This is a genomic window from Nostoc sp. (assembly GCF_036917635.1).
GTDB lineage: Bacteria > Cyanobacteriota > Cyanobacteriia > Cyanobacteriales > Nostocaceae > Nostoc.
On the sequence record NZ_JBALCW010000006.1, the window covers coordinates 1 to 57,671 of the forward strand.

At 41.9% G+C, this 57,671-nt stretch carries 56 protein-coding genes and 3 pseudogenes (1 of these 59 running past the window's edge); 25 read left to right on the forward strand and 34 right to left on the reverse strand.

Translation table 11 applies throughout. The features are described 5' to 3' along the window. Positions 1-196: 196 nt before the first annotated feature. A pseudogene (locus V7K32_RS00350) lies at positions 197-454 on the reverse strand (hypothetical protein); the annotation flags it as partial. Positions 455-503: 49 nt separating this feature from the next. After that, on the reverse strand, positions 504-617 hold the full coding sequence (locus V7K32_RS00355) for a GNAT family N-acetyltransferase (RefSeq protein WP_334989450.1): 114 nt from the start codon (positions 615-617) through the stop codon (positions 504-506). Positions 618-692: 75 nt separating this feature from the next. Here V7K32_RS00355 and V7K32_RS00360 point away from each other — a divergent pair, with 75 nt between their 5' ends. Then, a complete protein-coding gene (locus tag V7K32_RS00360) occupies positions 693-2,573 on the forward strand; it encodes an ABC transporter ATP-binding protein (RefSeq protein ID WP_334989268.1) in 1,881 nt (626 codons plus the stop codon). A gap of 255 nt (positions 2,574-2,828) precedes the next feature. Here V7K32_RS00360 and V7K32_RS00365 read toward each other — a convergent pair whose 3' ends face one another. From V7K32_RS00365 to V7K32_RS00380, 4 genes are all read right to left on the reverse strand, one after another. After that, positions 2,829-3,464 carry an acetoacetate decarboxylase family protein gene (locus V7K32_RS00365; RefSeq protein WP_334989270.1) on the reverse strand — a complete coding sequence of 212 codons (636 nt, stop codon included), beginning with the start codon at positions 3,462-3,464 and terminating at the stop codon, positions 2,829-2,831. Between the two features lie 411 nt (positions 3,465-3,875). Next, entirely contained in the window at positions 3,876-5,777 is a 1,902-nt protein-coding gene (gene dnaK / locus V7K32_RS00370; RefSeq protein ID WP_334989272.1) for a molecular chaperone DnaK, read from the reverse strand. Between the two features lie 948 nt (positions 5,778-6,725). After that, on the reverse strand, positions 6,726-7,544 hold the full coding sequence (locus tag V7K32_RS00375; RefSeq protein ID WP_334989275.1) for an SDR family oxidoreductase: 819 nt from the start codon (positions 7,542-7,544) through the stop codon (positions 6,726-6,728). A gap of 30 nt (positions 7,545-7,574) precedes the next feature. After that, entirely contained in the window at positions 7,575-7,739 is a 165-nt protein-coding gene (locus V7K32_RS00380; RefSeq protein ID WP_334989277.1) for a hypothetical protein, read from the reverse strand. Positions 7,740-7,758: 19 nt separating this feature from the next. Between V7K32_RS00380 and V7K32_RS00385 the strand changes: the two genes are divergently transcribed. From V7K32_RS00385 to V7K32_RS00400, 4 genes and pseudogenes are all read left to right on the forward strand, one after another. Beyond that, positions 7,759-8,133, forward strand: coding sequence for a hypothetical protein (locus V7K32_RS00385; RefSeq protein ID WP_334989279.1), 375 nt, complete (start codon positions 7,759-7,761; stop codon positions 8,131-8,133). Continuing rightward, positions 8,121-8,567: pseudogene (locus tag V7K32_RS00390) on the forward strand (sensor histidine kinase); the annotation flags it as partial. The gene V7K32_RS00385 and the pseudogene V7K32_RS00390, both read left to right, overlap by 13 nt. Before the next feature lie 202 nt (positions 8,568-8,769). Further along, a complete protein-coding gene (locus V7K32_RS00395) occupies positions 8,770-10,227 on the forward strand; it encodes a sensor histidine kinase (RefSeq protein WP_334989283.1) in 1,458 nt (485 codons plus the stop codon). A 645-nt stretch (positions 10,228-10,872) separates the two neighbouring features. Next, positions 10,873-11,541 carry an AIM24 family protein gene (locus tag V7K32_RS00400; protein ID WP_334989285.1) on the forward strand — a complete coding sequence of 223 codons (669 nt, stop codon included), beginning with the start codon at positions 10,873-10,875 and terminating at the stop codon, positions 11,539-11,541. A 198-nt stretch (positions 11,542-11,739) separates the two neighbouring features. Here V7K32_RS00400 and V7K32_RS00405 read toward each other — a convergent pair whose 3' ends face one another. The 4 genes from V7K32_RS00405 to V7K32_RS00420 all read right to left on the reverse strand — a co-directional run bounded on the left by V7K32_RS00405 (position 11,740) and on the right by V7K32_RS00420 (position 16,104). After that, a complete protein-coding gene (locus tag V7K32_RS00405) occupies positions 11,740-13,218 on the reverse strand; it encodes a DICT sensory domain-containing protein (RefSeq protein WP_334989287.1) in 1,479 nt (492 codons plus the stop codon). 258 nt (positions 13,219-13,476) lie between these two features. Then, complete coding sequence (locus tag V7K32_RS00410; RefSeq protein WP_334989289.1) at positions 13,477-14,976, reverse strand: UDP-N-acetylmuramoyl-L-alanyl-D-glutamate--2,6-diaminopimelate ligase; 1,500 nt, start codon at positions 14,974-14,976, stop codon at positions 13,477-13,479. A 53-nt stretch (positions 14,977-15,029) separates the two neighbouring features. After that, positions 15,030-15,317, reverse strand: a complete 288-nt coding sequence (locus tag V7K32_RS00415; RefSeq protein ID WP_334989291.1) for a glutaredoxin family protein — start codon at positions 15,315-15,317, stop codon at positions 15,030-15,032. A 109-nt stretch (positions 15,318-15,426) separates the two neighbouring features. Continuing rightward, positions 15,427-16,104 (reverse strand): Uma2 family endonuclease, encoded by a 678-nt coding sequence (locus tag V7K32_RS00420; protein ID WP_334989293.1) that lies wholly within the window; start codon positions 16,102-16,104, stop codon positions 15,427-15,429. Between the two features lie 112 nt (positions 16,105-16,216). On the opposite strand from V7K32_RS00420, the gene V7K32_RS00425 reads away from it, so the two are divergent. The 4 genes from V7K32_RS00425 (at position 16,217) to V7K32_RS00440 (ending at position 22,581) form a co-directional block, all read left to right on the forward strand. Continuing rightward, positions 16,217-17,788, forward strand: a complete 1,572-nt coding sequence (locus V7K32_RS00425) for a CPBP family intramembrane glutamic endopeptidase (protein ID WP_334989295.1) — start codon at positions 16,217-16,219, stop codon at positions 17,786-17,788. A gap of 576 nt (positions 17,789-18,364) precedes the next feature. Further along, positions 18,365-18,640 (forward strand): TM2 domain-containing protein, encoded by a 276-nt coding sequence (locus tag V7K32_RS00430; RefSeq protein ID WP_334989297.1) that lies wholly within the window; start codon positions 18,365-18,367, stop codon positions 18,638-18,640. A 682-nt stretch (positions 18,641-19,322) separates the two neighbouring features. Continuing rightward, positions 19,323-21,896 (forward strand): heavy metal translocating P-type ATPase, encoded by a 2,574-nt coding sequence (locus V7K32_RS00435; protein WP_334989299.1) that lies wholly within the window; start codon positions 19,323-19,325, stop codon positions 21,894-21,896. Positions 21,897-22,086: 190 nt separating this feature from the next. Next, positions 22,087-22,581, forward strand: coding sequence for an FHA domain-containing protein (locus tag V7K32_RS00440; RefSeq protein WP_334989301.1), 495 nt, complete (start codon positions 22,087-22,089; stop codon positions 22,579-22,581). A 75-nt stretch (positions 22,582-22,656) separates the two neighbouring features. On the opposite strand, the gene V7K32_RS00445 is transcribed toward V7K32_RS00440, so the two are convergent. Beyond that, positions 22,657-23,004 carry a hypothetical protein gene (locus tag V7K32_RS00445; RefSeq protein WP_334877956.1) on the reverse strand — a complete coding sequence of 116 codons (348 nt, stop codon included), beginning with the start codon at positions 23,002-23,004 and terminating at the stop codon, positions 22,657-22,659. Positions 23,005-23,200: 196 nt separating this feature from the next. On the opposite strand from V7K32_RS00445, the gene thyD reads away from it, so the two are divergent. Continuing rightward, positions 23,201-24,166, forward strand: coding sequence for a thylakoid membrane protein ThyD (gene thyD / locus V7K32_RS00450; protein ID WP_334989303.1), 966 nt, complete (start codon positions 23,201-23,203; stop codon positions 24,164-24,166). A 113-nt stretch (positions 24,167-24,279) separates the two neighbouring features. Here the strand turns inward: thyD and V7K32_RS00455 are convergent, their stop codons facing one another. From V7K32_RS00455 to V7K32_RS00465, 3 genes are all read right to left on the reverse strand, one after another. Then, entirely contained in the window at positions 24,280-24,525 is a 246-nt protein-coding gene (locus tag V7K32_RS00455) for a hypothetical protein (RefSeq protein ID WP_334989305.1), read from the reverse strand. Positions 24,526-24,946: 421 nt separating this feature from the next. Continuing rightward, entirely contained in the window at positions 24,947-25,369 is a 423-nt protein-coding gene (locus tag V7K32_RS00460) for a tetratricopeptide repeat protein (RefSeq protein WP_334989307.1), read from the reverse strand. 79 nt (positions 25,370-25,448) lie between these two features. After that, positions 25,449-25,805: an iron-sulfur cluster assembly accessory protein gene (locus V7K32_RS00465; RefSeq protein ID WP_334989309.1), complete on the reverse strand. Its 357-nt coding sequence runs from the start codon at positions 25,803-25,805 to the stop codon at positions 25,449-25,451. 331 nt (positions 25,806-26,136) lie between these two features. Here V7K32_RS00465 and V7K32_RS00470 point away from each other — a divergent pair, with 331 nt between their 5' ends. The 4 genes from V7K32_RS00470 to V7K32_RS00485 all read left to right on the forward strand — a co-directional run bounded on the left by V7K32_RS00470 (position 26,137) and on the right by V7K32_RS00485 (position 31,885). Beyond that, complete coding sequence (locus V7K32_RS00470) at positions 26,137-27,777, forward strand: DUF6930 domain-containing protein (protein WP_334989311.1); 1,641 nt, start codon at positions 26,137-26,139, stop codon at positions 27,775-27,777. A gap of 1,707 nt (positions 27,778-29,484) precedes the next feature. Then, positions 29,485-29,661: a CopG family transcriptional regulator gene (locus tag V7K32_RS00475; protein WP_334989313.1), complete on the forward strand. Its 177-nt coding sequence runs from the start codon at positions 29,485-29,487 to the stop codon at positions 29,659-29,661. Positions 29,662-29,935: 274 nt separating this feature from the next. Then, on the forward strand, positions 29,936-31,375 hold the full coding sequence (gene zds / locus V7K32_RS00480; protein WP_334989315.1) for a 9,9'-di-cis-zeta-carotene desaturase: 1,440 nt from the start codon (positions 29,936-29,938) through the stop codon (positions 31,373-31,375). 66 nt (positions 31,376-31,441) lie between these two features. Beyond that, positions 31,442-31,885, forward strand: a complete 444-nt coding sequence (locus tag V7K32_RS00485) for an SRPBCC family protein (protein ID WP_334989317.1) — start codon at positions 31,442-31,444, stop codon at positions 31,883-31,885. 103 nt (positions 31,886-31,988) lie between these two features. Here the strand turns inward: V7K32_RS00485 and V7K32_RS00490 are convergent, their stop codons facing one another. From V7K32_RS00490 to V7K32_RS00520, 7 genes and pseudogenes are all read right to left on the reverse strand, one after another. Next, positions 31,989-32,207: a type II toxin-antitoxin system HicB family antitoxin gene (locus V7K32_RS00490; protein WP_334989319.1), complete on the reverse strand. Its 219-nt coding sequence runs from the start codon at positions 32,205-32,207 to the stop codon at positions 31,989-31,991. After that, positions 32,200-32,413: pseudogene (locus tag V7K32_RS00495) on the reverse strand (type II toxin-antitoxin system HicA family toxin). The gene V7K32_RS00490 and the pseudogene V7K32_RS00495 overlap by 8 nt, the downstream one beginning before the upstream one ends. Positions 32,414-32,497: 84 nt before the next feature. Continuing rightward, positions 32,498-32,809, reverse strand: coding sequence for a HigA family addiction module antitoxin (locus V7K32_RS00500; RefSeq protein WP_334989321.1), 312 nt, complete (start codon positions 32,807-32,809; stop codon positions 32,498-32,500). Between the two features lie 11 nt (positions 32,810-32,820). Further along, positions 32,821-33,123, reverse strand: coding sequence for a type II toxin-antitoxin system RelE/ParE family toxin (locus V7K32_RS00505; RefSeq protein ID WP_334989323.1), 303 nt, complete (start codon positions 33,121-33,123; stop codon positions 32,821-32,823). Positions 33,124-33,236: 113 nt separating this feature from the next. Further along, positions 33,237-33,473: a 2Fe-2S iron-sulfur cluster-binding protein gene (locus tag V7K32_RS00510; RefSeq protein ID WP_334989325.1), complete on the reverse strand. Its 237-nt coding sequence runs from the start codon at positions 33,471-33,473 to the stop codon at positions 33,237-33,239. Positions 33,474-33,603: 130 nt separating this feature from the next. Continuing rightward, positions 33,604-35,082 (reverse strand): cobyric acid synthase CobQ, encoded by a 1,479-nt coding sequence (gene cobQ / locus V7K32_RS00515; protein ID WP_334989327.1) that lies wholly within the window; start codon positions 35,080-35,082, stop codon positions 33,604-33,606. 313 nt (positions 35,083-35,395) lie between these two features. Next, positions 35,396-35,800 carry an Npun_F0494 family protein gene (locus V7K32_RS00520; protein WP_334989329.1) on the reverse strand — a complete coding sequence of 135 codons (405 nt, stop codon included), beginning with the start codon at positions 35,798-35,800 and terminating at the stop codon, positions 35,396-35,398. A gap of 195 nt (positions 35,801-35,995) precedes the next feature. On the opposite strand from V7K32_RS00520, the gene V7K32_RS00525 reads away from it, so the two are divergent. After that, positions 35,996-36,433: a peroxiredoxin gene (locus tag V7K32_RS00525; RefSeq protein ID WP_334989331.1), complete on the forward strand. Its 438-nt coding sequence runs from the start codon at positions 35,996-35,998 to the stop codon at positions 36,431-36,433. A 197-nt stretch (positions 36,434-36,630) separates the two neighbouring features. Here the strand turns inward: V7K32_RS00525 and V7K32_RS00530 are convergent, their stop codons facing one another. The 5 genes from V7K32_RS00530 to V7K32_RS00550 all read right to left on the reverse strand — a co-directional run bounded on the left by V7K32_RS00530 (position 36,631) and on the right by V7K32_RS00550 (position 41,496). After that, positions 36,631-37,014: a hypothetical protein gene (locus tag V7K32_RS00530; RefSeq protein ID WP_334989333.1), complete on the reverse strand. Its 384-nt coding sequence runs from the start codon at positions 37,012-37,014 to the stop codon at positions 36,631-36,633. Positions 37,015-37,071: 57 nt separating this feature from the next. Continuing rightward, positions 37,072-37,959 (reverse strand): ABC transporter permease, encoded by an 888-nt coding sequence (locus tag V7K32_RS00535; protein WP_334989335.1) that lies wholly within the window; start codon positions 37,957-37,959, stop codon positions 37,072-37,074. Between the two features lie 190 nt (positions 37,960-38,149). After that, a complete protein-coding gene (locus V7K32_RS00540) occupies positions 38,150-39,169 on the reverse strand; it encodes an ABC transporter ATP-binding protein (RefSeq protein WP_334989337.1) in 1,020 nt (339 codons plus the stop codon). 241 nt (positions 39,170-39,410) lie between these two features. Further along, positions 39,411-39,839 (reverse strand): DUF2059 domain-containing protein, encoded by a 429-nt coding sequence (locus tag V7K32_RS00545; protein WP_334989339.1) that lies wholly within the window; start codon positions 39,837-39,839, stop codon positions 39,411-39,413. A 163-nt stretch (positions 39,840-40,002) separates the two neighbouring features. Then, positions 40,003-41,496 (reverse strand): aminotransferase class I/II-fold pyridoxal phosphate-dependent enzyme, encoded by a 1,494-nt coding sequence (locus V7K32_RS00550; protein WP_334989341.1) that lies wholly within the window; start codon positions 41,494-41,496, stop codon positions 40,003-40,005. 58 nt (positions 41,497-41,554) lie between these two features. Between V7K32_RS00550 and V7K32_RS00555 the strand changes: the two genes are divergently transcribed. The 3 genes from V7K32_RS00555 to V7K32_RS00565 all read left to right on the forward strand — a co-directional run bounded on the left by V7K32_RS00555 (position 41,555) and on the right by V7K32_RS00565 (position 42,955). Beyond that, positions 41,555-41,899, forward strand: coding sequence for a DUF6883 domain-containing protein (locus V7K32_RS00555; protein WP_334989342.1), 345 nt, complete (start codon positions 41,555-41,557; stop codon positions 41,897-41,899). Beyond that, positions 41,886-42,146, forward strand: coding sequence for a DUF4926 domain-containing protein (locus V7K32_RS00560; protein ID WP_334989344.1), 261 nt, complete (start codon positions 41,886-41,888; stop codon positions 42,144-42,146). The genes V7K32_RS00555 and V7K32_RS00560 overlap by 14 nt, the downstream gene beginning before the upstream one ends. A gap of 101 nt (positions 42,147-42,247) precedes the next feature. Then, positions 42,248-42,955, forward strand: a complete 708-nt coding sequence (locus V7K32_RS00565) for a M15 family metallopeptidase (protein WP_334989346.1) — start codon at positions 42,248-42,250, stop codon at positions 42,953-42,955. Between the two features lie 5 nt (positions 42,956-42,960). Here V7K32_RS00565 and V7K32_RS00570 read toward each other — a convergent pair whose 3' ends face one another. Then, positions 42,961-43,434 carry a TspO/MBR family protein gene (locus V7K32_RS00570; protein ID WP_334989452.1) on the reverse strand — a complete coding sequence of 158 codons (474 nt, stop codon included), beginning with the start codon at positions 43,432-43,434 and terminating at the stop codon, positions 42,961-42,963. A gap of 90 nt (positions 43,435-43,524) precedes the next feature. Continuing rightward, positions 43,525-43,998 (reverse strand): TspO/MBR family protein, encoded by a 474-nt coding sequence (locus V7K32_RS00575; protein ID WP_334989348.1) that lies wholly within the window; start codon positions 43,996-43,998, stop codon positions 43,525-43,527. Between the two features lie 266 nt (positions 43,999-44,264). On the opposite strand from V7K32_RS00575, the gene V7K32_RS00580 reads away from it, so the two are divergent. From V7K32_RS00580 to V7K32_RS00590, 3 genes are all read left to right on the forward strand, one after another. Beyond that, positions 44,265-44,987, forward strand: a complete 723-nt coding sequence (locus tag V7K32_RS00580) for a cyanoexosortase B system-associated protein (RefSeq protein WP_334989350.1) — start codon at positions 44,265-44,267, stop codon at positions 44,985-44,987. A gap of 211 nt (positions 44,988-45,198) precedes the next feature. Next, positions 45,199-46,557, forward strand: coding sequence for a polysaccharide biosynthesis/export family protein (locus V7K32_RS00585; RefSeq protein WP_334989352.1), 1,359 nt, complete (start codon positions 45,199-45,201; stop codon positions 46,555-46,557). A 219-nt stretch (positions 46,558-46,776) separates the two neighbouring features. Next, positions 46,777-48,951 (forward strand): GumC family protein, encoded by a 2,175-nt coding sequence (locus V7K32_RS00590; RefSeq protein ID WP_334989354.1) that lies wholly within the window; start codon positions 46,777-46,779, stop codon positions 48,949-48,951. 354 nt (positions 48,952-49,305) lie between these two features. Here the strand turns inward: V7K32_RS00590 and V7K32_RS00595 are convergent, their stop codons facing one another. The 5 genes from V7K32_RS00595 to uvrB form a co-directional block, all read right to left on the reverse strand. Continuing rightward, positions 49,306-49,977 (reverse strand): rhomboid family intramembrane serine protease, encoded by a 672-nt coding sequence (locus V7K32_RS00595; RefSeq protein WP_334989356.1) that lies wholly within the window; start codon positions 49,975-49,977, stop codon positions 49,306-49,308. 127 nt (positions 49,978-50,104) lie between these two features. Beyond that, entirely contained in the window at positions 50,105-50,824 is a 720-nt protein-coding gene (locus V7K32_RS00600; protein ID WP_334989358.1) for a rhomboid family intramembrane serine protease, read from the reverse strand. Between the two features lie 94 nt (positions 50,825-50,918). Then, entirely contained in the window at positions 50,919-51,707 is a 789-nt protein-coding gene (locus V7K32_RS00605; RefSeq protein ID WP_334989360.1) for an SDR family oxidoreductase, read from the reverse strand. 130 nt (positions 51,708-51,837) lie between these two features. Next, complete coding sequence (locus V7K32_RS00610) at positions 51,838-52,047, reverse strand: hypothetical protein (RefSeq protein WP_334989362.1); 210 nt, start codon at positions 52,045-52,047, stop codon at positions 51,838-51,840. Between the two features lie 38 nt (positions 52,048-52,085). Continuing rightward, on the reverse strand, positions 52,086-54,083 hold the full coding sequence (gene uvrB / locus V7K32_RS00615; RefSeq protein WP_334989364.1) for an excinuclease ABC subunit UvrB: 1,998 nt from the start codon (positions 54,081-54,083) through the stop codon (positions 52,086-52,088). A gap of 263 nt (positions 54,084-54,346) precedes the next feature. Between uvrB and V7K32_RS00620 the strand changes: the two genes are divergently transcribed. The 4 genes from V7K32_RS00620 to V7K32_RS00635 all read left to right on the forward strand — a co-directional run bounded on the left by V7K32_RS00620 (position 54,347) and on the right by V7K32_RS00635 (position 57,188). Then, on the forward strand, positions 54,347-54,808 hold the full coding sequence (locus V7K32_RS00620) for a hypothetical protein (RefSeq protein ID WP_334989366.1): 462 nt from the start codon (positions 54,347-54,349) through the stop codon (positions 54,806-54,808). Positions 54,809-55,170: 362 nt separating this feature from the next. Then, entirely contained in the window at positions 55,171-55,353 is a 183-nt protein-coding gene (locus V7K32_RS00625) for a CsbD family protein (protein ID WP_069070399.1), read from the forward strand. 468 nt (positions 55,354-55,821) lie between these two features. Then, a complete protein-coding gene (locus tag V7K32_RS00630) occupies positions 55,822-56,460 on the forward strand; it encodes a histidine phosphatase family protein (RefSeq protein ID WP_334989368.1) in 639 nt (212 codons plus the stop codon). Between the two features lie 14 nt (positions 56,461-56,474). Beyond that, the gene (locus V7K32_RS00635) at positions 56,475-57,188 is read left to right on the forward strand and encodes a gamma-glutamylcyclotransferase (protein WP_334989370.1); all 714 of its coding nucleotides are present in this window, start codon (positions 56,475-56,477) and stop codon (positions 57,186-57,188) included. Between the two features lie 178 nt (positions 57,189-57,366). Here V7K32_RS00635 and V7K32_RS00640 read toward each other — a convergent pair whose 3' ends face one another. Next, on the reverse strand, positions 57,367-57,671 hold the 3' portion of the coding sequence (locus V7K32_RS00640) for a TetR/AcrR family transcriptional regulator (RefSeq protein WP_334989372.1). The gene runs 343 nt beyond the window's last position; 305 of the gene's 648 nt are visible here — the last part of the coding sequence; its start codon lies beyond the right edge, outside the window; the stop codon is at positions 57,367-57,369.

Below are 57,671 nucleotides of genomic sequence, written 5' to 3' on the forward strand. Positions count from 1 at the left end.
TTTTTTCAGGGTTACTTAGGAGTCCAAATTATAATTTGGAATTTTATTTAAATGTAGTTTATTAATACTACTGATTGAAGTGCGGAATGTGGGATCTAGAATTATAAAGTGTGGTATATAGTATGATTTATAATTATGTTGCCAAAATAGACACTCCAAATAAGGCAAAGGTAATCCCATACTCCTGACTTTCCCGTTAAGTATCTCTAGCAAGCTGCCAACCCTCTCTACGAGACGCTACGCGAACACAAAGGTCGTGCCATTTTAACCAGCCACGCCATAGTACCTGGATACCAATAGGAGTATTACGTCGATGTTCTAAGTAACCGCCATATCGAGCGATGTCTAGCGACAAGCCGCTTTGCGTCTACGCTTCAACAGCCCAACCAACTGTTAATATTTTTGGTAGTTTGGGTGATTTAGCGCTCATTACCTGACGCTGAAGGGGATTGATTTCTTCTGAATCCTTTGTGAGCAACCTTTTCGAGACTTAACGGGAAAACTCAGCTAGGTGAATACCTCATAACTGCTGGGTTGCTCAAAATGGTAGCAAGTTTATCCAGGTCTTGAGGAGTATAGGGTCTTAGTAGTAGTCTTGCGGTTTCTATCTCAGGCATGGTATCAGAGTAAAAGGACAAACGCTACTTTAAACATGCGTATTTTTTTACAAACATTAATATAATGCTCTTACTATGAGCATCTATCAATCTCTCAAAAAATCTTATACGCAACATCGTCAAAGTGAAAATGACTGGCGGTTGTTTTTGCGTTTAGTGCCTTATGCCCGTCGTAGCGGACGGCTGTTGGCGCTATCAATGTGCCTACTCGTACCGATCGCCCTAGCGAATGCCGTACAACCACTGTTGATTGGCCAAGTTATCTCCCTGATTCGCAAGGAACCAAGCACTTACGAATTTCTTAGGAATCGCCCCTTGTCGGAAGGGCTAAATATCCTGGAGGGATTATTATTAGTGGCGATCGCCACCCGACTGATTTTGACAGGCTATCAGGGTTATTTAGTACAGAAGCTAGGGCAACAAATCACCGCAGCAATTCGCCAAGACTTATTCCAGCATGTAACATCATTAGCAGTACGCTTTTTTGACCGCACGCCCGTAGGTAAATTAATCACCAGAATCACCAGCGATGTGGAAGTCTTAGGCGATGTCTTTTCTACTGGAGCAATTGGCATTGTGTCCAATTTGTTTTCCATGCTGGTGATTTTGGGTTTAATGTTTTCCATCCAATGGCAACTCACTTGCTTGCTGCTATTGATGTTGTTACCAATTAGCTGGTTAATTGTTTACATTCAGCAACAGTACCGCAAAGCCAATTACAAAGGGCGAGAAGAACTTTCTATATTGAACTCGCACCTACAAGAAAATGTGGTTGGCATTAACGTAGTGCAGTTGTTCCGCAGGGAAAAATTTAATGCGGAATTATTTCGCACCACAAACAGCCGCTACACTCAGCAAATGGATAAAACCATCTTTTATGATTCATTTATTTCAGCCACCTTGGAATGGATTGGTCTGATTGCAGTCGCAGCTGTTTTGTGGATGGGTGGTTGGTTACTGTTAGGAAAAAGTTTAGCTTTTGGGACTTTATCTGCATTTATCTTGTATGCCCAGCAATTATTTGACCCTTTAAGGGATTTTGCGGAAAAATTTACGGTAATTCAAGCAGGTTTTACTGCCATAGAACGCGTAGGCGATATATTAGATGAACCGATAGAAATCCGCGATCGCGCCAATGTCCGCTTCTCAATATTTGATGCAAAATTTGGCTACATAGACGAGATTGTTGCCAATCTAGAAACCCCAGACCTCACTTCCTTGCCTGAACTGGGAGAAATCCGTTTTGATCACGTCTGGTTTGCTTACAAAAATGATGATTACGTAATTAAAGACTTAGATTTTACCATTCATCCAGGCGAAAAAATTGCATTAGTCGGCCCCACAGGTGCGGGTAAAACTTCGATCATCCGTCTTTTGTGCCGCCTTTACGAACCCAGCCAAGGACGCATTCTTATAGATGGTGTAGATATTCGGGAAGTACCACAGGCAGAACTGCGGCGCTACATGGCAGTAATTTTACAAGAAGGGTTTTTGTTTGCTGGTGATGTTAAAAGCAACATTTCTTTAGGAGATGGCTATACCGTTGAACAGATTCAACAAGCAGCAGAGCAAACCAACATTGCTCAGTTTATAGAAGAACTACCCCAAGGGTATGATACTCAACTGCGAGAACGGGGTACAAATATTTCTAGTGGTCAAAAGCAACTTTTAGCCTTTGCGCGGGCTGCTATTCGCAATCCCCAAATTTTGGTACTAGATGAAGCTACCGCTAGTTTAGATGTTGGCACAGAAGCTTTAGTTCAAGAGGCATTAAACCAGCTATTGCTCAGACGTACCGCCATTATTATCGCTCACCGCCTATCTACGATTCGCAATGTAGACCGAATCTTTGTTCTCAAACGCGGCGAATTAATCGAACAGGGAAGCCACGAGCAACTACTCCAAGAAGGAGGGCTTTATGCCACTTTGCATAACTTGCAGATGTTAGGAACTTAGCATATTTTCAGAATAATCCCAAGAGAGGAAACAGCGATCGCTATCACTTTTGAGGTGATGAGAAATGCCTACTTTACCGCCGTAGACATCGCACAAAATCATCGTGTGATGGAGTGAGCGATCGCTCTAACCACCAATTGAAGTCTCTCAGTAGACTGATAACCCCTGGAGGGGCATTGAGATTCTGAAAGTTCAAGAATTTTTAGCAAGCAAATAAGTACCAAGAGTTACCCTATACCTGACAAATACGATGGACTAGATACCCATCTGTCCAACGAGTTTTGGCGCATCAACCCGCAAACTCATCTGCTCACAACGCACAGTTAACCAAGGCTGACCTAAACCTATTCCAGAAAAAGGACTTTCGCCGGGGATTTCTAACTTAGAACTAATCAAACCCAATACAGACTCAAATTCAGCAGGGAATATCAGCAAATCACCACCCTTAGCGCTGAAAGCAGACGCAGTTAACCACTGTCTCCATGCCAAGCTTTGATGATTATAGTTAAGACTACACAGCTTTCGGTTTTCCTGATGCACAGTAACATGCTTTCCTTGTTCCCAGGTAAACTCAGCTAGTTCCTTTGGTAGTCCCCAAATTTCTCGACCACCAGCCACCGAATCAGCATTATCTACATAAATATGGGAAACCCAGCCACCGATTTTTCTTTGGTAATTAACCAAAGCTGGGACAACAATTAACTCGCTGTACTCCAGTACTGAGCCTGACCCATAATGAGATAAATACACACTAGCGAGAGTTTTACCAGGCCATACAGAAATAATTTCTAACTCTAACGGAATTAAAGGGCGCACTTGGTCAATATTTACCAAATGCAGAGTTTGGATAGCATAGCCCTGAAGTGTCCAAGGTGCTTGTGGATATGGCATAAGGGAGTTGAGAGTGAGGACTTAGAAATAAAGATCAAGAGTACCAATATTAGTTTCAAGACTGCGTAGGTTAAGTCTAAAAAGTACTCCAGGGTAGATTGGGTTGAGGAACGAAACCCAGCATTTTTAGGGCTTTGTTGGGTAACACTTAAGTTCAACCCAACCTACAAATTTTCAAAACCTACGCAGTATTGATATTAGTTCTACTCTAACTCCAAACTCCAAACTCCAAACTCCAAATTCCAAACTCCTAACTCCTAACTCCTAACTCCTAACTCCTAACTCCTAACTCCTAACTCCTAACTCCTAACTCCTAACTCCCAACTCCTTAAAAAAATCCCCACTCAGGCATTTGTCTAAGTGGGTGATATGAGGTAGGACTAAATAATCTTCCCAAAATAAGTGGGGGAATTATTTGCTCTCTGTAAAATCAGCGTCAATTACATCTTCGCCACTACCACTAGATGTGGAACCACCATCTTGGGGTTCAGCACCAGGCGCAGCACCGCCACCAGCTTGTTGATAAATATTGCTACCAACAGCAAATAGCGCTTGTTGCAATTCTGGGGTGAGCTTTTTGATTTGCTCATCGTCTTCTTTAGCAACTGCTTCGCGCAGTTCTTTCACCAAACCTTCGACTTTAGTCTTGTCAGCAGCCGGAACTTTATCGCCTAATTCTTGTAACTGCTTCTCAGCTTGGTATGCCAAAGAGTCGGCTTGGTTCTTGCGTTCAATCTTCTCACGCCGTTCTTTGTCAGATGAAGCGTTTTGTTCAGCTTCTCTTACCATCCGGTCAACGTCATTTTTATCCAGGGTGGAAGCGCCGGTTATGCTGATGGACTGTTCTTTACCAGTACCTTTGTCCTTAGCTGTGACGTTAAGGATACCATTAGCGTCAATGTCGAACACCACTTCAATTTGAGGCACGCCGCGTGGTGCAGCAGGAATACCATCCAGACGGAAGGTTCCCAAACTCTTGTTATCGTTAGAGAATTCGCGCTCACCTTGAAGGACGTGAATTTCTACGTTGGTTTGTCCATCCACAGCAGTGGAGAAGACTTCCGATTTCTTGGTGGGAATTGTGGTGTTGCGGGGGATAATTTTGGTCATCACGCCGCCCAATGTTTCCACACCCAAAGATAGCGGTGTCACGTCTAACAGCAAGATACCAGTTACATCACCAGCTAGTACCCCAGCTTGGATAGCTGCACCAACTGCTACGACTTCATCAGGGTTAACACTTTGGTTGGGGTCTTTACCCAATACCTGCTTCACAATCTGTTGGACTGCGGGAATGCGGGTAGAACCACCAACTAATACCACTTCATCAATATCGCCTTTGTTTAACTTGGCATCGCGGAGGGCGTTTTCCACAGGAACACGACAACGGTCGATTAAGTCAGAGCAAAGTTCTTCAAACTGGGCGCGAGTCAGGGTTGTATCCAGGTGCTTGGGGCCATCCTGGGTAGCAGTGATAAATGGCAGGTTAATTTCTGCTTGAGTGACGCTAGAAAGCTCAATTTTGGCTTTTTCTGCGGCTTCAGTCAGACGTTGTAAGGCTTGTTTGTCTTTCCGCAGGTCAATACCTTCGGCTTTCTTGAACTTCTCAGCTAAGAAGTCAACTATTTTTTTATCGAAGTCATCACCGCCAAGGTGGGTATCACCAGATGTGGCTAGTACTTCAAAAACTCCATCTCCTACTTCCAGCACGGATACGTCGAAGGTACCACCACCCAAGTCAAATACGAGGATGGTTTCGTTACTCTTCTTGTCAAATCCATAAGCCAAAGAAGCGGCTGTAGGCTCGTTGATAATCCGTAGAACTTCAATCCCGGCAATTTTACCAGCGTCTTTTGTCGCTTGGCGTTGCGAGTCGTTGAAGTATGCCGGAACAGTGATTACAGCTTGGGTTACGGTTTCACCGAGGTATTTGCTGGCATCTTCAACTAGTTTGCGAAGAACTTTTGCAGAAATTTCTTCAGGAGCAAATGCTTTACCAGCGATTGGACAATCTAGTTTGACATTGCCGTTATTGCTGAGGACTTTGTAAGAAACTTCTGTAGCTTCGTTACTCACTTCATCGTAGCGGCGTCCAATAAAGCGTTTGACTGAGTAAAACGTATTTTCTGTGTTCATCACCGCTTGGCGTTTGGCAATTTGACCAACCAAGTTGTCGCCATTTTTCGCAAATGCGACTACTGATGGCGTTGTCCGAAAACCTTCAGCATTAGCAATTACTGTGGGTTTACCACCTTCCATCACTGCCACGCAGGAGTTCGTTGTTCCTAAGTCAATTCCAACTACTTTTGCCATTTTAGGTGCTGGCTCCGTATAACTACAAATGAATGAATGAGAATATAAAGGACTAAATTTTGAACCAATAGGGTCAATAAATCAGCCAGTTCAGCATGAATACCTTTGTTTTGGCTTTTCTGGGGTTAAAACTCCAGATATGCTGATATATATACTGAAGCTTAGTGTTAGCCAGTCCATGAAGGGTGGTTTCCCGAACCTTGCTTAGGACGGTTAAACTAACTAAATAGTTTTTTTAGTTATTTCATGGATTTATTGCCTTCACTCTGTCTAATGTATGAGAATTAATACTTTCAGTAATTAGGGTGAACCGTAACGGTAGAGTCGTGTTTGCCGTCTTTAGAGGTAATAAGTGACAAAAGTACCGAAAATAGAACAAAATTAAAGGGCGCGTAGGCTAGCCCGTACTTATCTACGAGACGCTGCGCGTAGCTTCTTTGAAGGAGTCCGATAAAGCTCAGTGACCTCCGCAGGAATCACTTCGGTCATTCCGTATAATCTGCAATATAGCGGTTTTCGTTTGCATTAAGTATATTTTTAAACCACACCCCCAACCCCTCTCCGATGCTTTGGAGAGGGGAGTGTTTGCACGCCTCAAATACGGGGTGAGGTTCAGACTCAATACTGCGTAGGTTTAGAGTCGATCCCCCCAACCCCCGATAATATTGGCTTGCTCAAAATGCCTTATTTTCCCCTTTTTTAAGGCGACTAAGGGGGATCTCCAATGACTACCTTAACCGAGCAGTATTGGGTTCAGACTGTATTGCACCCAAATGAGAACTGCTATATTTAGTGATTGGGCATTAGACATCTCCAGAAATTAAATATGCGTAACCTGAAACCCTTGTAGAGACGCGAAATTGCACTTCGTGCCGCTACGAAGAAAGCGTCTCTACATTCATTGTCACCAGATGTCTATTAGATAAAATATTACTTAGCACTTAGTACTCACTCAAGCCGAGAGAAAAGAGTTTCCCAGTTAATTGCAGCCGGTCTTTGTCCCTGGTTGACTATTTCAAAAATTTTCTTGGAACTACTTGGGATTAAAAGGCATTCTACACAAGCGTTTGCTACATCAATCCGGCTGGTATCACCCGAAAGTGTATCCCCAGTGCCTACTACCACACCGTATTTACCCCCAGTTTTTGCCTTTAGGAGGGTGTTGAGGTCGTATGAGGTATATGGCCCGTCAATCAGGCGTCCTGGGCGGATAATGGTGTAGGGTAATCCTGAGTTAATAATGGACTCTTCGCCCTTTTGTTTGGCATCCAACACGCCAAAAGCATTAAGAACACTAAAAGGAAACTGATTTTTACGCTCAATTCCGCAAGAAGAGACGAAAACGAACCGCTTCAAATTCCGCGCTGCTGCTGCCACTAGGTTGCTCACACCTTGGGCATCGACCTTTGCGGGACTATTCTTTGCTTTTGCTTCACTAGATTTGGGGTTAAGAAAAGTGATTCCCCATTCAATCAAGTTTGGGGATTGCTCAAACTCCCATCGCGCAGAGGGAAAGGCAGTGGTTCCAGTACAACTTATGATGTGAGTGACATTTTGTGTTGCGGCTGGCAGTGTAGCTGGCTGGCGGATGTCACCAACGGCAATTTCCACTCTGTGGTTAAACATTTCTTCGGCTTTTGCGGCATTGCGTGTCAGAACGCGAACTTTCAAGCCCTTTTCTAGCAGCTTGCCTACCACCAGTTGCCCGACGCCACCAGTAGCACCAGCAACTAGTACCAAATCTTCAACTGAATCAAAAGAAGTCATAACGTGCCTTTGAGATGGTCTATTGTTAATCTACTCAAAAAATGCGTAGGCGTAGCCAGCCGTAGGCATCGCCAAAGATAGCTCCAGATTAAAGATTTGGCTAATAGCTGTTGACTCTGTAGCTTTCAGGCACATATCTGGGAATTTTAAAATCAGGGAAACTCCCCAAAACTGAATTAGCGCACTAGCCAGCACTTGAGGTTTCGAGCAAGGGATGAAAATTAGTCAGAAATTAATTTCGGGAATTCTAGGAATAGCTACTCTCTCAGTAATTACTGGTGCCATTAGTGCTCATCAACAATTGAAGATAGTTAAATATATTGCTCAACAAGAGGCTGAAGAAGTTGGTGGACTACTGGGATATTTCATAAATCATGAACTTGAGTACCACCAAATGCGATCGCAACAGGAAATGCTAGCCCAGTTACAAGAGCATGTTCAATCGCTACACAATGAACGTCAGCGTGATATTGAGATTGTAGACCTCAATAAAATCATTCTGGCGGATGTATTTGCAGAAGACATTGGTAAGCGATTAGATCGCGATCGCAATAATGAAGTTGGTAAAACTATTCACGATTTCAAGTAGTCAAAGAGGATGGTGAAATGCCTAAGATTCAGTGTTTTGCAGGGCAAATGAATCAGGTATTTATGAACCTCTTGACAAATGGAATCGATGCTTTAGATGAGGCTTTCCAAAAAGAACTTTGTCCAAATCCTTTGATTCAGATTTCTTCGGAACAGGTAAATGAAAATGCAATCATTCGGATTGCTGATAATGGATTAGGAATTTCAGAAGCAATCCAGTCGCGTTTATTTGACCCTTTTTTCACCACAAAACCAGTTGGTAAGGGGACTGGTATGGGCTTATCGATCAGCTACCAAATAATTACTGAAAAGCATGGTGGATCTTTGCAATGTATTTCATCGCCGGGACAGGGTACAGAGTTTGTTATTGCAATCCCAATTCGAGCAATTAAATCAGCACAATTATCAACCTGCGATCGCACTACCTATCGGTAAAAATTAGCGTGAGTAGTTTTTCAACTCCTAACTGCGACGCCGAATAGCCCGTCGTAGACATCGCCCTTAGAGGGGGAATTGCGCCCGAATTGTTCGGTTCTACCACTGTCGTCATTACACTAATAGTTTTAACCTCTTAAGTAGTAGTGTAATGTCTACCCTAGACGCTGTTAGTCGCTCTTGAATTAAGAGGTGAAAGCCTGTGTACAAATGGATATTGCCAAGTCTGAGCGAAATCTTGGCTGAAAATCAATCAAGTGTGGCTGAATGTTCACCTGCTAAAGCAGAGCGGCAGTGGCGTGTCAGCCTAGCAGCGACAGAACATTTGCTATTAAATACTTTAGCAGCTACTTCAGTTGACACAACCCAAGGATTAGTTTTAGCTGCACCAGCACCCTTATTTAGTCAGCCAAAACTGACTCAAAGTTTACAAACAGTAACTTTTACGGCAAAACCATTTAATCCCTTGGCGCTGATGCCATTTCAGATGCCAGATGCAATCGCGTCTGTAAATGAAGAAATAGCTCCCCATGAATCGGTACTTTCCTTATTACCTGCCGATCCGCTAGGTGCAGAACAGTTTTGCTTGGTTTTTACAGAAAAATTTAGATTAGTGCTGGTTTTAGCAAGCCACAAAAACGGTAAAAAAACCTTTTCATTTTCTTTTGAGCCAGAGGTAGTACAACAGGCTTGGCGATCGCTAGGAGCAAGGATAATGCTGGCTAATCCAGAATTTTTTGCCCGTCTGGATACATTAGTACAAGAGTATTCTCCGGTAGCGCCAGATTGCCGCATCATAATTCAGTTTAGCCAGTTGTTGCTTCAAGAATTAACTGAAGCAGAAGAGACTAAGGACTCAATAGGAAGTGGAGACAAGGAGGATAAAGAAAATAATCCATGCCCAATTCTTCAAGCCGAATCTGCAAATCCTGATGTAGAATTGCTCCAAGCTTTCGCTCACGAAGTCCGTACACCTTTAACAACTATTCGCACTATGACTCGCCTACTGCTGAAGCGGCGAGATTTAGATGCTAGCGTCATCAATCGCTTAAAAATTATTGATCATGAGTGTACCGAGCAAATTGATCGCATGGAGTTGCTTTTTAAGGCAGCAGAACTAGAAACTACTACCTCAGCAAAATCATCAAAAACTCAACTCACGCCGATGTCTTTAGATCAAGTGTTGCAGCAGAGCATTCCCCGTTGGGAACAAGCGGCGCATCGGCGGAGCTTAACTTTAAATGTTGTTTTACCGCAGCAACTACCAACTGTGGTAAGTAATCCCATGATGTTGGATCAGGTACTCACTGGTTTGATAGAGAATTTCACTCGCAGCTTACCTGCTGGTAGCCATATTCAAGTACAAGTTATTCCGGCGGGAGATCAACTTAAGTTACAATTATCGCCGCAATTTGGGTGCAAAGATTCAAGTAAAACTGCCATACCTGCAACGCCCCCAATTCGCAAAGCTTTAGGTCAATTGCTGATGTTTCAACCAGAAACGGGTACGATTAGTTTGAATATGGCCGCAACTAAGCATTTGTTTCAAGCGATCGGCGGCAAACTGATTGTGCGCCAGCGTCCACACTATGGGGAAGTTTTGACGATTTTCCTTCCCTTAGAAGTTAGCAATAAACATAAATTAGGAGCTAAAACTTAGGAGTGAAAATTTATTAACTATTTTGCAGAATTATAAATATTTACTCTAAATTAATGTGATTTCATCAAACCTCTCCCTGCCTTAAACTTTAGTTAAAGTCTGTCCCTCTCGCCCGTCGGAGAGGGACAGGTTTTATGTAGTAAAGCCTCTTAGTGGTCTTTTTCTTTGACTAATTTATGCGGATACAATATGAGCCGTCAATTTCACGTTAAGTTAAACAGTAAGTGAGTATGAATAAAACACAAATGATTTGCCATCATCCCCCAACCCCGAATCCCAGATTTGGGAGAGCGATTTAGGGAGAGGGTAAAAACTACGGTTCTCAACTTAAGTAGGTAGGCAAGATAAAATCAAACTATGTAACGAAAAGTAAAATCTTTGTATTTGGCTCGTAGTTGCGCTAAAGCGCAAGAGGGCGCAACTACGAGCCAGTGATGATTATTTGCGCCCACTTACTTAGATAAGGTTTAATTAGGTTGACCTATTTTTTATGAACACAGATAATTCATTTTCATAAAATAGATTTTGTGTAGCAATCTGATTAAATTTTTCTAACTTGCTGTCTGTAAAAATAGATGCCAAAAATGTATATAAATTCTAGTTAAGAGCCAAGTACACATTTCTGCAAAAATCAAAAGAAAAATTATGGCAAGTTTTGAAGTAATCGAACGAGAAAGGTTACGTTTAGTTAAGGTAACTTTACAAAACGAAACAGTCAGAACTGAATCTGGTGCTATGTACTATATCCGTGGCAACATTCAGATGCAATCTAAAGCGCCTTCAGCAGGCGGATTTTTAAAATCCCTAGCCACGGGAGAAAACATTTTCCGTCCTACATATACAGGCAGTGGTGAATTATATTTAGAGCCTTCTTTATCGGGATATCACATTCTAGAATTAGACAGTAGTGAATGGATTTTAGATAGTGGCGCTTATTGGGCTAGTGATGCCACTGTAGAAGTAGGAGTTGAACGAAACAAATTTGTAGCAGGCTTAATTGGTGGCGAGGGATTGTTTCAAACAAAAGTCAAAGGCAGGGGTACAGTAGTGATGGCAGCACAAGGCCCTGTAGAAGTAATAAATTTACAAAATGACCGATTAGTTGTGGATGGAAATTTTGCCATCGCTCGCACAAGTAGCTTAAATTATCGCGTTGAAAAAGCTACCAAATCTCTTTTAGGTTCGATGACTTCTGGTGAGTTTCTTGTCAATACTTTTGAGGGAACTGGTACTGTATTGCTGGCTCCTGTACCTTATTGGCAAGTGATGATGCTCCGCCAAATTAGCGCCGTGCTACCAAAAACTTCTCGCTAACAATTATTGGTAAGCTTAACTCATGGCAAGTCTTTGCGGCAAGCTTGTGCGATCGCTAATTTTCTGGAATTTCCGTGGGTAAATCTAGTTATTAGTCATTAGTTATTGGTACTAATGACTAATAACTAAAATTTTTATAACTCAAATAGGATTGCTATAACAGCATAAAGTTAACTCAGGGGATAATTGTAACTCATCTCACTCATTTTCTATTGCGATCGCTCTTGGGGTATCGCCAACGCTTGGTACTTGTACTGTAAATGTGGAACCTTCATTTAATTTACTTTTCACAGAAATAGAACCGCCAGAGCGCACCAGCAATTGCTGTACAATTGTTAAACCCAACCCAGCACCACCATAATCTTCATTTGCTGCTGTACGCACACGATAAAATCGGTCAAAGATTCTGGGAATCTCGCTTTCGGCAATACCTATACCTGTGTCGCGGAATTCTAATTGGACATAATCGCTTTGAATTCGAGCACGCACCCATACTTCACCCCCATTAGGAGTAAACTTAATGCTGTTGTGCAGCAGATTAATTACAATCTGCCTCAGCCCACCACTTACACACCAAATAGATGGAAGTTCAGTGGGTACGGTGTAGGCTAGCATAATCCCTTTTTCTTGGGCTAGAGGTTGGTAGGTACTGACTACTCCAGGTACAATATCTGAAAGCCGCACCGACTCTAAAGCTGTTCCCTCTAAATTACTTTCCAGTTGCACCAGTTCCAATAAACCAATAATCAGGGAATTTTGCTGATCGCATTGGGTATTTAACATCTGTAAATAACGTTGTCGCTGGGGGGGTTTAAGATTAGGGGAATTCAATAACGAAAGTGCTGTCTTCATGTGCGTCAAGGGTGTACGCAATTCCTGACACACGTTTTTTAGGTATTCATCTTTGATTTGCTCTTTGTTATGCAGTTCTTGATTTTGCTGCTGCAACTTGGTGGTGCGTACTGTGATGATTTGACGATTAATTTCATCTTGTCGCAGGAGTTGTTTTGCAAACAGTTGATTCATCAGTGCGCCTTGGGGCGCAGGACAAATAAAATTAACAGGTATTATTGGAGATGATTCTGGCGTAATCGCTTGTTTGATACCATCTAATACTTGCTGAATTACTCTCCCCTCAAGAGTATTTATAATCAGCAACGGCTGGTTTTTATTGGTATTTACCTTTTCCGATGTCTTATTTTTACGTTTCTTAAGTGGTCGATGAGCCAAAATTAAACTGCAAAACTGGGGTGATAACACCATCAGAAAGTTTTCCCGTCGCATTTGGCTATCTGGTGATAGGTGAACGGGGACATGATGAGGGAATGAGGGCGATGAGGAAGATGAGGAAGATGAGGAAGATGAGGGGGTATTTTCTTCCCCTACAATGCTAGATCCCTCATCTTCGCCTTTCCCAGTTTCGTCAATCTGGCAAGTATAAATGAGATTAGACGCACTTACCGAGGATTGATAACGCGCTAGTTCTGATTGCCAAATTTTTTCTGGTGGTAACTTCACCCATAAAGTGGCTGCAATTTGCTGCTCAATTAGTAAGTCAATTTGCGCTCTCACCAGTGATAGCAGAGTAGCAGGACTGAGGGACAATGGTTTAGGAGGCGCTTGCACTCCCATAACCAGTTGATAAACAGACAGATCGTTGGCCAGAGAAACATTCATGAGTCAAGCACAACTTGGATGAAGCAAGAAATAATTCTGTCTTCGATTTTCACCTTTATGTGTCCATTTTTTACAAAATTTCCACGGAAAGAAATATTAAGTATAAAAAACTCTGCCTCGAAGGGAGTAGGGGAGTAGGGAGTGGGGAGTGGGAGATGGAGATGAGGGAGCAGGGGGAACTGGCGTTGCAGGGGAAGAATAAGTATTAATTATTGACCAAATGCCCAATGCCCACTTGCCCCATCCCCAATGCCCCAATTAAGCTTGTATGTTTAGTCTTTGGTGTAAAGCGTCGCGTGCGTGTTCTCGATCGTCAAAATGGATTTTTTCGGTGCCGAGAATTTGGTAGTCTTCATGACCTTTACCAGCAAGTAACACTCCATCACCGGGTTGTGCTTGTAAAATAGCAGTACGAATTGCAGTAGCCCGATCGCAAATTACAGTTGGCTCAATTGTATCAGCAATTCCTGCCAAAATATCTTGCAAAATCCGTTCTGGGTCTTCAGTCCGGGGATTATCCGATGTCACCACTGCAACATCAGCTAATTCAGCAGCAATTTTACCCATTTTTGGGCGCTTAGTGCGATCGCGATCGCCGCCACAACCAAACACGCAAATCACTTTACCAGGTATAAACGGGCGTGCAGCTTTCAGGAGATTTTCTAAACTATCCGGTGTGTGGGCATAATCCACAATCACGCTGATATCTTGATTAGGACTAATCTCTACCCGTTCCATCCGTCCGGGAACTCCGGGAAACTCAGGTATGACAGACGCTATTAACTGCAAATCTAGTCCTAAGTGTAAAACTGCTCCTATGGCTGCGAGAAGATTTTCTAAATTATATTCTCCGACTAGAGGCGATCGAAAAGCTACATCACCTTTTGGTGTATGTAATGTACCACTGACACCATTGGGCTGGTAACTTAAATCACTCATCCATAAATCAGCGCTGTTGTCGTTTACACTGTAGCTCCAAACACGCTCAGAATCTAACGAGGCAATTAACCGCTTCCCGTAGGAATCATCAGCATTAATTATTGCTTGTCCTTTGAGATAATCAGGACTAAATAACAACGCTTTGGCGGCAAAATAATCTTCCATATCGGTGTGATAATCGAGATGATCTTGAGTAAGATTACTGAACACCGCCACCTCAAATTGACAACCTAATACTCTACCTTGGGCCAAAGCGTGGGAACTTACTTCCATCACCCCGAATTCACTACCAGCCTTTACAGCCTCTGCTAGCTGCTGTTGCAGTTCGACTGCAAAGGGGGTAGTGTAGGCAGCAGTTTGCTCAAAACCTGCCCAACGAGTGTAGAGAGTTCCCATCAAAGCTGTAGCTAGATTAGCTTTAATCAGCAGAAATTCAATCAGATGAGTAGTTGTAGTTTTGCCATTTGTACCAGTCACACCCACCAGCTTGAGTTTTTGCCCCGGATAACCGTAAAAAGCACTGGCTATCTGAGCACAAGCTTGAGTTATGTTACTTGCACTGATGACCACAGCCTGATTTGTGGGAGGATTTTTTTGTACAGCTTCAGGAGAGACGATCGCAGCTATAGCCCCCAATGCGATCGCACTTTGCCAAAATTCCCCACCATCAACCCGCCCTCCTGGCATCCCAATAAACAAATCTCCCACACTACATGCATGGGAATTCGTCTTCAAACCCTTAACTTCCACATCCCCCATCGGATGGCTAGGCAATTGTTCAACACTGTCTACCGCCGTTAGTAATTCCCGCAATTTCATTTTGTGAACCTCGTCACATTCTTAATCTTGCGCTTATTTTGCATTATTTTTTTCTAATTGGCTAAATACTTACACAACATTTGCTCCAACTGCTGCACACTAGCACGAGGAGAAGGACGCGGCAATAATTTCTCACTCCCCTCTTCCTCCGTGGCCTCTGCGCCTCTGTGGTTCGATAAATAAAGTACTGGCACCTCATACTCATACGCCGCGAACCAATCTTCACGAGTCGTAATATCCCTAATTTCCAACTCGAAACTCAGATTTTGGATTTGTTGTAGCTTTTCTTGCAACCCTTCACATAAATGACAGCCGGGTTTACTATATAAAATTAATCGCATTTCTTAATTAATTACCATGAACACTATTTTACATATCACCAAAGGCGAATAAAGACTAGATTTATCTAAATGAACTATCAGTTAATCCAAGCGATCGCGCCTTACAAAATCAACTCAAAGAATCTGGATCTATCCCCAACCTTCGTAATTCTTGTGCCAGCCTATCGGCACGTTGTTCAGCAGCGATCGCTCTTTCTTCTGGTGTTAAATATCTGACTCCTTGTTTGTCATACCAATACAACCAATCCCGTGTAATTCCCTGATAGGTTCCCCGTTCACAACCAATTGCTAAACCTATCTCTGGTAACCAAACAGGATTTACTGGCTGTAATACATATTCCCCATTTACTAATCGATAAACTTCTAAAGGTGCTTTTATACGGCGTTGGGGATTGTAAACAACATAATACAAAATCTCCATCTCAGCATACATTTTCTTTTTGGTGCTGTATTCGCCACGTCGTTTATGAGAAACCACCTCCAGCGCCACGATTGGCATAACTTTTTCTTCCCACAACACATAACTTAAACGCAAGTTTTCATCAAAAACTCGCTCAACTCCTAAACTTAAAAACCCATCGGGTACAATCGGCGGTAATTCGGGATCGTAATATATCCCCATATCAACCCCAAAAAACCAATCCATCCGGTTTGTCCATAACCAAGCTAAGATGCTTTCTAGCAAGCCAGGAATCAAATGTTGTAGTTGATTATCCACAGGTTCATCGTCCGAATCGGGCAGATCCTCGGCGGAGGGTAAGCAGTGCAATGGGTTGTAATTTAACATGGTGGGTGCGATGCAAACTTATAATATTGATGATATCTATCCACCTCTGACTTTTTCTTGCGATAATTCCCAAGGGGGATGCGCTCTCCACTGGTTAGTAAAAGAGGGATAGATGACACTCAAGCGATTAGTTTTATTTTTTGTACTGACGCCGATAGCAGTTCTGTTGGCAGTTTCGGCTTTATTCGGTAGTTGGCAAGAACCTCAGTTTCAAAGTCGCCTAGAACTATACCAAACCAATATTGCTCTCCAAGCCCAAGCTTGGCAATCAGAAGATAGCAGCGATCGCAATCTCAAAGCGGTTCAGGAAGCAATACTTGGTGACCAACCCCTGGAGGGCGCTACAAAGCAGTATCAAGAGGCGCGTCAATCAGTTGAAGCTAATTTAGACAAAGTTAACAACAAAATTGCACAATTACGCTCTCAATCTGAAATAACTCCCATACCTGCGAAACTACCGGATGTTCCTCCCACTACTAAAACTTCTAAACAGGGACAGCAACAGTTACAGCAGTCCCTCAAGCAATTACAAAAATTACTGGCTGAATTAGACTTGCGCCTGGGAATTTTACAAGCACAGCAAGGACAGACGGATACATCTCTCAAAACTTGGAGCGAATTACAACAACGCTCAGATATCAATCCAGAATTTGGAGAAACCGCAGCTGTATTAAATGGACTGTGGAGCAATCCTCCCCGTCTGCTCCAAAATTCTCAAGAACGGATTCAAAAAAATTTAGAAGGTTGGTTTCGCTCTACTGCTTTGGTTCAGCTATACCAACTCCAGCAACGACAAGATGCTTTATTAGCAGTTAAAGCTGCACAACAAGAATCTGCTACTCAAGCGGTGATTAAATTAGCAGTTATTGGCACTATTCCCACCTTGGCAGCTTTAATTGGTTTAATACTGCTGATTTTATTATTTGCTCAACGCTTGTTCAAAGGAAAAACCTCGTTACTAAGTCAAAATGCTGATGTCCTTTGGTCAACACCTTGGGATGGTGAAACGATTTTGCAGGTTTTTATCGTCGGCTTTTTCTTCATGGGGCAAATTTTTGTCCCTTTATTGCTATCGCGGCTCCCCATCCCTCGTCCTGTGGGTGATGTGCGACTTCAGGCTTTTTATGTTTTAGTTAGTTACTTACTGGTAGCATCGGGGGCGCTGTTAGTGCTGTATTTTTCTCTCAAGCCCTTTTTTCCATTACCAGAATTTTGGTTTCGCTTCCGTTTTCAAGATAAATGGTTTTTGTGGGGACTGGGAGGCTACTGCGCGGCTTTACCTATAGTTGTGGTGGTATCTTTGATTAATCAACAGCTATGGCAAGGGCAGGGTGGTAGTAACCCTCTGTTGCAATTAGCCCTAGAAAGCCAAGATGGTGTAGCACTTGGCATATTTTTCTTTACAGCAGCGATCGCAGCTCCATTTTTTGAAGAAATTCTATTTCGCGGCTTTTTGTTACCCTCTCTGACTCGCTACTTACCCGTGTGGGGAGCGATTCTGACCAGTAGCTTGTTGTTTGCGATCGCTCACCTGAGTTTGTCAGAAATTCTTCCCCTGACTGCATTGGGCATTGTCTTAGGAGTCGTTTACACGCGATCGCGCAACCTCCTTGCTCCTATGCTCCTCCACAGCCTCTGGAATAGTGGTACATTATTAAGTTTATTCGTTTTAGGTAGCAATTAAAACTAACCTACTACTGTTGTAAAAAACATAAATATCTGATTTTATCTGCATAGGTAACAACAATTTACTAGTTATAATTGCTCGTAAGCATAAATACTAGCCTAAAAGCCAATTCAGATAATGGCAAAAGCAAATCTAACCGCAACGCAAAGTCATTAGTCAATAACTTATCTCGTCATTGACGGGATGTCGTTTCACGCGCGTTGGAAGCGATGTCTACGATGGGCTACGCCTATGCAAAAAAATCCGGAAATAATACTGATGGACTTGTAAAAAGTGGTGTAGCAGTTTTTGCTGATTATTGAGGTTCATTCTTTTCAAGATAAAGCAAAATTGCCGCACCAGGGTTTACGATTTTCCAATCTACCAAAAGTTATTAAGGAGCGCCAGATTTTCCGACTATGCCGGAATAAATTTTAGCGTCCCCTTTGAGATAGAAGTACGCTGATGGTTATTTGTCTTGGGGCTTACTTATACTTAAAAAAATAAAAATATATGTATTAAGCAAGTAAATCTATTTGCTTTGATTACAATAAAGACTTTATTTTTATACCTCACTTATCAAGGAGTCGCACTATGTCAAATTTCAACCCCACTCACCCGACCAAACAACTTCTAGCTGGTTACTGTGGCATTATCCTTGGAGGATTTGGGGTTCATAAGTTTATTCTAGGATACGTTCCAGAAGGCTTTATCATGTTGGTGATTTCTGTAGTGGGAGGTTCTTTCACCTACGGAATTACCTTGATAATTATGCTACTGGTAGGTTTAATTGAAGGCATGATTTACTTGAATAAGCCCCCTGAAGAATTTGTAAATACCTACTTTGTGAAGAAGCAGGGCTGGTTTTAAAAACTTATAAGTAAGTGGGTCAAATTAAATATAAAATCTCACCTACCTCCGGCTTTCCTTAGTAATGAGACTGATTGAGGATGAGGTTTAATCTTATGTTTAACACTTATCAGTAAACATTTAAAAGTTTTGATAATTGGGTTTAACTCCCCCACTATATCGGCGTTAACTGAGAACTGAAAACTAAGTAGAGTGGCGTGAATAATTCAAGGTTTGTAAGCTAAAAATGTTTTAATTTGCATCCTCAAAAAAAATGAATCTCTTGTGGGGTGGGGCGATTTGCCCGCCCTAGTTGTGCAAATTAAATGCGCGACAGCTTAGTGAACGCGAGTGCGTCTCTACGAAATAATTTCAAGATTCTATTGCTATGCTAACCATCAAACGTAAACAGACGATCTGGATACTCTTCTTGTTGTTGGGCTTTGGCTATTTCAGCGCCATGTCTAATTTGGAAATTCACAATTTTTGGAAAAGCCTGATTGTCTTCATGCCAATGCAGGTTGGAGCTATCATTTATGTGACTTGTTTACGCTGGAGCCGTCATTGACCCTGAGCTAGATACGAGAAATTAATAAATTTAATAGGGTTGACATACAGTCGTAGTTCCATATTTAGCCTACGCTCAAATTAGAGACGCTTTTAGTCAGGCGTTGAATTTCTGTAGCGAATCTAAACACAAGCCATGCAACTTGCCCCAAAAACTAAGCTAGCCCCAGAATTTGACCCAATCCTAGAGAAAATTATTCTCGATGTTGGGGGTATGAAGTGTGCTGGGTGTGTGAACGCAGTAGAGCGACAGCTAACCCAATATCCAGGAGTCAAGAGTGCCTGTGTGAACCTCGCCACAGAGGTAGCAGTTGTAGAGTCAGAAACTGGTGCGGTAGATGCAGATGCACTAGCACAGAAATTAACAGCCGTTGGATTCCCGACTCAACAGAGAAAACCTAGTGGCATAGCAGGCGAGATATCTACCTTACCAGACCCAGCAGAACGACAACGCAAAGAAATGCGATCTTCTTTTAGGCAGTTAGCGATCGCAGCAATCTTACTATTATTGTCGGGAAGTGGACATTTTGGTAATCTTGGTAGCTCAGTGCTACCAGTGCTAAATAACATCTGGTTTCACTGTGGACTGGCGACAGTAGCGCTATTAATTCCCGGTCGCCCGATTTTAGTAGATGGCTGGCTAGGCTGGCGGCGGAATGCGCCTAACATGAACACCTTGGTGGGATTAGGAACGCTGACAGCCTACATTGCTAGTTTAGTAGCGCTGCTTTTTCCTAAAATGGGTTGGGAGTGCTTCTTTGACGAACCAGTAATGATGCTGGGCTTTATTCTTTTGGGAAGGACATTAGAGCAACAAGCTAGAGGTCGTGCTGCTGCCGCATTTAGGAAATTGTTAGCACTCCAGCCACTCTTAGCGCGATTGATTCCCAACCCAGAGAAAGGAGGAATGGGATCTTCTAGCGTAGAGATTCCTGCTGAACAGGTGCGTGTTGGTGAATGGGTACAAGTGTTGCCAGGTGATAAAATCCCTGTCGATGGTGAAGTGGTGGTTGGTAAAACAACAGTGGATGAATCGATGTTGACTGGGGAAGCCGTGCCAGTAATTAAGCAACCAGGCGATATGGTGACAGGAGGGACGCTAAACCAGTCAGGAGCGATCGCTATTCAGACAACCCGGACTGGAAGTGATACAACTTTAGCTCGAATTGTCGCTCTAGTAGAAGCCGCCCAAACTCGGAAAGCCCCAGTACAGAAATTAGCAGATACAGTAGCTGGTTACTTTACTTATGGAGTGCTGACAGCATCTGTATTAACATTTATCTTTTGGTACTTTTTCGGTACTCACATCTGGACTGATATCAGCATCTCTAGTGGCATGGAAATGATGAGCCACGCTACAGATGAAGTTCCCCACTCACCCCTATTAATTAGTTTAAAACTAGCGATCGCAGTTATGGTAGTCGCCTGTCCCTGTGCTTTAGGACTTGCCACACCAACAGCCATTCTTGTCGGGACGGCGATGGGCGCAGAACGCGGTCTGTTAATCAAAGGCGGCGACGTTTTGGAAAAAGTACACCAGTTAAACACCGTAGTCTTTGATAAAACCGGCACTTTGACCACAGGTAATCCCATCGTTACAGATTGTCTCTTAATTGGAGGAGATGAGGGAGTAATGGAAGCAACATCCCCCTTGTCCCCCTACTCCCTAATCCAACTAGCCGCCGCCGTAGAAAGCGGTACTCACCACCCCCTAGCAAGAGCGATTCAGCAAGAAGCACAGGGGCAACAGTTAGCTATTCCAGAGGCTGTAGACTTTCACACCGAACCAGGATTAGGAGTGTCTGCTGTGGTAGAGGGCAAAATTGTCCTATTGGGTAACTGGGAGTGGTTGAGTTGGCACGGCATTGCTATTAACGAAGCTGCACAACAGGTAGCACAGGATTTGGCAACAGATGGTAAAACAGTCGTTTGCGTAGCAGTTGGGGGAACTTTAGCCGGGTTAATTGCTGTTTCTGATCCCCTCAGACCAGATGCCAAATCCACCGTAGACAAGTTACGTCAGATGGGGTTACGGGTAATGCTGCTCAGTGGCGATCGCCAAGAAGCAGCTAACGCCATAGCCAAACAACTAGGATTAGATAGTGCTGATGTTATAGCAGGTGTTCCCCCAGCCAAAAAAGCAGCTGCAATACAGTCTCTCCAGTTAGAAGGCACAAGGAGACAAGGAGACAAGGCGACAAAGAAAACTCCTAACTCCCCACTCCTAACTCCTAACTCCCCACTCCTAACTCCTAACTCCTCACTCCTAACTCCTCACTCCCCACTCCTAACTCCTAACTCCTCACTCCTAACTCCTAACTCCTCACTCCTAACTCCCCAATCCGTTGTCGCAATGGTAGGAGATGGAATCAACGATGCTCCAGCTTTATCCCAAGCAGATGTCGGAATTGCTTTACACTCCGGGACAGATGTGGCGATGGAAACTGCTGAAATTGTCCTAATGCGCGATCGCTTAAACGATGTCGTGGAATCTATTCAGCTTAGTCGCGCCACCTTCAACAAAATCCGCCAAAATTTATTCTGGGCTTTTGCATACAATACAGTTGGCATTCCTTTAGCAGCAGGCGTTTTGTTCCCTAGTCTGGGTTTTGTCCTTAACCCATCTGGTGCTGCTGCATTAATGGCTTTTAGCTCTGTTAGCGTCGTCACAAACTCAATATTATTACGGCGATTAGCTCATCACCCGTAGATTTTCTATCTCAACCATCTCAAGTTAAACTGACGCCCCGTCAGCTTTTACGCAGCCGATAAAGCCTTTTGGGACAATTACCAAAGCTATCATAGCTAGTGGAGTAGAACGAATATGTTCTACTCTTTCAAGGTATTATGCAACTTTAAAGCTTATTTAGATCAGCACCACAGACTTATGGTGCGCGAAAATGGCAAGATCCGATACTAAACAAATATTAATCAATCACAGTTCCACCAATTTATCAATGGCAGCAGAAACCAATGAAAACCATCTACTGATTATTGAAGACGATCAAGGTCGCAAAGAATTTTCTCTGGAGCACCCCGTCTACTCTATCGGTAGAGATCGTGAGTGTAATATCCGTTTGATGTCGCAGTTTGTCTCCCGCCGCCATGCTACATTAGTGAGACTGCCACGAGATCATAATAGTCATAGCTACTATTACCGGATTGTAGATGGCGATGCCAAAGGCAAGCCTAGTTCTAACGGTTTGATGATTAATGGACGTAAAATACCAGCTCACGATCTCAGAAATGAAGACGAGATCGTTTTTGGGCCTCAAGTACGTGCTATTTATTACCTTTTAAGAAACACTCAGCGTTTGGGACAAACGGATTCGAGTGAGTACGATATTACACTAATAAACCCCGGTATGGCCGAGGATTTAGAGGATGTGGAATAGGGAATTATAACTACCAATAACAGCTTGATAATCCCACGACTTCAAAACGTGGGAGTGTCAATTAAATCACCAAAGCTATCCTGCAAGACTTTCAATCAAATGCCAATGGCGGCTACTTTCAATTGACTGCTTGATGACTTCAAACATTTGTCGGCAGTAATTATCTAGTTGGAGTGGTAGTTCTTCATTTTTAATCACAATGCTCATCCGGGTTTCTGTTTCAGTAGATTTTGATTTATCAATCAATACTTCTACTGTGATTAATTTAGGAAAAGGAACATGACCCGGAACCTCACGAGCGATAATATAATCGCCCGTGTAGTATTGAATATCCAGCTGACAGTCCTGTAGAAGTTCTACAAGTAACGGCAACAGATGGTCACTCTTGACAGAAACAGTAAATGAACAGGTATAGCGAGCCATAATAGCCCCACGCCTTGCAACACTCTGTCCATCCTATAATACCGAAGCATCTAAACGAAAAGTGATTCAAAAAGCGAAGTTTTTGAAATTACCCATTACTAGATATACACTCACATCTGTTCGATCCACAACGAAAGTGCCGTAAGGTAAAAGTTTGATCAAAAACTTTACAATAAAGGTTTGGCTGAGGTAGAACATGAAAGTCGCAATTACTGGAGCAACAGGATTTGTTGGTAATCGTTTAATACAACGACTCCACGCAAAAGGTCATCAAATAGTAGTATTAACTCGGAACACTACCTTTGCTCAAAAAGTTTTTCCATCTGAGGCTTTCCCAAATGTAGAAATTGTTGCCTATACACCAAATACATCTGGTTCTTGGCAAAGTGTCATCGCTAGTTGTGATGGCGTAGTTAATTTAGCAGGAGAACCCATTGGTGAAGGACGCTGGACGCCAGAACGCAAACAAGAAATCCTCAATAGCCGGAAGCTAGGTACACAAAAAATAGTTGAAGCAATAACCAATGCTAACCCCAAAACGGCAGTCGCTACAAACTCCTCCACCCCCGCAACGCGCTGCCTCCCATCTGTGTTAATTAACGCTTCGGCTATTGGCTACTATGGCACCAGTGAAACGACAACCTTTGATGAAACAAGTACATCTGGTAACGATTTTCTCGCTCAAGTCTGCCAAGCCTGGGAAGCAGAAGCGACAAAGGTCAAAGATGCTGGTGTGCGGTTGGTAATTCTGCGTTTTGGAATTGTTCTAGGTAATGGTGGTGCCTTAGGTAAAATGATTCCGCCTTTCAAACTCTTCGCTGGTGGCCCCATTGGCAGTGGTCGCCAGTGGTTCTCATGGATTCACGTAGACGATTTAGTTAACCTGATTCTGGAAGCTTTAACTAAACCGGAAATAGAAGGTGTATATAATGGCACTGCCCCGAACCCAGTCAGAATGGCAGATTTAAGCCAAACTTTGGGACAAGTGATGAATCGTCCTTCTTGGTTGCCTGTTCCTGGTTTTGCGATCGAAGCTCTTTTAGGAGACGGGGCTATGGTGGTTTTAGAAGGTCAGCAAGTCATCCCGAAGCGCACCGTGGAAACAGGCTTTGAGTACAAATATCCTAATTTGCAATCAGCACTAAGACAAATTCTTAATTAAAAGGGAGTGGGGAGTGGGGAGTGGGGAAAATGAGGGGGATGAGAGGTGATAACTTGCAACAAGTCTTTCCCCTTGTCCCCAAGTCCTCTTCCCAATGCTCCATGCCCAATCCCTTAACTATTAGATAGAAATTTTTTGGAAACCCAACTGATAATACCGCTAAGAATGGCACCGCCCATAAGAATGCCGATCGCTGGGTTAAAAACGGGTTGCCAGAGTTTATGCCACAAATCCAAACCCAAGTTGACTCCTACAGAATCACCGATCGCAGCGATCGCTAACCAGACAAAGCCAAACAAAACCAAAAAAACATCAGCGACTAAAATCGTGTTTAGCCAATTTAACAATTTATCTTTCATCTATCGTTTGATCTAAATTGCCCAATATTTTACGACTGTAGGACTACTAATTAAGTAAGTTAGAAGTGAGGATTGCCTACTGGAATTTAACTCCTAAGGGACTGACAAGAAATAAATTATTCCAATAAACGAACCTTATTACCGACTTTCCGCACTTCATCGTGTAATATGCGTAGATTTCCCATAGGTGGAAAAAAATGGTTAAATCAACAACATAAATCGCCAATGGTATTCAATATTAATACTTAATAATTTGAACATTATTAGGAATTTTTATTGAAAAGATAGATAATACATTTTGAAGTGCGGAATGTGGGTTATTAGACACAGAGAACGCAGAGAGAAGAAATAGAGAGAGTTTTTGCGTCAGTTTTGGAACATTTTTTTATTTGGAAGTCCCTAACTCCTCACTCCTAACTTCTCATTCTTCAAACAGCCAATTTTTGACTTTTGTCAAACTCTGCCAATCTGGTTTTCTACTGAAACCGTCTTCAATACTAGTTTTTATTTCATCCCGCCATTCTTCGTTGACAAAGATTAGCTGTTGTGCTATGTCAATATGTTCTCGTAAACCTTTTTGACCTGTTTCCAGCATTGCTAAGGCCAGATTGACTCTAGCTTGTGGGTCTTGGGGATTTAACTTGACTGCTTTTTGTGCAGCTTTGTAAGCCAAATTGGGTTTGTTATCGAGTAGATATAACCACGCCAAACAAATCCAAGCAGCACTAGTTTTAGGAGCGCGATCGCACACTTCTTTAAACACAGGGATTAAAGAATCTACCGCCTCTCCTGCTTTATAGCCTTCCAAACCTGTATCAAATAGGGATTCAACTGTATTAGTCATTGGTCATTAGTCATTAGTCATTGGTCATTAGTCATTTGTCTTTCGTCCAATGACAGAGGACAAATGACAAATGACAATATTACACCCCAAATGACTTGCCGCAACCGCAAGTTTGGTTAGCATTGGGGTTAGTGAATTGAAAACCACCGCCAATCATAGCATCGCTGTAATCGAGCATTAAACCGTAGAGATATAATAGACTCTTGCGATCGCTAACTATTTTGAAGCCATCATAGTCAAAAACTTCATCCTGTGGGGTGATCTTGCTAGTGTCTTCAAAGTCCATCATGTAAGACATCCCTGAACAGCCACCCTGACGGACTCCTACCCGTAAGCAGAAGTCTGTGCCTTGCCTGTCCCGGAGGGATTTTACCTGGTGCAATGCGGCTTGGCTCAACAGAATTCCGCGTTGTTGAGACTGAATTGCTTGTGTCATCTGCTTTTTTAACTCCAAAATTTAGTCTAAGCTTTACCCGATATCGGCTGGTTAATGCCTCTAGGTTGCCAATGGTGTTTTTGTATTCATTCTAGCGGCTTAGATGTCGTTAGATGCCAAATTGTAAACACTCCGTCAAAAGTAGCCAAATATTTTTATTCTAGAATTGAGAGACGAGAAGTGTGTTTAGAGATTCGGTATTTTTGGAATTCACAGTCTGGCGGCAGTCTGAGAAGCAACTATCTTTCAGGTGCAGCCATAAAAACCTAATCCAAGGCGTCCTATCCCCCAAAGTCTACTTCCAAATTGCTTCTTTTGATTAACTTACTCTATGACAAGTTTTAATCGCTCTACCAGTCGTCGGTTGAAGAAATTAACTCAAATTCCTTCTGTATGGGAGGGCGATCGCCGTCCGTTGTCATCACCAAACCAGTACTCAAACTCAGAGGAAAAGGGAGAATGCATTCTTTGGGTAGATTACTCCCAAGGTGTGGTTCGAGGAATGGATGTGGTAGCTTCAGATATTGGCCCAGAAGCAATAGTTCGCACCTTAATGCAAGCAATGGAGCATCCCCAGAGTCCGGCAAGACCTGCCAGACCTCAAAGAATTGTGGTCAAAGACCGCGAGATTCAATTTTATCTGCGGGGGGTACTACAAGATTTAGATATTGCCATTGACTACGCACCAGAACTGCCTTTAATTGACGAACTGTTTCGCGGCTTTGCTGACATCCTCGATAGTCAAACCCCTGACTTACCCCCAGAGTATGCACAAATCTTGCGAGAGAAAGCATTTGCAATTTGGCAAGCAGCACCTTGGGAATTTTTGGAAGAACAGCAAATTTTGTCAATCGAGATTAATAATTGGGATGTTGGTACAATCTACGCCTCAGTTATGGGAATGCTGGGAATGGAGTATGGGATTTTGTTTTATCGCTCAGAAGAGTCTTTAAAACAGTTTCGCGCCGCAGTTTTAACGGATGATGAATCAACGGAGCATCTAGAAGAAGCGTTCCTCAAGCAAGATTGTCTGTTTCTCACCTTTGAGAGTGCTGATGAAACCGATGAAGATGAGGATGAAGAAAGTGATTTGGCGGATCTGCCATTATCAGAAATTAACCCCACTTTCGGTAATATCCACCCATTAGAAGGACTACGGTCTGTTTTGTATGACGAAGAAGCACTGGTAATTTTGGTTGCGATCGAAAGCCTAAGCCGCTTTATTCGCGATCACCGTCGCCAGCTTCATGAGGACATCTTCGGTCCCCTCAGTCGTCGCTATCGCATTTCTCTGCCGCAGTCGGAAGAAGCAACTAAATCTCTGCCTGTTACAGTCTCTACTATGCCGGAGTTAGCAGCAGAATTAGAGGAAATGGCAGGCTTTGATGTCGATGGCGAGGAGAGCGAAAACCTTGACTCCCCAAATTTCCAATCATTGCAAGATGACTTGATACCAGAAGATTCCTTCCTCAGTTTAGGTGTGGTGTCCTGGGAAATGTTGGAGTACCTGCGTAAGGGAGTCAGCTACCATCAGGCTGGTGAAATCAAACAAGTGGGTGACGGTTTGCCGGTGATTTTAATTCAAACTTCCCGCCCCAAGGCTAAGACTGTAATTGAAAGAATTGAAGCAACAGGGGGACTGAGAGCAATTTGCTTTAATCCAGGTGCCGATCCCTTCGATGGCGATCGCTACGACCTGGGTTTATTACAAACTCAAAATGGCGAATTGTTCTTATTCGGTGAATTCCTAGATGAAGATCCGATTCATGTAGAAGCCCGGAAAAAATGGAATCAACGCTGTAAAAATACTTTGGGCTACTGTGGCTTAATCATTGCCAAAGGGCTAACCGGAGCTTCCCGTGGCAATCCTCAGTTACGAGATATGATGGCTTTGTTTGAAGCGCGATCGCTTTCACCTAAAGATTTAGGTATTGGCACTCTTCAACTGATGCCCCAACTTAAATTTGAATAGTTACACAAATTCCCCCAATCCTCAATCTCAAATTGTGCTTATGAGAAATTACATAACAATTTAGGAGCAAAGCCGCAGACGCTCCGCCTCCAACCAGAATTCAGGAGCAAAGCCGCAGACGTTTGTTTCCGTTGCTTTGGTCAGAATAGTTAAAGAATCAGAAAAATACTTAGGAACCTTTAGGATTACTGAATTGAAAAATCCGGAGCGGAGCAAACCTCCCCTCTGGATTTTTTTTAGCTTAGAGTCCTCTCTGAATTCTGCTGTATTTTAACAGCAGTAGGTGACCAATGGAAGGTAACTTTACCTCAATTTCATGAAGTAGTTGTATTTTGAAATTTTTTCAGTCATTTTATCTGTTTATTTACCAGTATAAATCAGTACAAAACGCTAAAAGAGCCTCAGCAAAGCTCTGTTTAATAAAATCTAAGTGACGTACTTAGATATCGAAATATTTTTTTAACCATTTTCTGAGTTTTGCATGTTGTTAGATATCAATGTAATTAAGCAAAATATCAGATTTTATCTTTTTATTTGTAATGCTTTTATGAAGCATGAGAATGAGTTTATTTAGTCTTTAAATGAAGATTATTTAAAGTATATAAATAATGGCTATAATGAACACATAATGGAAAAGAAATAGAATATGTAATTATTTTTATGAGTATAGTTAGTAAATAATAAATGTTTGCAAATGAAAAGTTTATTGGCAGTAATTCTTTAGCTGTAAAAAATTTATTGCCGAATTTATAGTACGAAAAATTGCAAAAATGATTTGTCTAAACTCCCGATAAATAAATAGTATAAATAGAAAAACTATGAATAGAAAAAATCACTGAGTTTAAGACAAAGTATATCGCTAGAGAGAAGATAGAATACATCTCAGATTGCATCGTATTTTTACGATGATTTAGTGTAAAAGCATGAAGCAAAAATAAAATATTGTCATCGGCAACAGTCAACTAACATCATATTTGTTTAGCGAGCATTTATCTGTGTAAAATTACAGATAATGCTGTTAAAATTTCCAAAAAAAAATCAGTTCTTTACACCCAAAAAACTGAGTATTCTACGCTTTTTGGTGGTTACTATATTGACGCAAACAAGCAATCAGCTTGATCGATGATAGCCAAAATTCATAACCGTTCAAGTAGCTCTTAACTTCATGGTTACAGTAATGGGCGCAGATGGGTGTTTGTTTGAGACCGATCGCTTATTTGCCTACTTTTAAGTGATTATTCACAACCTCTATAGACGGTTGTAACCCTCATTTGAGAAGCATTTCAGCACCATCGTGATTCTGAAGTTTTATTTTCTGGTGTTATCTAAGATGTTCTCTCCAAGTGGGTTTGGCGAACTTGGTTAAGAGAGAAGGTCAAATACTTCCGATGCAAAATAACTTTGGAAATCTTAATTGAGTCAACAGTAGGTGTCTCAAATTCATTTATAAAATTTCATTGTCAGGCTTTACTCATGCTGTTAGTAGAGTTATTATCTTCAAAAGCAACTAGGTGGTCTTTATCATGTCAATATACTAACAAATAAAGTGTGGTTTTTTAATTTTTTTAGGAAATGATGAATACTTTGACAAAACGAATATTTTTCATATTAATGATATTACTTGTTTCCTGAGACAAATTCTGATAACCTTATCGGTTCCCTCTTTAATTTAGACTATTTCGACGATCTAAATATCCAGCAGATAACATGATAATGACAAATAAAAAATGGGCTGTTAAACGTATAACTGTCAATCTCGCCACACAGGAAGCGGAAAAGCTAGAAAAATATTGTCAACAAACAGGTAGACCCGCAACCGATGTGATTCGGGAACTGATTAGAAGTTTGCCTGTCTCCGATGACGACAAAGGTGTAAATAAGTAAGAAGTTGCTTTTACGACTTACCAGATAACTGCTTTGTGATCAAAAAATAGCTATGATACTTTTTTGAGTCCGCCGCTATGGACAAGAGTTTGTCTAGTAGATACAGACGCGTTTTTTTCGCGTCTGGTCAATTGCTGGGACTAAAACTAGTGATCAAAAAGGTTTTAGTATCGACATTGCCATGCTTTAATATGCTGGTGGAGTTGATATTAAGTAGCAAATTCCGACACCAACCCAGTTACAATCTGTAAAGAAACTGAAAAGGAACGACGGAATGCGTGTTGCAATCGTAGGTGCGGGACTGGCTGGGCTAGCAACCGCAGTAGATTTAGCTGATGCTGGTTGTGAAGTAGAGATTTTTGAGTCTCGTCCGTTTGTGGGTGGTAAAGTTGGCAGTTGGGTTGATGGAGATGGCAACCATCTAGAAATGGGTTTACATGTATTTTTCGGCTGCTACTACCAACTATTTGACTTGATGAAGAAAGTGGGAGTGTTAGAAAACTTACGCCTCAAAGAACATACCCACACTTTTATTAATAAAGGGGGGCGCACTGGTGCTTTGGATTTTCGGTTCCTTACAGGTGCGCCTTTCAATGGCTTAAAGGCATTTTTTACTACTTCCCAACTATCGTTGCAGGATAAACTGCAAAATGCGATCGCTTTGGGTACTAGTCCAATAGTTCGCGGGCTGGTAGACTTTAACGGGGCGATGAAAACCATCCGCAACTTAGATAAAGTTAGCTTTGCCGACTGGTTCCGCAGTCATGGTGGGAGTAATGGCAGCATTAAGCGCTTATGGAACCCCATTGCCTACGCATTGGGATTTATTGATTGCGAAAATATGTCTGCCCGTTGTATGTTAACGATATTCCAGTTATTTGCAGTTAGAACTGAAGCCTCAGTTTTGCGAATGCTAGAAGGTTCTCCATCTGAGTATTTACACAAGCCCATTCTGGAATATTTAGAAGTTAGAGGCACCAAAGTTTACACGCGTCGGCAAGTTCGGGAAATTCAATTTACTGAGTTAGAAGAACAAACCCGCGTCACTGGTATAGTAGTTGCCCAAGGTGATACTCTAGAAACTATCACTGCTGATGCTTATGTCTTTGCCTGTGACGTTCCAGGAATTCAACGCATCCTACCCCACGAGTGGCGTAAGTGGTCAGAATTTGACAATATTTACAAACTGGATGCAGTGCCAGTGGCAACAGTGCAGTTACGCTTTGATGGTTGGGTAACGGAACTGAATAATGGAGAGGAACGTAAACAGCTAAATCATGCGGCGGGAATTGATAATTTACTTTACACAGCCGATGCTGACTTTTCTTGTTTTGCCGATTTGGCGTTGACTAGCCCTGCTGATTATTATCGCCCAGGACAGGGTTCATTGTTACAGTTAGTGCTGACACCGGGAGATCCGTTTATTGCCCAAAGTAATGAAGCGATCGCACAGCATGTCCTCAAGCAAGTGCATGAACTGTTTCCCTCATCGCGGGAGTTAAATATGACTTGGTACAGTGTGGTAAAACTTGCTCAGTCTCTTTATCGAGAAGCGCCAGGAATGGATGCATACCGTCCCAACCAAAAGACACCAGTAGATAATTTCTTCCTTGCAGGGAGTTATACTCAGCAAGATTACATCGATAGCATGGAAGGTGCTACTATTTCTGGACGGCGGGCGGCAAAAGTGATTTTGGAGAGTTTGAAGAGATAACTAACCGCGTATTCCTGCAAACAAGCAAGCTACGCAAAGCATCTCAAAGAGAAGGAAGAAGAGAGAATGTCAGATTGGTTAGAGCATACTGTGCAGGTAGAAGTAGACGCTCCCATAGATTTAGTATGGAGCCTCTGGTCTGATTTGGAGCAAATGCCCCGGTGGATGAAGTGGATTGATTCGGTGAAAATTCCGCCAGATAATCCAGATATATCTCTTTGGAAACTGAAGACAGGCAGTCTAGAATTTACTTGGAAATCCCGAATTCTCAAAGTTGTTCCCAACCAAATTATCCAATGGGAATCGATTGATGGTTTGCCGAATCAGGGAGCGATTCGCTTTTACGATCGCAACAATAGTAGCATTGTTAAAATGACCATTTCCTATGCTATCCCCGGTATTATTGGCAAAATTATGGATAACTTGTTTTTGGGGCGGGTAGTTGAATCGACAATTCAAGCTGATTTGGAAAGGTTTAAAGAATACGCCCTGAATGTTAAAGCTAATTGATAGATGTAGCAAAAACAGGCAGTAGGAAACAATCTGTAAAAGTTTCTTGCTGTCTGAACATTTGTTCGGGTAAAGGGAGTAGCATTATTAAAACACGTATGCGTTAGCACACACTACTTACTGTTGGTTCTGGAAGTGGATCACCCACAGCTTCATAAGCAATAATTAGAGACTCTAAGGCTTCAATTCCATTTGCCACAGCCAACTCGTAAGTATCCCCATGAGTCCGCCAGCGTTGTCCTGTAAAATCAGAGAATCCTACCAAGAAGCAATTATCTTCTTCAGACCACTGAATAATTATTTGGTACTTAAGCTTACTCATCTTTTTCTTTCCCTTCTAGTTCCTCAATTGCCTGTTTCACTTCCTTCTCTTGGTAGCGTTTAGCATATGCTCCGTCTTTGCCTGAAATCGTGATTTTTCCACTATAGAGGGGATGCACCCCAGGTAGTGTGACTGCCTTTTCCTGGGAGTTCTGTAAAACCTGCTTGGAAAAGCATTTGCTTCAGTTCCCGGATTTTTTTTGGCATTAATTTTCTTAAAAAATGCGATCGTCGCATTAAGAAAGAATGGGTCAAAATTCCCAAAAATCTAATGATTGATTAGATTTTTGTTTATGCATTGACTTGCTTATACTCAGATAATATCCGGGGCAAAATAGTTGCCTGAATTTCTTCACCCATTTTTTCTTCAGCTAGTCTAAGCTCGTAATTCTTTTGTAAATTCATCCACAATTCTGCACCAGTACCAAACCATTGTCCTAATCGTAATGCTGTGTCAGCAGTAATTGCTCGTTCACCATTAATTATTTCAGTAATACGATTTGTTGGTACATGAAGAATACGTGCTAACTCACTTGCGCTCATCTGCAATTCATGAAGCTCATCAGCAAGAATTTTTCCCGGATGGATAGGTGGACGTGCCATGTTGTTATTCTTTAAGAATGATAGTCTGTAATTTCGATGTTGAAAGGTTTAGATTCTTCGTCTGGCCAATTGAAACAAATTCGCCATTGCTTATTTATCCGAATGCTATATTGACCTTTTCGATCACCTTCTAAAGACTCAAAATGGTTGCTCGGTAGTTTCATCAGAGATTCTTTGTTAGTAGCGGCATCTAATATATCAAGTCGTTTGTATGCTTGGTCTGTAAAAGCCTGAAACTCCTTTACCCTCTCACCTAAAGCAAACCGCTCCGTCCTTTTATCATTAAATTTTGGATATTTTTCTGACGGAGACATACTTAGCAATGATAGATATTATGCGTTACGTAACTCATAAGTCCTTCTATCCAAAATAACACAATATAATATCCGCGTAACATACCAATCTTTTTTCAATAACAGGAGGGACATTACCAAGTTGGGTCACTAAACAAATTAATCGTCAATTCTTCGCGTGGTGGTACTGCGGTGATACAAGCGCGGATGATTTCTCCATCCTCTAATTCGACGGTGCAAGCGTGACAAGACCCCATCAGACAACCGGTGGGAATAAATACCCCAGCCCGGTCTGCTACATCCAAAATGGCTTCTCCCACTTCGGCATCTAGTGTGACATCATCTGGTAAAAAGTGGACACGAACAATCATCAATATTACGTATTTAATTTAGTATTGACTCGTAAAAGTTGTCCTTTGTCATTAGTCTTTTGTAAAGACAAATGACTAATGACCAATGACAGTTTGAACGAAAAAATGTGCGATTTGTATGCACTTTAGCTTAAGACAAAAATGGAGTTAAGTCTAAATGGCTTTCTACTTCAGTGGCTAGAGCGTCCAAAATCTGCTCTCGCTGTTCTCGGTAGTTGGCAACACCCGTGGGCAAAGATTTTAAACCGCGCTGTTGACGGAGGCGATTTAACCAAGCGCGTCGCCAAGGGCCGTTGTCAAAAAGCCCGTGGAGATAACTACCCCAGACTGATTGACAACTATCCACTAATCCTAAATTAATATCGTCAAATAGGGCATGGTACGATTGAGGGTCTACACCTTGCTGTTCGATGCGCGATCGCCCTTGATGGATTTCAAAGCCATTTACTGGCAAGCCCTGTTGCGGATAATTCGAGCTAACTTGGCGCTGGCGGGCGATTTTTTGTCCGGTAATTACGGTTCTGATTGGTAAAAGATTTAACCCCTGATACCTGCCTGCTTGTCCCTCTATCCCTTCTGGATCGGCGATCATTTGGCCGAGCATTTGATACCCACCGCAGATCCCTAAAACTGTTCCGCCAGAAGCAGCATAGTGTTGGATAGCTTCTGCCATACCAGTTTTTTGCAGTAGTAGCAAATCAGCAATTGTGGTTTTTGTACCTGGAAGAATTACGGCATCAGGATGTCCTAAATCTTGCTTTGGACTTAGATATTTAACTGAAACAGTGCTTTCTGATTCGAGTGGGTCAAAGTCGGTAAAATTGGCAATTCTGGGTAAGCGGATGACGGCAATGTTGAGGTCAGTTTGCCCTTTATGCGATTCCCGTTCTAGCAAATCAAGGGAGTCTTCTGCTGGAAAGACTTGTTGTAAGTAGGGTATAACACCAACAACCGGGATACCTGTGCGTTCTTCTAACCATTTTATCCCTGGATCTAGGAGCGATCGCTGTCCTCGAAACTTATTAATTACTACACCCTTAATTAAGGCGCGTTCATCTGGTTCTAATAACTCTAAGGTTCCAATGACATGGGCAAAAGCACCACCCCGATCAATGTCAACTACTAACATCGTTGGCGCATTTAAATGTTTTGCCACCCGCATATTAGTTAAGTCGCGGTGCTTGAGGTTAATCTCTGCTGGACTACCGGCACCTTCACAAACCACCATGTCAAATTCTGTTCCTAAATGCTGTAGCGATTCTTCAATTGTCCGCCACCCCAGGTCAAAATATTGCTCGTAGTAATCTGAGGCACTTACTTTACCAACAGACCTGCCTTTAATAATTACTTGGGAAGTCATATCCCCTTGAGGTTTGAGTAAAATTGGGTTCATTTCTACCCAAGGTACCACTCCCGCCGCCCAAGCTTGCACTGCTTGGGCATAGCCAATTTCTCCACCATTAGCAGTGACATAAGCATTTAAAGCCATATTTTGACCTTTAAAGGGAGCCACTCGCCAGCCACGCCGCGACAGAATGCGACAAATAGCTGTAGTTAAAAGTGATTTCCCTGCATGGGATGTTGTCCCCACCACCATAATTGATTTCATAGTTGCTATTCGTTAGTTTTCAGGATACTTGGGAATTGGGGCAAGAGGTAAGGGGGAGAATGAATTATCTCTTTCCCCTCTGCTGCCCTATGCACCATGCCCCACCACATTGTAAAGACTTCATGAACAGATGTGATGTTTCCGTATATATTGTTCCCTTTGATTGCCTAATCCTAACTTTTTGGTTTTCTATTCTAAAAGGGCGTTGCTGAATTCAGGTATAAAAATGATTTTGGGTGATTTCAAAACTCTTGTAGAGACGCGAAATTTCGCGTCTCTACACCAAGATTATATACATCTAATCAGCAACGCCCTAAAAAGGTATCCGCAACCAACGAATCACAGCATCGGATAAACGATCGCGCCATGAAGGTGTTCGCCAATTTTTTCCCTGATATTGTTCTACCAACTGGCGACCCAAGGGAGTGAGGCGATAACTATCTGTAATTCCCTGACCATCGACTTCTCGCCGTAATACACCTACTTGGATCAGCCAGCCTAAGGCATTGTCACAGGCTAATTCTGATAAAGGGCGTTTAGTATAGCCTTGCTTGAGGCCATTTTCTAGGGCGATCGCAGTTAATGACACACTCTGGTGTCCCATGACTTCAAATAAAGATAAACTGAAGGGCGAACACACTAGCGATCGCTCGGCTCTGTCTACTGTGCTTTGAGGATAGACAAAAATATTTGGGTTTTGGGAATCAACAGCAGCCATTGTGTATGGGTAGTAATTTTTCTTCTGATAAAAATTAATCTAAGAATATATTTTTTCTTGTACCAACTACCTCATTTAACCAAAAATTGCTTACCTAAAGTATAGTTATGCTATTTTTTAGTAATTATATTAAATGATTATAAATTAATGTAAAATTTCAAGTGCATCAACAATCTGAAACAGGAAAGGTTAATTATGCCTCTAGCAGTTGGTACGGATGCACCTGCATTTACCGCCAAAGATACAAACGGCAACACAGTCTCGCTATCTGAGTTGAGGGGAAAGACGGTTGTTTTGTATTTTTACCCCAAAGATGACACGCCAGGTTGCACCAAACAAGCCTGTAGTTTTCGGGATGCCCAGGCTCAATATCAAGGTAAAGATATTGTAATCTTGGGAGTCAGTGCTGATGATGAAGTTTCTCATCAAGCATTCACCCAAAAATATGATTTGAATTTTCCCCTACTGGCTGACACCGAAAAATCCCTCATCAAAGCTTTCGATGTGGATGGCGGCGGTTATGCCAAGCGCGTTACCTATGTAATTGACCCCAACGGCAAAATTACCCATGTTGACGCTAGTGTAAATACCACTACCCATGCTAGCGATGTTTTAGCTGCACTTGGGCTGTAGTTTTTTACCTGATAACTAAGGATTTTTTCAATAGTCTCAGCCCCAAGCCCTAGTAGTCTGTCAAGTTTAAATTGATGGGTCAACAAGTTCGTAGTGAGGACTTTAGTCCTTATTTTTTAAGCAGTGAAGTGCTTACTACAAACTTTTCATTACTAGCTTAAACATTGTGCTAGAGGCTTGGGATTCTTTATTTGAATTCAGTTACTTGATGGCGGCGTAGCTGATGGTAGTGTAAACGATGGCAAACTGCGGGTTGGTTGCTGTTGTTCACCTCGAATTAGTTTTTGCTGCCTTGCTTTAAAGGCTGCTGCGGCTGAGTCTAGTTGTTCGTTTTGTTGATTAGAATCCCAGTTGAGAGTCCCAAAATTTGCCCGATGAATCAGATCAAACATGTTGAAATTGTCTGAGTTTGAACGGGAGAAAGGATCAGTATTTTGGTCTGTTGTACTATTACTGGGAAAAGCATCGGCTGGGCTGACTTGTTGAGCCGAACTTGGTTGAGCCATGAGCAAGGAAGCAAAGCTAATTACTGCCACGGTAGCGACAATGAGTCTATGAATTTGTAAAAATGATTTTTTCATGGCATTTTGACCCTAAAATTACTACATTTTATCTTTTGTCAACTTAGGACATCCTCTTTAAGCAAGAGTCCGCCGCAGTTGGGGTTGAATACTCAGTAAGGCGACAACGGCAAAGCCAAATAATACCAGCAATGCTCCCCCGAAGGTAACATTACCCCAAGGAGCTTGCATGACTACGCTAGTTAGTTCCCAACTACTGTGGAGATACAGATAGCGAATGGGTTCGATCGCATAGCTGAGAGGATTTAAAGTAGCTACAACCTGCAACCATTGAGGCATGAAGGATAAAGGAGCTAAAGCAGTACTAGCAAACAATAATGGTAGGTTAGTGACGAAAATCACTGCAATCAATTCAATGTGTCCCGGTAGGGCGAAAGCTAAACCAAGGGAGATGGCTGTTACACCCAAAGCTAAGAGGAAGACAATTAGAGCGATCGCACATAAACCAGTTGCATCTGGTAGTCCAGCCCCAATAAAGGCTGCTGCTGCAACAATCACAGCTGCTTGCAGCAAACTTTGGCTGATGATAAAGATTGCTGAAGCAAAGACAATAGAAAACCTTGATGCTAACGGTGCTACCAGCAAACGATTCAAAAAGCCGAACTCGCGGTCAAACATTACGGGCAAACCAGCATTCAGCGCCCCGGCAAAGGCTGTAAAAACAATTACTCCCGCAGCCAAAAATTGTCCGTAATTTGTCGTACTGCCGAACAACCCCTTGGGGGCATTTTGAAATAATGCACCAAATAGCACTAACCACATCACTGGTTGAATAATTCCGGCAACCAATGTGGAAGGACGCCGTTGCAACTGAATAAACAAGCGACGAGTTAAAGCCAACGTCTCTTGTACCAATTCACCGAAAAAGTTAGGTGCAGCATTCGCATCTGCTTGTGGCGATGCTAACGGCTGCCAATTGATATCAGATTTAGGAGTAACGCTCATAGGAATTTTGGATTTTAGATTTTGAATTTTAGATTGGGGATTGGGGATTAGGGATTGGGGATTGATTATTAATATCTTCTCCCCCTGCCTCCCCTGCCTCCCCTGCTCCCCCTGCCTCCCCTGCTCCCCTGCTCCCCCTGCCTCCCCTGCTCCCCTGCTCCCCTGCTCCCCCTGCCCCCTGCCCCAGCCCCTATCTCATATTCTGCTTTTTCTCAGCTTTGGGATCTCGAGTGGCAACGGCTGCTAGTTCTGCATCCATTAATGTGCGTCCTGTAGCGGCAAGGTAAACATCATCGAGGCTGGGGCGAGATTGGGCTATGCCAAATATGGGCAAGCCAGCAGTATTCAGCGCTTGCTGTATGTTAATCAAAACATCGTTCTGAGGTGTCACTACTAAGTTGAGCGAATTACCTTGAGCGCTATTGATGATCGCTTCTTGCACAAACGGCAAAGTTTGCAAGAGGTTTTTGGCAATTTCTGCTTCCTCAATCGCGGAAAACTCGCGGATTCGCAAGGTGATGCGATCGCCCCCTACTTGATCTTTTAATTGTGAAGGTGTACCATTTGCAATCACAACGCCGCGATCTATAATTGCCACGCGATCGGCTAAAGCGTCAATCTCTTCTAAGTAATGGCTGGTAATTACTACCGTCGTCCCTGAGGCGCGTAATTTCCGCAAAAAATCCCATACCACAAATCGAGTTTCTATGTCAAGTCCCACAGTTGGCTCATCCAACACCAAAACATCCGGTGAATGGAGTAATCCAGCAGCCAAGTCTAGGCGTTTGCGTAAACCGCCGGAATAGGTTCCTGTTTTTTTATTGGCGTATTCTTGCAAACCAAGTAAATCTAATACAGTCTCAATGCGCTGTTTGGCTACTGCGCCTGGGAGATGATAAAGTGCAGCTTGCAATTGCAGTAGTTCTTTTCCAGTCAGCACCTTATCTATGGCGACTTCCTGAGCTATGTACCCCAGTCGTCGTCTTGCCACTCTCGGATTATCTAACACAGAGATACCAGATACTTCGATTTTGCCAGCATCTGGTGTGGTCAGCGTACACAAGGCACGTAAGGTAGTAGTTTTACCAGCACCGTTGGGGCCTAGTAAACCAAAGATTTCTCCTGATTCTACCTGAAAGGAAACATCTTGGACGGCGACTACTGTGCCGTAGCGCTTTTGCAAATTTTGAATGAAAACGGCGGGAGCCATGACAGCTGATCCCCAACTATACAAATCTCAATAAAGTCTATCTTTATTGTAGAAGGTTGAGAGCAGAGTTGATCCAGGTTTAAAGTTGCTTGCTCAAGCAAGTTAAAATAGCCACACCGGGAGGAGGAGAGCAAAAATAATCTTTTTCCTTTGCCCCTTTGCTTGTTATTGACAGGATTAGTAATTAAGCAGAACCTAAAAATTACCCATTTCTAAATTCAAGTTAACATCATACACTGCTTTATTGACTAGGGCGGATATATCCTTCTGCTTCCAATTTTCTTAAGACTCTTTGGCCTAATTCATTTCCATATCTTATACCAATAGAAGTAGCTTCCTGCAAAATTTGCGGGCTAAGTGTTTTTTGTCCTACAGGTGTTTGATAAAATGCAATGAGTTGTTTTATCTCTTTATTAGTGAAGTATTTATTATAAATAGGAATCATCTCTTTTATCAGATCATCTGGTTTGAATTCAGCAACAGAAGTATCCCAAAATTTTTGAGGAACTTGAGGGTATTCGGACTGGAAAGCATTTGATAATTGAGTAATCAAGGATCGAAAAATATTTTTCGTAACAATTATCTCTAACAATTTCTTGATATTATTAGTTTTGTCTATTTCTTCAGCGTTACTAATTGGTGCAATAGTATTAGTTGTAGTTTGAGCCAAAGCGGCTCTGTCAAATGTCATTAACAGCGAAAGTACAACTGTTACTACGAAGCAAAATTTTATCTTCATTGATTTAAATTTATTTTTAATAGAGTATTATTCAGGTAAATTTTACACAGGAACAATCATTCTGAGCAATTTTCTAAAATTATTATTCTTAAATTTACCATATAAGTCCTTCTTTTACTACCTTGATGGTGCGTAAAGTAGTATCAGCACAACCGCTAATAAATCCTCCCATAGTCTGAATTTGTTGCAGATAGTCCAGGAGGGGTTTGGTGATGACTTCTCCTGGCATTAACACAGGAATTCCTGGGGGATAGGGACAGACTATTTCGGCACAAATGCGATCGCTTGTTTCTGCTAAGGGTAATGTTTCACTGACAGCAAAAAAGGCTTCACGGGGAGAAAAATGTAAAGTATGACTCATTTTACTGATTAGATTCTCCCAAATCTGCCTCTTAAAAGTCAAGTTGGTTCGCCGATATTCTTTGGCAAGGGTGGTGAAACCTTGCAGTAATTGCTGAATATCAGATGGAGTGTTGCCCAAACTAATGATAAAGGTGAGATGTCGCAGTGAGGCAAATTCGGCTGTGACAGCAAATTTTTCATCTAGAATTTGATCTGCCGCAAATCCGGTTAAGCCTAAATCAGAAACAGTGATAGTTAATCGCGTTTGATCTAAAGCCAGGAAGCCGCGAGATCCCCCTTGATTAGGGAAGCTAGGAATTTGTAAGACTGATAAGCCAGGAATTTGACTGATTTTTGTTTTAGCTTCTTCAGCAAGTTGCAAAGTGCGAGACATCAGCATTTTTCCGTGGAGCGCCATTTGCTGACGCGCTGCATCTAAAGAAGCTAAAAGTAAATAACTAGGACTGGTAGATTGTACAAGTTGCAAAGCTTTACTGATGCGATCGCAATCTATCCTGTTACCTTGGATGTGCAGCATTGATGCTTGTGTCATTGCACCAAGTACTTTGTGAATGGATTGTACAGTTAAATCAGCACCTGCGGCTAAGGCTGGAGTGGGTAATTCGGGATGAAAGGCGAAGTGTGCGCCGTGGGCCTCATCTACAAGTAGAGGAATATTATATTGATGTGTAATGCTGGCGATCGCCCTCAAATTTCCACAAACGCCGTAATATGTTGGGTAAACTGTCAACACTGCTTTAGCATCTGGATGTTGTTGGAGTGCAGATTGTACAGAATTGGGCGTGATGCTGTGGGCAATATCTAAAACTGGATCGTATTCAGGATTAAGAAAAATTGGTATTGCACCAGAGAGAATTAAACCTGCGATCGCAGATGAATGGACATTTCGAGGCAAAATGATTTTATCGCCTGTGCCACAGGTAGCGAGAATTGCTGCTTCAATCCCACAGGTAGAACCATTGACAAGGAACCATGTTTGTGATGCACCAAATGCCTCAGCCGCTAGTTGTTGTGCTTCTTGAATAACGCCTTGGGGTGCAAAGAGATTATCTAAATCTGCTAATTCGGTTAAATCAGCGCGAAAGACAGCTTTACCAAATAAATCAGCCAAGGGTTGATAAATTCCCTCACCTTGTTTATGTCCTGGGGTGTAAAAAGGTGCATGGAGTCTTGCTGCATTGGCTTTTAAGGCATCTAATAAAGGTGTTTGGTTTTGATTGAGCATTAAAAAAACAAACCGTTAATGATAAAATTTTAAATCTGTTAGGGCATATTCATAGACGATGAAATTACCCAACGGCGAGCAAGCAGAGATTTCTGTGCAAAAGCTCATAGGTTATTGTCTAAACCCAGAACATCCGAGTGGTAAACATAAAGCCAGAGTTTTCGCATCAATTCTAGGAATCACACTAGAAAACGCCGATGTTTTGCGTGAACTTATTCAAACAGCAGCAGTTGCAGGTGAAGTTGTTCAGCAAAGTACTACACAATTTGGTCAACAGTTTAAGGTAGATTGGATAGTACCTGATACAGACGGAATCAGGCTGCGGACAATCTGGGAAACTACCGCTAAAAATCCTTATCCACGTTTGATTACTGCATTTCTGAAGTTAAATGAAAAAAGTTAAACTTTTGGATACTATTGCTACACTCAAGCCTATTCCCATTGAGAGATTACAACTAGTGGAAGAAGATTATACTTCTATCGAAAGCTTACCTAGTGGGCAAGTTGGAACAATTGTAGAAGTGTATGAGCAAGAAGAAGAATATCATTATTTAGTCGAGTTTGCTGATACCCAAGGCTGTGAATATGCAATGGCGACTTTGAGAGCAGATGAAATCTTAGTTTTACATTATGATTTGGCAATTGCTTAAGTTTTTACTTTAGGGTTTATATCTGAATTAAGGTGCGAGCGCTTATAAATTATTCCTCATGCACAGCATAAAGTAATAATTACGAATTACGAATTATTCACATGAGACCTTATCATCAAATCCCAATTTTTGAATGTGGTGAACCACTAATAGAGATTCCTTTAGAATTGTTTGCGGTAGAATCTCCCCATCCTTATGAAAAATTAGGTGCTACCTATGGTATACACTCTCCCTATTATCTCCGTCAAAGCGTTATTGAAAATTTGATCGAAGCGCAAAATTATCTTGAACTGCTGCATCCAAACTGGCGTATCCAAATTTTTGATGCTTATCGCCCGATCGCAGTCCAGCAGTTTATGGTAAATTACAGCTTCGCCCAAGCAGTACACGATCGGGGATTAACTGACGTGGAGTTATCCCCAAACCAACGCCAAGAAATTTGGGAAGCGGTTTATGAAATTTGGGCTGTACCAAGTTTGGATGAAAAAACTCCCCCTCCTCACAGTACAGGTGCGGCGGTGGATGTGACGCTAGTAGATGATGCAGGGGAAATAATAAATATGGGTTCGCCGATTGATGAAATGTCAGAGCGATCGCACCCAAATTACTATGATAATAGCGATCGCCCAGAAGCCCAAAAGTATCATGCTCACCGTCAGCTATTGCAAAATGTAATGTTAAAAACCGGTTTTCAACGCAATCCTAGAGAGTGGTGGCATTTTTCTATTGGCGATCAAATGTGGGCTTGGCTGAATAATCAATCCAATCCAGCCAATCCTGTCACAGCACGTTATGGGCGTCTTGCATAGATGCGTTATGCATCTTGAGGATTTAACTCTTTTAACTCGTCGGTAGTGTAAGTACCAATAGGAGTCCAAATTAGATAGGGAAGGAGTAACAGCGCCGCCATTAAAGAAATCGGCAAAACGCAGATTGCGAGGATAACGCCTGAAATCAAACCGATTAGCCCAAGAATTTCTCCAGCTTTGAGACTGCGAAACCTCAACATTATAGGTATGTAGGCGACGGTGATAATTTCCACCAAGAGGTACAAAGCCATTACTAGCCAAGTAATTATACCTCCTGGATTTTTTTCCCAGACAATATAAGCTGAAGCTGCACCGCAAATAAAAATCACAGTCCAGATTACCGGAATCAACGGCTCAAAAACTAGCCAGCGAGGGCGACTTAAACGTGCAAACCATTTAACATCACGCGGCGTGATCAAGAAACTACCAAGGGCGACGAAGAAAGTCACAGCCCCAATTATTATCCAAGATGGAATCATAATGCAATCAAGTTTTGTGTATTTTGTCAAGTCATACACTGCAAGTTTGACAATTTAAGGCATAGTTTGAATCATTCGTTAGTGCGAATCTTAGGCATCTTGAGGATTGAGACTAATCATCTGCCAAGTGGTATAAGTACCAATGGGACTCCACAGTAAATAAGGAACTAGTAATAGTGCTGCCCAACCAGAAATACTTACAATTGCAAGTATCAATAAAGCATTAATCATAAAACCTGTGCCACCAAGAATTGTACCGACTTTCAGGCTGCGGAGCTTAAACATTACAGGCGTATAGGCAATGGTTACAATTTCTAAAAGCAAGTATAAACCCATGATTAACCAGGTTGAGCTGCTTCCTGGGTCTTTTTCCCAGACAATATAAGCAGACCAAGCACCGCAAATAAATATTACAGTCCAGATAATAGGAATCGCACCCTCAAAAGTTAGCCATCTCGGTCGTTGTAAGCGCTTGAACCATTGGCGATCGCTAGGCGTAATTACGTTAGCTGCTAAAGCAACTAAGAAAGCTACACCCCCAATCACCATCCAAGATTTAATCATGGCCGTTATTCCTTTACAAGCGCTATCTCTCGCTTAATATCACTCTTTATAGTCTGATTTTGTCAATTTAGTTACTCATTACTCATCATCCCTGAGTTTGAAACCTTTACATCGTTTGGTAAGATTTTAAATTATCGGCATTGGGCATTGCTTATTTATTTATGTGTGCCTTGTCTCCCCTGCTTTTTCTCTACTCATAAATATTACTGAACTCATGGTGTGATTTTATAAAGTAAAATTTTGCCTAAGTATCATAAATTTTACTGATGATTTCTTTCTCCAAGTTTTTTAAGGAAAACCAATTGAGCCAGGTAGCAGCACTTTTGTTATTGCTACTCTTGTTGGCAATAGGAGCAATTCCCGGATACCTGACAGGACACTGGCAATGGAAACAGCCGCCACCTGTTACTACCCTCAACAAGTTAAAACAGATCCGCAATGCTGGGTTAGCCCTTCCTGGTTGGCAAACTATTGAACAAGCAGAACAGGAAATTGGCGAACATAAATGGTCTTTGCAGGTACTTAAAAAACAAGGTTCCGAATCCCAGGCAATCTTACTTTTGCTGCCCCAAAATGGGCCTATGGATCAACCAGAGGTAGAGTGGACAGACGTTAACGGCTGGGGAAGGTCACGCTGGGGAAAGTGGGATATAGCTCAATATCGTTCTGCTGAATTTACTGTGAAACCGCCTGCAAAGTTAGCTTCAAATGTCATAACTAAAGTAGAAGCTAGGTTCTTTCGCGCCGTCACACCACCGCAAACCTTCGCTGTCTTGCAATGGTACGCTATGCCAGACGGCGGAAATCCATCACCTTTACACTGGTTCTTGGCAGATCAATTAGCCCAGTGGCGTAAGCAACGCACTCCTTGGGTGAGTGTGAGCATTCTGATTCCAATGGAACCTTTGGGGCAAGTAGAAACATCTTGGCCTTTAGCACAGTCTATTGGAGAAACAGTGCAAACTCAATTGATGGCAGGCCCTTTATAGAGTCTGTTAGAGATGCCCTTGTGCAGAGATTCATTATAAGTATCTTTATAATCCCGTTCAGGTTCAAAATATGATGTTATAAATTAAAATTGGTAAAATTTTTCTCCTTTTTCTTGGTAAAATACTCCCAGATAAAAGAGACATTTAGGACATTTTGAGAGTAAAATTACCACTCGGCGCTACTAATTTTTATCTCAGTTTTCCTGGACCGATGTTCATAGATCCAAGTTCTTATATGCGTGCATTCAGCGCCCTGTGTTTTTTCAGTCTTCAAGTAGGAGTTTTCTTAACAACACCTATCCAGCTTGTTGTTGCCCAGCCTTTTCCATTTCAGGGACAATCACCAAGGCAACCACCTTCGCCTGTGCCAGGTACTGAAGTTGTACCTCCAGGTGCAAATAACGAAATTTCCCCCCAACTGAGCCGCTATCTTTTGGGTCCAGGAGATACAATTGGCGTTGTGCTTCAGCGTCCTCCAGGCCCGTACCGCTTAGGAATAGGAGATGGAATTAGCGTTTCGGTTCAGCGCTTTCCAGATTTGAGCTTTCAAGCTTTAATCAACCCAGAAGGTAACATTGTTGTGCCGCTATTAGGAAAAGTTTCCTTACAAGGTTTGACTTTGGAAGAAGCTCAAGAAAAAATTCGCTTGGGTTTAAATCGTTATGTGGTTGATCCAGTAATAGTTTTAGCCTTGGCAACGCAGCGTCAAGACTTAAGTTTTCAAGCTGCAATTAGTCCAGAAGGCAACATCGTAGTGCCACAAGTGGGAACAGTGTCATTACAAGGCTTAACTTTGGAAGAAGCTCAAGAAAAAATTCGCTTGGGTTTAAGTAAAATTTTACCCGATCCAATTGTAATAGTATCCTTGGCAGGGACGCGACCAGTTCAAGTTACCATTAGTGGGGAAATATTTAAACCAGGAATTTATCCAATTAATTCAACAACACCCCGCGTTGCTGATGCCTTGCTAATATCTGGTGGTTCAACTTTGAATGCAGACCTGCGACAAGTGCAAGTACGCCGGAAGTTAATTGATGGTTCTGTGATTTCACAAACTATTGATTTATATGCAGCACTGCAAGATGGCGGTTCAATTCCTAATTTACGCTTACAAGACGGAGATGCTATACTAGTCCCCCGTCGTGAAGTTGGTAATAATGACGATTATGACCGCAATTTAGTAGCACGTTCATCTTTGGCCACACCACAGATTAGAATCCGCGTTTTAAACTACGCTGCGGGAGGTATTTCCATTCAAGCACTACCTAACGGGAGTACCTTTGTAGATGCTTTGGGAGGAGTAAATCTCGATACTGCTAATCTCCGAGATATCGCTCTGGTTCGCTTTGATCCTGAACAAGGTAAAGCTGTTACCCAGAAACTTGATGCTAAAAAAGCTCTAGGAGGCGATGCGTCTCAAAATGTAGCCCTTCAAGATAATGATGTTCTTGTTGTTGGTCGCAACCTCATCGGTAAAATTACTAATTTCTTGACTACCATTACCCAACCCTTCTTTAATGTCCAGTCCTTTCTCCGATTTTTTGACAACTTCGGTGGCGGGTCAAATTAAAGACTTTAAAAGAAGGATACAATCTGAAAATAGTTGGGAGTGCAGGAAGCCACATCTCTAACTTCTCTTTTAATTCGTTGATGTAAAAATATTAAAGATATCAATCGGTGTATACAGTAGGAAGTTGATAGCATCCTTATATCAAAGCCACTATCTTTAGTTTGGTGCTTCCTAAATTTGAATTTTTAATTTTAAATTTTGAATTGGAGCGAAGCGACCATGACCCCACCAATTGTTAAACGCTATCTTATTGCTTTTGAAAAATATAAGTGGATTGGACTAGCTAGTTTTGGTTTAGTCGTAGTGGGGTCAACTGTGGTGGCTATGCAGCCAGAGCCACCTACTAAATACATAGCATCTGCCGCACTAACCTATGCTGGTCCACCAGTTTCTTTCTCTGCAACTGGTACTCAAATCCAACAGCAAGGAAAGGAACTAAATGAAGATGTTTTATTATCAAACCAGATAATTGCGACAGTGGCAGAGAAAGTAAATATCCAACCGAAACAACTCGGTTCTAATATTGTCCTTTCTTTACCTAAAAAAAATGCCAAGACTGGAGATTTAGAAACGAGTATCTTTGAACTGAAATATGTAGATAGTGACCCTAAACGAGCCATAGAGGTCTTGACTGACTTGATGCAATCAATGATTAAGTTGAGCAGTGACATCAATACTGGGCGATTACAAGCAATTATTGAAAAGATTAACGAGCGCTTACCACAAACTAAACGGGAATTGCAAATTGCCGAAAAAAAGCTAGAACAGTACGATCGCATAGAGCGAACGGCAATATTAGCGGCGGAGAATGGCAGCTTGTTAAGCGCTATTACTGCCAGCCAAAATCTGCAACGGCAAATTCAATTAACTATTTCTGGGGTTGATGGTCAAGTTAATAGTTTACACAATAAGTTAGGCTTAACAGTCGGACAGGCTTATATTTCTTCTGCTTTGAGTGCCGATCCAATTATTGGTAACTTGCGATCGCAAATTTATCAAAGTGAGTCGCAAATTGCTGTACTCAGAAAAGATTTGCGACCAGAACACCCAACGATGGTTCAGTTGCAGCGTCAGAAACAAGCTGCTGAGGAATTGCTGCAACAACGGGCTGCGGAAGTATTAGGTGGTGATGGAACGGCGGCTCCGCTTCAGGGTAGCGTTGCCGGGATTCGCGCCCAAAGTAGCTTAGATCCAGCCCGCCAGCAGTTGGCAAACCAAATGGTGTCTTTGCAAACCCAACGGGAGACGCTGCAACAACAACTAGCTCAAGAAATCCAACAAGAAGCGCGACTACGGCAAGAGTATTCTTTGATACCCAATAAGCAATTAGAGCGATCGCGTTTAGAACAAGAGGTTGGACTTAAAAAAGCCATCTATGACCAAATGCAGGCAAAGCTAACCGATGCCAAAACCGCAGAAGTAGAAACTACCAGCAGCCTTAGCATTGCCAGACGCCCCACAGCGACTGCGGATATCAAACCCTCCAAGAGTGTGCCTATTACCCTTGCTGTGGGTGGTTTGTTAGGTGTGTTGATTGGTGGCGGGCTGATATTTTTCTTGGGAGCGGTGGAAGGTACTTTCAAAACCAGAGAGGATATCCGCGAGAGCCTCAAGCAGAGGGAAGTGGCACTGTTGGGAGAATTGCCTTTAATGCCAGTTGATGATTTGCCACAAGAAGTAGTGCCAGTGCTACTTTCTGCGGATTCTCCTTATTTAGAATTTTATGAAAAATTCCGTAGTAATCTGCGCCGGGTTGGTGGTAAAGCCTTAAAGGTGGTGTTGATTACTAGCACTAGTAGTTTAGAGGGTAAAACGACAAGTGCTTATAATTTGGGTATAGCTTCAGCCCGGGCTGGTAAAAGAACCTTGATTATCGAAACAGATTTGCGATCGCCTTCTCGTTGTACATCCCTAAATATAATTCCTGACCCCGACGCCACTATTGAACCCCTGCGTTATTACGCGAACTTAAGTGAATGTATTCGTTTAGTTCCTCATGTAGAAAATTTATACATCATACCCAGCCCTGGACCTGTGCGACAATCCGCCGCTATTCTTGAATCTAGCGAAATGCGGCGGCTGATGGAGGATGTGCGCGAACGTTTTGATATGGTTATTTTAGATACTAGCTCTCTTAGTATATCCAATGATCCTTTGTTAATCCAACCCTACAGCGATGGCATAGTACTTGTGGCGCGACCACACTATACACAAGAGAACATGTTAGGTGAAGCTATCGATCAATTAGTTGAATCGGAACTGGGGCTATTAGGAGCAATTATTAATGGCGCTGATATCATTGTTTCTTTACCTGAACAAGTCTTAGAATCATCAAGATTTACATCTAAGGCAGAAGAATCAGAAGAACTTTCAGCAGGTGCCAACAAAAACTAATAGTTTCCCAATAGGGGAAATTTCAACGCAGAGTATGGCAGAAAAAACGCAGAAGATTCATAGGTTGCAATTGTTTTGTTAATAGACATCTCCGACAATGAATGTAGAGACGCTTTCTTCGTAGCGGCACGGAGTGCAATTTCGCGTCTCTACAAGGGTTTCAGGTTATACCATTTCTTTGTGAGGCTGCGTCAAACCCTCTTAACTTCTTCTTTTTTTCTTTGTGTTCTTTGCGGGCTTTGCGGTTCGTTTTTCTTTCTTGTACTTAAATATGGTTTAGCGCATCTTCATACAGAATTGGTATTACGCATATTTAATTTCTGGAGATGTCTAATGATTTCGGAAATTTTGTACTTAGTCTTGTCTAAACAATCCAAATAGGGGAGCGAGAATCACCCCAAAACCAAAACCACCAATGTGCGCCCAGTAGGCAACTCCACCAGTTTCCACGCTCATGTGAGTTGCTGTTTGTAGGGTAGCAAGACCGGAGATTACATTCTGTACAAAGAAAAGTCCAATTATTACTAATGCTGGTACTCTAATTGTGGTGATGAAAAACCCCAAAAATACTAGGGTCATGATTCTAGCTTGGGGAAAACGGATAATGTACGCACCTAAAACACCAGAAATTGCACCACTTGCTCCCAAGGAAGGAATTTCCGAATTCATGCCAATAAACCATTGAGACAAGGCAGCTAAAGCACCACACGCTAAATAAAAAATCAGATATTTGACATGACCTAATCGATCTTCAATATTGTTGCCAAAAATCCAGAGAAACACCATATTCGAGATTAAGTGCCACCAACCACCGTGTAAAAATTGTGATGTAAATAATGTTATCCACTCTCTATTCAAATTGGTGGTTAACTCTTGAGGTATTACTGCATACTGATTTAAAAACTGACTCAATTGTGCATTTGACAGGCTCACCTCGTGAAGAAAAACTAAAATATTCATGCCAATTAACCCGTAGGTGAAATACGGGGTAATTCGCGTCGGATTTTCGTCGTAGAGGGGAAACACAAGTGTTTTTCCTAAGTTATTGGCTAATATGCAATATAACTTGTAAGGCTAGCAGTTGCGAAGCTTAAGCAATTTCACCTATTTAATTAGTTAGCCTGATTGAAAGCCTTGATGATACCCAGAAGAATTACTTATACCAAGATTCTTCCTGTGATTTATCATTAAACAAACCCAACAGTGGACCGAGAATCGCCCCAAAGATAAACCCGCCTGCATGGGCCCAGTAGGCAATACCGCCACTTTCCATACCGATGTTAGTACGTGCTTGTAAACTAGCAAGCCCGTAGAAGGCTTGTTCGAGAAACCAAAATCCCAAAAAGAAATATGCCGGGACGCGGAAAGTCGGGAAGAAAAACCCTAAAGGCACTATGCCGAGAACTTCGGCGTTGGGAAAGCGGAGAATATACGCTCCTAAAACGCCTGCGATCGCACCACTTGCACCCAAAGAAGGAATGCTAGAATCTTGAGCGAAGAACCACTGGGTCAAGGATGCCAAAACACCACAAGATAAATAAAACAGTAAATATTTGGCATGACCTAACTTATCTTCAACGTTGTTACCAAAAATCCAAAGAAACAACATATTACCTGCTAAGTGCAAGAAACCACCATGCAAAAATTGTGAGGTAATTAAAGTTGCCCACTCTGGTACTGGTTGATGTAAAGAGACACCACCAAAGCTTAAAGTCAGTTCTCGTGGAACTACAGCTGCAAGGTGTAGAAACCCATTTAATGCTTGAGGGGGAAGATTTGCTTCATAAACAAAAGCGAGGACATTAGCAGCAATCAGTCCATAAGTCACATAAGGGGTAATTTTTGTCGGATTATTATCTCTAATAGGAACCACGGGCGTTTTTTCCTGAATTTTAAGACAGTAGTATCACAATACTGAATAATTTAAGTAGTTTCTTCTACCTCCTGGATGGATCTCATCTTGAGATTTAAAAACCAAAAGCCAAAAATCCACCATCGACAGTGATACATTGCCCAGTGATGAAAGATGCCGATGGCATACAAAGAAATGCCACTAAACCCGCGACTTCTTCTGGTTGACCAACCCTTCCCATAGGTGTTTGTGATAAAACTAATTTGAGAAAATCTTGGTTATCGAGTACAGACTCGGTTAAAGGCGTGCGAATAGCCCAAGGTGCTACGGAATTTACCCTAATACGATCGCAAGCCCATTCAACTGATAGCGATCGCGTCAGTTGATTTATAGCCGCTTTAGTCATACCATAAGGAGCGCCTGTACGATTCGAGACTAAACCAGCCACAGAACTTATATTCACAATGCTGCTGTTTTCCCCATTTTGAAGCAGAGGATAAAACAGACGGCACATCTCAAAAATTGATATCTGGTTTGTCTGGATAATAAACTCATATTCAGCAGCCGTGTAGTCTACTACTTTTTTGCTAATATTGGTTCCCACATTATTTACCAGGATGTCTAATTTATCCCAGGTTTTGCCAACCTGCTCAAAAATAGCTTGTCGCCCATCAGGGGTTGCAACATCTGCCGTAATCCCATAAGCAGGTAATCCTGATTGTTCCCAGATAATTAGTTGTTGGTTAACATCCTGAGAATTTCGTGCCACAATTGTGACTTCTGCACCGAGAGATAAGAACTCATTGGCAACAGCTAGCCCAATGCCTTTGGTGGCACCTGTAATCAGTGCTTTTTTTCCTGTCAGTGTCCAGCGTAGGCGTAACTTACCGTAGGCATCGCTCATTTGTAATTCTGCGGATTTTTTTATTTTAAAGTTATCAATCACCTAAGAGGTTGTTTGAATTTGATTGCTAACCCGATTAAGCAGTAATATCCGAGGATTTTATATCGTAGATGTTTAATGCGATCGCTTCCTAGATTTTTCGCAATAATTCCCGAATAGCGATCGCACAATCACCAAAAGCTAAAGGTGAAATTGTCACATCCTCTGCAAGTATGCTCTCACTATCATATCCGTCTGGACTAGGGAGACGATACATATATAACTTGCGCCCATTTACATCTAAAATCCAGTACTCAATAATACGCCTTTGGCTACTGGGCGCTCGTGTCGCCCACCCCACAATATAAATAGTTGGATATTTTTTTATTTGGAAGTCCCTTAACGCCCCAGCATTTTATCCCGAAGATGTTTAATGCGATCGCGCAATTTTGCCGCCTCTTCAAATTCCAGTTTCTTCGCCGCCTCTTTCATCTGTGCTTCTAACAGAGTAATCAACCCTGGAATCTGTTCTAATGGCACTTCATCTATATGTTCATCTACAACTTTCAAGTCAGTTGCATTTAACCGCCGAGATACATCTAAAAAAGCCAAAATCGCATTACTTGATTTTTTCACAATTGGTTGCGGTGTAATCCCATGCAGTAGATTATGTGCCGTTTGAATCCCACGCCGTCTATCTGTTTCATCAATAGCTTTAATCATACTACCTGTCATATTATCGGCATATAAAATTGCTTGTCCTTGGACGTGACGCGCGGCTCTACCAATAGTTTGAATTAAGGAGCGATCGGTTCGCAAAAAACCTTCTTTATCTGCATCCATAATTGCTACTAAAGAAACTTCGGGTAAATCCAAGCCTTCCCGCAGCAAGTTTACGCCAACTAATACATCAAATTTCCCCTCGCGCAAGTTCTGTAAAATTTCAATGCGCTCAATAGAAGTAATTTCGGAATGTAAATACCTTACCCTGATACCGTGGTCTTGCAAATATTCGGTTAAATCTTCCGCCATCCTCTTAGTTAATGTGGTAATTAACACTCGTTCATGGCGATCGGCTCTATCTTTAATTTCTCCCAACAAATCATCAATTTGTCCTTCTGTGGGACGCACAGAAATTTCTGGATCAACTACTCCAGTTGGTCGAATTACTTGCTCAATTACACGATCTTCAGAAATTTCTAATTCCCAATTTCCAGGAGTTGCTGATACAAAAATACACTGATTCACCTTTTCCCAGAATTCCTCGGCTTTTAAAGGACGGTTATCAGCAGCACTAGGAAGACGAAATCCATGTTCAATTAAAACTTTTTTTCTAGCTTGGTCGCCGTTATACATGCCGCGAATTTGTGGCACTGTTACGTGAGATTCATCTATAACTAGTAGCCAATCTTTGGGAAAATAATCAATTAAACATTCTGGTGATTCTCCAGCTTGTCTTCCTGCTAAGTGACGGGAATAATTCTCAACGCCGTTGCAGTAACCCACTTCGCGCAGCATTTCTAGGTCATAGCGTGTACGTTGATCTATGCGTTGCGCTTCTAATAGTTTCCCAGCTTGTTCTAAGTCTAGTTTTTGCTGTTTTAACTCGGCTGCAATGTCATTACAAGCTACTTCTAACCGTTCTTCTGGGGTGACAAAGTGACGTGCAGGGTAAACATTCACCGCTGACAAACTCTTGAGAATTTCCCCTGTCACGGGGTCAATATAGCGAATCGCGTCAATTTCATCACCAAAGAATTCGACACGAATAATCCGGTCTTCATAAGCTGGTCCGATTTCTAAGACATCACCACGGACGCGAAATTTTCCCCGACCCATTTCTATGTCGTTGCGGCTATATTGAACATTCGCCAAATCCCGTAAAATTTGGCGTTGATTTACTTCCATACCTATCTGAAGAGGGATGGCAGCTTTCAGATATTCTGCTGGCATTCCCAAACCGTAGATGCAACTGATGGAAGCAACGACAATGACATCACGGCGTTCAAAAAGCGATCGCGTCGCTGAATGCCGCAACATATCTATTTCATCATTAATCGCTGCCGTTTTTTCAATATAAGTATCCGTAACGGGAATATACGCTTCTGGCTGATAATAATCGTAGTAGCTGACAAAATACTCGACTGCGTTGTTGGGAAAGAAATCTCGCAACTCATTACAAAGTTGGGCAGCAAGGGTTTTGTTATGCGCCAGAACTAAAGTAGGCTTGCCAATTTTCTCAATAACTGCTGCTACCGAAAATGTCTTACCAGTTCCAGTAGCTCCGAGTAAAGTTTGGTAACGATTACCAGCTTGGATACTAGCAGTAAGTTGTGCGATCGCTTGTGGTTGATCGCCTGTGGGACTAAAGGGAGCTTGAAGACAAAATTCTGTCATACAGTTTTGCTGTAAATACCCTATCTCATGGTGACGATTCCGCCCTGTATCCATTCTAGCTGGCTTATTAGAGCAAATAAATATTAATATTTATTTACAAAAATTATTAATTTAAATTTACTTATGTATCAGTTTTAAAGATTCTTGTATCTATATGTATCTATATGAGGTTTTTTAAGGTTAAACTCTAATGTATATGGGAAAAAATTTCATCTTTCCTTAATTATTGTAAAATTCAATTAACAAACCAGAGGTTTTCGTTTATGACTATTAGCAACGCTGGCAAAGCAACCAGTTCTCGGCAAAATGCCAAGTCTAAAGGGGAAGCTACAGAGGAAGTTGAAAATCAACAAGACCAGAGCTTGAATGCTGATAAAGTCGAGGAAGTTAGTGAACTGCCAGTGGGAGCTACTGGGACACTCGCCATTTCTGGAATTCGTCCCATAGGCGCTAGCGACTTAGAAGTTGCTGAACACCTGTCAATTGCTGGGGTGCGTCCCGTTAGCACCAGTACCTTGGAAGTAGTTGAAACCTATAACTCAATGGGTATTCGTCCAATTGGCGCTAATAAATTTGAAGTGGTTGAAAGTATAAATCTCTCTGGGATTCGTCCAATTGGCTCAAGTTTATTGGTAATTGATGAAAGCTATTCCACCTTCGGTAATCGTCCAATAGCATCAAATGAGATTGACAATTCTGAAAGCTTGATGGGTTTTCTAGATTAGACAAAAAATATCCCCATAACTTTAGTAACCCAGTTTCTATAGGAAGCTGGGTTTTTTATTTAAACAGTCAAAAGAAGGGATTACCATATTTACATTTGTTCTATGTCTTTTAGCATAGGTAACTAAACTGTTCTTACTTTATTTTCTATTCAACCAACAGCCAGAAAGCTTACTACAACTAACTTTCAGAATTAAGAATTAAGAATTAAGAATTAAGAATTAAGAATTACGAATTATTTAATATGTCTTGTGGTGGAAGGCTTTAGCAAAAACTTTAAGCTAGTGTGTAAAAGTAATAACAAAAAATTTCAAGGTTTATTTACAGCTTTGAAATAAGTTTTTGATTAAATTAGGAGTACAAAATGAGCATTGAAGATCGCGCAAAAGCAGCTGCTAAAAATGTTGAAGGTAAAGCCCAAGAAGCTTTAGGAAATATCACCGGAGATCCAGAAGATAAAGCTAAAGGTAAAGCAAAGCAAGCTGAGAGCGAAGTACGTCACGGGATTGAAGACGTGAAAGATAATGTCAAGAAAAATATTGACTAATAAATAATCCAGATTTTTTGCAGAAATAAGAATATAAATGGGATGGATTCCATTTTTGCAAAAAATAATGAAGGATTAAAGATTCAAGGCTATACATTTTTCTTCTCCCCTTAGCAAGGGTGGAAAGTTAGAGAAGTAGCTTGATTGGCATTAATCTAGAGACGTAATAAATTACGTCTCTAGATTATCAAATAAATGTATTATAAATTAGAGGAATAACTCTATAAATTTCAAGTTTAGAAATGTAAGTAATTCAATTATTTTGAATCTCTTATTTTTTGCTTATTAAAATAGGCCAGATAAGCGATCGCGTTAGGGCGATATCTACCACAAGCCTAATTGCGCTAACTTTGCCCTGAAAATCATTCCAAATATCAAAAAATTGTAGTAATATATCACAGGCGTTAACTATCTTCAGCTACATCTGATTGTTAGCGCTTTTAAATTTACAATCAATGAGAATATACCGTGAGCCTAACTCTTTATTTCCTCCGTCACGGACAGACAGAATGCAGCCGCAATAATTCCTTTTGCGGTTCCATAAACTCAGAACTTACCCCAGAAGGGTTGGATATGGCAAATGCTTTTGCTGAGGTATATAGTTCTATGGATTGGACAGCAATATTTTGTAGTCCAATGCAGCGAACTGTATTGACAGCAAAACCCTTATGTGAAGCAATAAAGATAGAACCACAACTCAGAGATGGTTTAAAAGAAATCAACTATGGTAAGTGGGAAGGAAAAACGCCAGAAGTAATTAGCCATGAATATCACGATGATTATATTCGCTGGTCAGCAGATCCGGCTTGGAATGCTCCAACTGATGGAGAAATGGCTGTTACAATTGCTTCTCGTGCCTTGCAGGTAATTGAAGAAATTAAACACAATTATAGTAGTGGTAATGTTTTAGTTGTTTCACACAAAGCAACTATCAGAATTATGCTCTGTAGTTTACTAGGGATTGATGTGGGACGCTTCCGTTTTCGTTTGGGATGTCCTGTTGCTTCGGTCAGTATTGTAGAATTTACCTCACATGGGCCGCTGTTAAAGGTTTTGGCAGACCGTAGTCATTTGGATGAGCAGTTGCAAAATTTACCAGGGACGTGAGGGCATACTAAATTATGTCACTTAGCCGTAGCGACCTCGAAGCCAAAAATGAACAGACAAGACTATTAGAAGCATCACACTTTGGAATAAAGCTAACTACCCTGAGCGAAGATGAGTTAGAGCGATCGCTCCATGAAACACTACAACAGCAACCGCCAAACTCTGATATTTGGATATTTGCCTACGGTTCGCTGATTTGGAATCCTTTAATCACATACGTCGAGCGCCGTGCTGGGATCATTTATGGTTGGCATCGGCGCTTCTGTACATGGATGATCCTCGCTCGTGGTACTCCAGAGAATCCCGGATTACTCTTAGGACTCGATCGGGGCGGTAGTTGTCGTGGTATTATTTATCGCATTGCAGCTGCTGATGTACCATCAGAATTACTGCTGATTTGGCGACGGGAGATGTTGGCTGGTGTCTACGTTGCTCGTTGGGTAAAGGTGTTTGATGGTACACAGGAATTCAAAGCGATCGCCTTCGTTGCCAGTCGCCAACATCCCAGGTATGCTCATCAGATACAATTAACAACCACTGTTAATAGTATTGCCACCGCATCTGGAAAATTAGGTTCCTGCGCTGATTATCTCATCAAAACTGTCGATGGATTAATCGCAGAAGGCATTAAAGATAGAAAATTGCTCTTGTTACGCAAACAAGTGCTGGCAAAACAACAAGCCCTTTTAGTTAGTGGCGGCTCTACTCAAGCTAATACTTCAGAATAACTTTTGTGAACCTCTAATTGAATAACTATACCGATAATGCTAAGATAATTTTTTTTGTTAATAGATTAGTGAAATTTTAATTACTATTAATATCAATTAAACATAAATTCTATTCAGTAGCGATCGCTAAAGCTCTTGTCTCTTAAGTAGTTTTGGTAGGGAGTCACGCAGAAATAACTTATCTTAAAAAATCATGGCTTACAGCCGTATTCACAACTAAGAGGGCAGTGGCACTGATACCGCACACAAAAATATCTACACAGGTTTCGATATAATCCTCACAGCTATAGCTGCCTTGAGTGCAATTTGCACTACGGCATAGCATTCCAGCTAATAACATTCCTTTAAACATATCAACTGCTGGAAATAGATCAATATCTGCTCTGACAGTGCCTCGTCTCTGACTCGATTGCAGATAAGCTACCAGTTTTTCTCCTAAAGGCTTTGCAGCTTCTTGAATCACTTGTTTAGCTGCCTCAGGAT

Bases quoted from the DNA above. Each gene is read 5' to 3' on its own strand.
- V7K32_RS00355 (WP_334989450.1), bottom strand. From the start codon at position 617: ATGCCTGAGATAGAAACCGCAAGACTACTACTAAGACCCTATACTCCT.
- V7K32_RS00360 (WP_334989268.1), top strand. From the start codon at position 693: ATGAGCATCTATCAATCTCTCAAAAAATCTTATACGCAACATCGTCAA.
- V7K32_RS00365 (WP_334989270.1), bottom strand. From the start codon at position 3,464: ATGCCATATCCACAAGCACCTTGGACACTTCAGGGCTATGCTATCCAA.
- dnaK (WP_334989272.1), bottom strand. From the start codon at position 5,777: ATGGCAAAAGTAGTTGGAATTGACTTAGGAACAACGAACTCCTGCGTG.
- V7K32_RS00375 (WP_334989275.1), bottom strand. From the start codon at position 7,544: ATGACTTCTTTTGATTCAGTTGAAGATTTGGTACTAGTTGCTGGTGCT.
- V7K32_RS00385 (WP_334989279.1), top strand. From the start codon at position 7,759: ATGAAAATTAGTCAGAAATTAATTTCGGGAATTCTAGGAATAGCTACT.
- V7K32_RS00400 (WP_334989285.1), top strand. From the start codon at position 10,873: ATGGCAAGTTTTGAAGTAATCGAACGAGAAAGGTTACGTTTAGTTAAG.
- V7K32_RS00405 (WP_334989287.1), bottom strand. From the start codon at position 13,218: ATGAATGTTTCTCTGGCCAACGATCTGTCTGTTTATCAACTGGTTATG.
- V7K32_RS00410 (WP_334989289.1), bottom strand. From the start codon at position 14,976: ATGAAATTGCGGGAATTACTAACGGCGGTAGACAGTGTTGAACAATTG.
- V7K32_RS00415 (WP_334989291.1), bottom strand. From the start codon at position 15,317: ATGCGATTAATTTTATATAGTAAACCCGGCTGTCATTTATGTGAAGGG.
- V7K32_RS00420 (WP_334989293.1), bottom strand. From the start codon at position 16,104: ATGTTAAATTACAACCCATTGCACTGCTTACCCTCCGCCGAGGATCTG.
- V7K32_RS00425 (WP_334989295.1), top strand. From the start codon at position 16,217: ATGACACTCAAGCGATTAGTTTTATTTTTTGTACTGACGCCGATAGCA.
- V7K32_RS00430 (WP_334989297.1), top strand. From the start codon at position 18,365: ATGTCAAATTTCAACCCCACTCACCCGACCAAACAACTTCTAGCTGGT.
- V7K32_RS00435 (WP_334989299.1), top strand. From the start codon at position 19,323: ATGCAACTTGCCCCAAAAACTAAGCTAGCCCCAGAATTTGACCCAATC.
- V7K32_RS00440 (WP_334989301.1), top strand. From the start codon at position 22,087: ATGGCAAGATCCGATACTAAACAAATATTAATCAATCACAGTTCCACC.
- V7K32_RS00445 (WP_334877956.1), bottom strand. From the start codon at position 23,004: ATGGCTCGCTATACCTGTTCATTTACTGTTTCTGTCAAGAGTGACCAT.
- thyD (WP_334989303.1), top strand. From the start codon at position 23,201: ATGAAAGTCGCAATTACTGGAGCAACAGGATTTGTTGGTAATCGTTTA.
- V7K32_RS00455 (WP_334989305.1), bottom strand. From the start codon at position 24,525: ATGAAAGATAAATTGTTAAATTGGCTAAACACGATTTTAGTCGCTGAT.
- V7K32_RS00460 (WP_334989307.1), bottom strand. From the start codon at position 25,369: ATGACTAATACAGTTGAATCCCTATTTGATACAGGTTTGGAAGGCTAT.
- V7K32_RS00465 (WP_334989309.1), bottom strand. From the start codon at position 25,805: ATGACACAAGCAATTCAGTCTCAACAACGCGGAATTCTGTTGAGCCAA.
- V7K32_RS00470 (WP_334989311.1), top strand. From the start codon at position 26,137: ATGACAAGTTTTAATCGCTCTACCAGTCGTCGGTTGAAGAAATTAACT.
- V7K32_RS00475 (WP_334989313.1), top strand. From the start codon at position 29,485: ATGATAATGACAAATAAAAAATGGGCTGTTAAACGTATAACTGTCAAT.
- zds (WP_334989315.1), top strand. From the start codon at position 29,936: ATGCGTGTTGCAATCGTAGGTGCGGGACTGGCTGGGCTAGCAACCGCA.
- V7K32_RS00485 (WP_334989317.1), top strand. From the start codon at position 31,442: ATGTCAGATTGGTTAGAGCATACTGTGCAGGTAGAAGTAGACGCTCCC.
- V7K32_RS00490 (WP_334989319.1), bottom strand. From the start codon at position 32,207: ATGAGTAAGCTTAAGTACCAAATAATTATTCAGTGGTCTGAAGAAGAT.
- V7K32_RS00500 (WP_334989321.1), bottom strand. From the start codon at position 32,809: ATGGCACGTCCACCTATCCATCCGGGAAAAATTCTTGCTGATGAGCTT.
- V7K32_RS00505 (WP_334989323.1), bottom strand. From the start codon at position 33,123: ATGTCTCCGTCAGAAAAATATCCAAAATTTAATGATAAAAGGACGGAG.
- V7K32_RS00510 (WP_334989325.1), bottom strand. From the start codon at position 33,473: ATGATTGTTCGTGTCCACTTTTTACCAGATGATGTCACACTAGATGCC.
- cobQ (WP_334989327.1), bottom strand. From the start codon at position 35,082: ATGAAATCAATTATGGTGGTGGGGACAACATCCCATGCAGGGAAATCA.
- V7K32_RS00520 (WP_334989329.1), bottom strand. From the start codon at position 35,800: ATGGCTGCTGTTGATTCCCAAAACCCAAATATTTTTGTCTATCCTCAA.
- V7K32_RS00525 (WP_334989331.1), top strand. From the start codon at position 35,996: ATGCCTCTAGCAGTTGGTACGGATGCACCTGCATTTACCGCCAAAGAT.
- V7K32_RS00530 (WP_334989333.1), bottom strand. From the start codon at position 37,014: ATGAAAAAATCATTTTTACAAATTCATAGACTCATTGTCGCTACCGTG.
- V7K32_RS00535 (WP_334989335.1), bottom strand. From the start codon at position 37,959: ATGAGCGTTACTCCTAAATCTGATATCAATTGGCAGCCGTTAGCATCG.
- V7K32_RS00540 (WP_334989337.1), bottom strand. From the start codon at position 39,169: ATGGCTCCCGCCGTTTTCATTCAAAATTTGCAAAAGCGCTACGGCACA.
- V7K32_RS00550 (WP_334989341.1), bottom strand. From the start codon at position 41,496: ATGCTCAATCAAAACCAAACACCTTTATTAGATGCCTTAAAAGCCAAT.
- V7K32_RS00555 (WP_334989342.1), top strand. From the start codon at position 41,555: ATGAAATTACCCAACGGCGAGCAAGCAGAGATTTCTGTGCAAAAGCTC.
- V7K32_RS00560 (WP_334989344.1), top strand. From the start codon at position 41,886: ATGAAAAAAGTTAAACTTTTGGATACTATTGCTACACTCAAGCCTATT.
- V7K32_RS00565 (WP_334989346.1), top strand. From the start codon at position 42,248: ATGAGACCTTATCATCAAATCCCAATTTTTGAATGTGGTGAACCACTA.
- V7K32_RS00570 (WP_334989452.1), bottom strand. From the start codon at position 43,434: ATGATTCCATCTTGGATAATAATTGGGGCTGTGACTTTCTTCGTCGCC.
- V7K32_RS00575 (WP_334989348.1), bottom strand. From the start codon at position 43,998: ATGATTAAATCTTGGATGGTGATTGGGGGTGTAGCTTTCTTAGTTGCT.
- V7K32_RS00580 (WP_334989350.1), top strand. From the start codon at position 44,265: ATGATTTCTTTCTCCAAGTTTTTTAAGGAAAACCAATTGAGCCAGGTA.
- V7K32_RS00585 (WP_334989352.1), top strand. From the start codon at position 45,199: ATGTTCATAGATCCAAGTTCTTATATGCGTGCATTCAGCGCCCTGTGT.
- V7K32_RS00590 (WP_334989354.1), top strand. From the start codon at position 46,777: ATGACCCCACCAATTGTTAAACGCTATCTTATTGCTTTTGAAAAATAT.
- V7K32_RS00605 (WP_334989360.1), bottom strand. From the start codon at position 51,707: ATGAGCGATGCCTACGGTAAGTTACGCCTACGCTGGACACTGACAGGA.
- uvrB (WP_334989364.1), bottom strand. From the start codon at position 54,083: ATGACAGAATTTTGTCTTCAAGCTCCCTTTAGTCCCACAGGCGATCAA.
- V7K32_RS00620 (WP_334989366.1), top strand. From the start codon at position 54,347: ATGACTATTAGCAACGCTGGCAAAGCAACCAGTTCTCGGCAAAATGCC.
- V7K32_RS00625 (WP_069070399.1), top strand. From the start codon at position 55,171: ATGAGCATTGAAGATCGCGCAAAAGCAGCTGCTAAAAATGTTGAAGGT.
- V7K32_RS00635 (WP_334989370.1), top strand. From the start codon at position 56,475: ATGTCACTTAGCCGTAGCGACCTCGAAGCCAAAAATGAACAGACAAGA.